We start from the raw sequence: 54,582 nt of genomic DNA, 5'->3' as shown, positions 1-54,582 counted from the left end.
CTTCCGGCCATTCCGGCAAATGATCCGCAAAAGCGGACGAGGGACATCAAAACGCATGCGCTACCGGCTGCCCGCCATCGTTCTTTCATGCCTCGCCCTTCCGGGGCTCCTGCCGTTTTCCGCTGACGCCCAGCAACAGCCCCAGGCCTTCGAATGCACGCTGGTCACCTCCATCGAGACCGGCGCCATCATCAATCAGCAGGGCGCCTGCGACCAGCGCGTGGCGCCGGCCTCCACCTTCAAGGTGCCGCTGGCGCTGATCGGTTACGACGCCGGTATTCTTCAGGATGAAAAAACGCCCGCCTGGGACTGGAAACCCGGCACGGAGGCGCGCGCCTCCGACCGCAAGACGGTCGATCCCTCGATATGGGAGCAGGATTCGGTGCTGTGGTATTCGCGTGAAATCACCCGCCGCCTCGGCCCGGAAAAATTCGCCGCCTATGTGAAGCGCCTCGGCTACGGCAATGCCGATGTTTCCGGCGAGCCGGGCAAGAACAACGGCCTGACCCATTCCTGGCTCGGATCGTCGCTGACGGTTTCGCCGGTGGAACAGGTCGGCTTTCTCCGCCGCCTTCTGGCCGGCAATCTGCCGGTCTCGCGCGATGCGCAGGCCAAGACCAGGGCAATCGTGCCGGTCTTCGATGCGCCGGAAAGCTGGAGCGTGCATGGCAAGACCGGCACCGGCTACATGCGCGACGAAAAGGGCAATCCCGACCGCAACCGCCCCTTCGGCTGGTTCGTCGGCTGGGCGGAGCGCGAAGGCCAGCACATCGTCTTCGCGAGACTGCGCGTTTCCGACAAACCGTCCGACGAGCCGCTCGGCCCCGCCGTGCGCGATGCCTTCCTGCGCGATATTCCCCGGCTGGCCGTGCATCGGTAAGTGCGCAGCCGGCATGACCTTTGCCCGAAAAGGAAAAGCATATGCCGGATGCCTCTCGTGACGTCATCACGATCTACAATGAACACGGGGCCGATTTCGACAGGCAGCGTGGACGCTCCCTTGCCGAAAAAACCTGGCTCGACAGGTTCATCTCGCTCTTGCCGAAGGGCGCGTCCATTCTCGATATTGGCTGCGGTTCCGGTGAGCCGATCGCCGGCTACTTCATCGCCAGCGGTTATGACGTCACGGGCATCGATGCGTCCCTGCCGCTGGTCGAGCTTTGCCGGAAGAGATTTCCCGGGAACCTCTGGGCGGTTGCGGATATGCGAAAGCTGGCCCTCGGCCGCCGCTTCGACGGGTTGATCGCGTGGCACAGTTTTTTCCATCTGACGGTGGAGGATCAGCGCCGCATGTTCGGCATTTTCCACCAGCATGCCAATGACGGCGCGGCGTTGATGTTCACGGCCGGACCGGATCACGGGGAAGCGATCGGCACCTTTCAGGGCCGGCCGCTTTATCATGCGAGCCTCGCACGCGATGAATATGAAAGCCTGCTCGCCGCGCACGGTTTCCGGCTTCTCGATCATGTCGTCAACGATCCCGAATGCGGCGGCGCCACGGTTTATCTGGCGAGACGTGCCGCCCTCTGAACGCGCCTGGCAGGCCTCGCCCGGTAGCGGTCCACAGATCGTATGATCGCGGCGGACGTCATATTTTTGCAGCGGGGGGCTGCACTCACGATTGTGTGTTCAACAAAAAGTTTCCGCTTCCCTTGACCTTCCCATCATGGGAATCTCTACATAGGGTCTCGAAAGGGGATTTCCCATGAACGAGACAGTCAAACACGCCCATCGACATGAACCGGTTTCCATTCCCGTGGAAGGCATGACCTGCGCTTCCTGCGTGCGCCGGGTGGAAACGGCCGCGGCCAAGGTGCCGGGTGTCATGTCGAGTTCCGTGAACTTCGCCACGAAGAAGCTCACGGTCGAGCCGGCCGAGGGTTTTTCGGCCAGAACGCTTGGCGCCGCCATCAAGAAGGTCGGTTACGATATCGCGCCTGAGCGTCACGAATTTGCGGTGGAAGGCTTGCGGGGCGAGGCTGAGGCCGAGCGGCTGAAGGCCGTTCTGGAAGCGGTCGCCACCACAATCGCGGTCAAGGTCGATGCGGCCTCCGGCAAGGCCTCCGTGGAAACGATTGGCGGCCGGCGTGAACGGGATGCGCTTGTGGAAACGGCAAAGCTCGCCGGGTTCGCGCTGAAGACGCCGGCGCCGCACGACCATTCAGCCCACAACGGTCACGGCCAGCACCACGGACATCATCAGGGCCACGGCCAGATGGCGGCGGGCGAGGCCGGCGGCCACGACCATATGCAGCATGCGGGCGAAGAGGGCGCGCTGAAGCGCGACCTGACGATTGCCGCGATCCTGACCGCGCCGCTTTTCGTGCTGGAAATGGGTGGGCATCTCTATGAGCCGATGCATCACTGGCTGATGGGCATCATCGAGACGCAGAACCTCTATTACATCTATTTCGCGCTGGCGACGGCGGTGATTTTCGGACCGGGTCTGCGTTTCCTGAAGACCGGTTTCCCCGCGCTCCTGCGCGGTGCGCCGGAAATGAACTCGCTGGTGGCGCTGGGCGTCACCGCCGCCTATCTCTATTCGGTCGTCGTCACCTTCGCGCCCGACCTGCTGCCGGAAGAGGCGCAGTTTGTCTATTACGAAGCGGCCACCGTCATTGTGACGCTGATCCTGACCGGGCGGCTTCTGGAGGCCCGCGCCAGCGGCCGCACCGGGGACGCCATCCGTAAACTGATGAGCCTGCAGGCAAAGACCGCCCGGGTGGAGCGCGATGGTACCACCATCGATATTTCCCCTGAGGACCTGATGGCCGGCGATATCGTCGTCATCCGTCCCGGCGAAAGGCTGGCGGTGGATGGCGAAGTCGTCGAGGGCTCGTCCTATGTCGATGAATCGATGATATCGGGCGAACCCGTGCCGGTGGAAAAGACGGTCGGCGCAACGGTTGTCGGCGGCACCATCAACAAGACAGGTGCCTTCAAGTTCAAGGCGACCAAGGTGGGCGCCGACACCATGCTGTCGCAGATCATCCGCATGGTTGAGGAGGCGCAAGGGTCCAAGCTGCCGATTCAGCTGCTGGTGGACCGCGTCACCGCGCTGTTCGTGCCCGTTGTCATAGCAATCGCTGTCCTGACCTTCATCGTCTGGGCGATCTTCGGTCCCGAGCCTGCCTATACTTTCGCGCTGGTCAATGCCGTGGCGGTGCTCATCATTGCGTGCCCCTGCGCCATGGGTCTCGCCACACCCACCTCGATCATGGTCGGCACCGGCCGGGCGGCGGAACTGGGCGTGCTGTTCCGCAAGGGACAGGCGCTGCAGGAACTGCGCTCGGCTGAGATCGTCGTGGTCGACAAGACCGGCACTGTCACCAAGGGCCGCCCGGAACTGACCGATCTGGTGGTTGCGGAAGGCTTCGCCGACAACGAGGTGCTGGCGCTGGTCGCCGCCGTCGAGGGCCGCTCGGAACATCCGATTGCCGAAGCCATCGTCCGGGCCGCAGAAGAAAAGAATGTGGCGACCCCGGAGGGACTCGAACCCGCCACCGTCGAAAACTTCGAAAGCGTGACGGGTTACGGCATCGCCGCCACCGTCAATGGTCGCAGGGTCGAAGTCGGCGCGGATCGTTACATGGCCAAACTCGGCCATTCCGTGGATATCTTCGCTGAGGCCGCCGCAAGGCTGGGTGATGAGGGCAAGACGCCGCTTTATGCCGCCATCGACGGCAGGCTGGCGGCTGCGATTGCGGTTGCCGATCCGCTGAAACCCTCGAGTGTCACTGCGATCAAAGCATTGCAGGCGATGGGCATCGAAGTGGCGATGGTGACGGGCGACAATGAACGCACGGCGAATGCAATCGCCCGGCAGGTCGGCATTTCCCGCGTGGTGGCCGAAGTGCTGCCCGAAGGCAAGGTGAAGGCGATCCACGAGATGCGCGCAGGCGGCAAGGTGCTGGCCTTCGTGGGCGACGGCATCAACGATGCGCCGGCGCTCGCCGAGGCCGATATCGGCATCGCCGTCGGCACGGGAACGGATGTCGCCATCGAAAGCGCCGATGTTGTGCTGGTCGGCGGCGATCTTCTCGGTGCGGTCAACGCCATCGAGATGAGCCGGGCGACCATTCGCAACATCAAGGAAAACCTGTTCTGGGCTTTCGGTTATAATGCGGCGCTGATACCGGTTGCGGCGGGCGTGCTTTATCCGGCCTTCGGCATCACGCTGTCGCCGATGATCGGCGCGGGCGCCATGGCGCTGTCCAGCGTCTTCGTTCTCGCCAATGCGCTGCGGTTGAAACGGGCGAAGGTGGCCCATCGGGAGGTGACGTCATGAATATCGGCCAGGCATCGGAAGCATCGGGCGTTTCCGCCAAGATGATCCGTTATTACGAGCAGATCGGCCTCATCACCCCGGCCGCCCGCACCGGCAATAATTACCGGGTCTATGGCGAGCAGGACGTGCATAATCTGCGCTTCATCAAGCGGGCGCGCACACTCGGTTTCTCGCTCGAAGAAACCGAGACGCTGCTGAAACTCTGGCAGGACAAGAGCCGCGAGAGTTCGGCGGTGAAGGAGATTGCGCTCGTCCACATCGCCGATCTCGAGCAGAAGATCGCCGAGATGAAGAGCATGGTGAAGACGCTCTCCCATCTCGCCCATTGCTGCGGCGGCGACCACCGGCCCGACTGCCCCATCCTCGACGATCTCGCGGGCGCGGATAAGACCGACGCCAGACCCGCGCGAACCCACTGACCTTTAATGACAGCCGGTGCGAGAACATCGCGACCGGCGATAAGGAGAAAACCATGAGTGCAACCACCTTCCTCATTCCGGACATGACCTGCGGCCATTGCGAAAAGACGCTGCGCGGCGCTCTAACGGAGGTGCTGCCCGGCGCGTCCGTCAGCATCGACCTAGATGCCCATAAGCTGACGGTTACGGGCGATGCCGCAACCGCGGAAGCGGCGATCCGCGAAGCCGGTTATTCGCCGGAACGGGCGGGTTGAGAGGCGTCCTCCGTTTGCACAGGTCCAAAAATGTGCTACATATGTTGCACAAAATGGAGCGTAGACGAATGACCGTAACGACGAGAATAAGACGTCAGGGCGGTGCGGCGGTGATGACCATACCGCCCGCTCTTTTGAAGATGCTGGGGTTGGAAATCGGTGAGCAACTGACGCTCGAGGTCGATAATGGCGCGCTGGTCGCAAGCCCGGTTCGGCAGGAAAAGAAACGCTTCACGCTTGCCGAACTGCTGGAGGGTGCGGATGAAGTCGCCGCCCTCAATGCCAGCGCGCGGGAGTGGGACGAAGCGCCGCCAGTTGGCAAAGAAGCCCTTTGATGGTCCGCAGCCAGGTTCCAAAACGTGGCGACGTTTATCTGGTCGACCTCAATCCTGTCATCGGCAGCGAAATCAGGGACGAGCATCGTTGTATCGTCATCACGCCGAGAGAAATCAATGCGGTTGGACTGTGCCTTGTCGTTCCCGTGACGACGGGCGAAGTATTCACACGCAAGGCAGGGCTTGCCGTGAACATATCGGGCCACAGGACAACGGGTGTCGCACTATGCAATCAGGTGAGAAGCATGGACATTGTTGCCCGTGTCGCCCAGAAAAAAGCGAAATATATCGAAACCCTTGACGATGCGACGATCGACGAAATCGCCGGTCGTGTCATCAGCATGATCGATCCCGCCTGAGAACGCCCATTGGAATAATGGGCGAAATATGCTACTGAGTAGCATCTCTTTTGAACCGGGATAGCCACAATGTCCGTCAAGGCGTCAGTTTCCATCTCCGATCAACAGGACAGTTTCGCCCGCAGGCTGGTGGAGGAAGGGCGTTATGCCAGCCTTAGTGCCGTCGTCCAGCGTGGGCTGGAGCTGCTCCGGCAGGAAACGGAACTGAAGGACGCCGAACTTGCAGCGCTTCGCGATTTGCTTGTCGAGCGCGGGCAGGGCGATTTCGTCTCCGTGGAAGACGGCAAGGAAAGAACGGCAGCGATGATCGCAGCCAAGAAGGCCGGCTATGGCCTTTAAGGTCCTGCGCTCGACGCAGACGGATCAGGACCTCGGCCTCATTCTCGATCATCTCATCCAGTCCTATCTCAACCTCGGCGACGCCTTGCCGGGCGCTTTCGCGCGCGCTGCACGACGTGTGGGGTCAATTGAAGCGGATATGGAAGCGCTTCACAAAGCGCCTTTTCAGGGGACATTATTGCCTGAAATATTGCCCGGCCTTCGCCGGGTAACGAAAAATCAGGCTGTCTTTTATTTCGATGTCGATGAGGGTGAAAAGACCGTGCGTATTCTTGCGGTCTTTTTCGGCGGGCAGGATCATCTACGCCATATGCTCACGCGCCTCGTGTCCCGTCGCGCTCCGGGTCTTCCCTAAATCCCATCGAAAGCTCTGCCTTCCCGCGAGGGATTGGGGTTCCTGCTGCCGCTGAATTCCGTCAGGCCGGATTGCGTGAAAAAGCCGTCTTGACCTCAATGGCGCTTGAGGTTCTAGTTTGCCCGCCGTACCCGAAAAAATGGAAAGGATACGGCTTTGTCGAGTATGGAAATGACGGAGAAAAACGGCTGGAGCGAATTGCTGAGCGGGGCGAATCTCTCGCTTCTGACCGTCATCTCTTCCGGTATCGGCCTGCACGCTTTCAACCAGTTCGCGGTGGTGACGGCCTTGCCCGTGGCCGTCAACGAAATCGGCGGCGCTGCCTTTTATAGCTGGGCCTATAGTCTCTATTTCGTCGGTTCCGTCGCGGGCGGCGTCACCGCCGTCCTGTTTCGCGAGCGTTTTGGCGCACGCGTCGTTTTGCTTCTCTGCTGCCTGATCTTTTCGCTCGGTTCGGTCCTCTCGGCAATCGCCGGCGACTTTTTGTGGGTCGTCGTCGGCCGTGCCCTGCAGGGGCTGGCCGATGGGCTGATCGTCGCCGTGTGCTACAGCCTCATTCCCGCCGGTTTCCGCTCCGGCCTGCTGCCGAAGGTCTTCGCCATCGAGGCGGCGATCTGGGCGGTTGCCTCCTTCATCGGCCCGCTGACCGGCGGTTTCGCCACCGAACACATCTCCTGGCGCGCCACTTTCCTGCTGTCGGCTCCGCTGATCCTGCTGCTTCTGGCCTATACCGCCATTGCCGTCTCCGCCGAGCGGCCGGTGGCGGCGACGCGCAAACCGCTGGTGCCGTTGGCTCTTTGCCTTGTCGGCGCATTGGCGTTTTCCGCGCCTTCCGCCTTCGAGGATGCGAGCCTGCGGGCAATTTCCCTGCTGGCGGGGGCGGCGCTGCTGTGGGCCTCGCTGCGCGCGGGCATCCGGCCCTCAATCGGTCTTTTCCCGAGGGATTCGTTCCGGCTGAAGACGGTGCTCGGCAGCGGTTTCTGGGTGCTGTTCCTGATGTCCTATGCCCATGCGCTGGGCAGCGTCTATCTCGCTTATGTCGCCATCAATCTCTGGCGGCATGAACCGACCTTTGCCGGTTTCATCGTGGTGACGATGCCGCTTGCCTGGAGCTTCGTGGCGATGCTGATCGGCAGCCTGCGTTCTGCCCGCCTTCGGGAGATTTGCCTGCATTACGGCCCTTACCAGATGGTGCCCGGTTGCGCGCTGCTGGGGCTCGGGCTTGCGACCGGCAACTGGGGAGAAATGCTCGTCGGGCAAATCCTGATCGGCTCCGCCTTCGGCATGTCATGGGCCGGCATCAGCCAGGCCGCCATGGAGGCCGCGCCGGAAGAGGAACGCAAGATGACGGGCGCGCTGCTACCGACGGTCGCGACGCTGGGCGCCGCCGCCGGTGCGGGCGCCAGCGGCACCGTCGCTGCTGCGACCGATCTGGTAGGGCAGATCGAGCGGGCGGATGTGACGATGCCGATGGTTTATCTCTATGGGCTGGGTGTGGTCGTATCGCTGCTGGCGATCATGACCGCCAGCGGCTTGCGGGGCGAAAGGCGGCTCTTCCGCCGCCGTCAGGACTGAGTGGTGGCGATGGTGATCGCCGCCAGGTAAACGACGAATGCCATGATCGCGATCGCGCCGATGATGACGACGATGCCCTTGCCGGCGCGTTTTTTCTCGGCCTTGTTTTCATTGGCTTCGGTCGGAAACAGGATCGGATCGCTGGTGTCGCGGATTTTGGTCATGCCGTTTCTCCTTATCCGTGGAATGGGCGGTTTCGGTCTATCAACCGCCCAATCCGCCAAAAAGTTCCTCACGGTTTCAGCGCCCAGCTGGTGGCATGCACCACCGCGCCGGAGGCGGCTTTCAGCAGCGCCGAGCGCACCGGTTCGAAACCTTCGATGCGCTTGGTGCCCACATATCGGCCGCGATTGGCGAAGACTTCGATGGAGCCGTAATCGAGAAAGATGCGGATGCGGGATGCCTTGGCTCCCTTGGCGATATAATGCGGCGAAGGACCTTCCCGCCCGTCCTCATGGCGGATCCACAGGCCCGTTTCATCGGAAACGACGCCCAGCCTGACCGCCGGATGATCGAGCACCAGTTCGAAGGGTGCGCCGGGCGAGGCAAGCTCGAACAATATTTCCACCGCCCCGTTGATGAAGGTAACGCGTTCGCCAGCGGCCAGCCGCGTGCGGTCGAGAATATGGCTGCGCAGGCTTTCCGCCGCACCGATGGGCGGGGTCAGAAGCTCGCCGTTTGCATAGTGAATCCGGCGCGGCAGCGTCATGGAGGTGGGGAAATCGATCTCCGGATTGGCATCCGCCCAATTGGCCAGCCAGCCGATGCCGATGATGCTGTCGCCATCCAGAAAGGCCTGGAAGGCGTAATTATCGGTGCCGAAATCCAGTTCCTGCCCGGATTCCCTGGTGAAGACCTTGCCGTCGAACCAGCCGACATCGGCCATGGTGAGGTTCTTGCGGCCGGTTTCCGGGTCTTCCGAATGCATCAGCCCATAGACCAGCACCCAGCGGGTGGAGCGGGCATTGGCGGGTCCATCGAGCGGCAGCAGGCAGGGGCATTCGATGGCCGTGGTTTTATAACGCGTTTCCACCCACAGCTTGCCCACATAGGTCCAGCCCGATGCGGCGGTGGGGTCCAGCGTCTCGTAGAGCAGGATGACGCCGCCGCCATCGCTCTGGCTGCCGAGCACCATTTTCCACAGCCCGTCGGGGCCGCGAAAGACGTAAGGGTCGCGGAAATCCGGCGTCAGCCCCTGTCCGTCCGGGCGGTGGCCGAGAATGACCTCGGCCTGTCCGGCCATGATGAGATCGGACGAGGTGGCGGTGAGCTGTATCTGCTGTTCGGGAATGCGGTCCTGCACCTGCTCGGTGAAGAAGACGCGGATGCCCGTGCCTTCCACCAGCGGAATGGTGGAACCGGAATAGGCGCCGCCGCGCTTGTCCGGCCTTGTCGTCAGATCCTCGGAAGGGAAAAGGAAGATCGGCAGGTGCCGCCAGCGTAGGTAATCCGAGGAGACGGCATGGCCCCAATGCATGGTGTTCCAGCGCAGCCCGTGGGAATAATGCTGATAGAACAGATGCGGCCGCCCCTCGAAACGACCGAAACCGTTCGGGTCGTTCATCCAGCCGAAGGGCGGGCGGAAATGATAGCTGCCGGGAAGTTCGGGTGCGGCATTGTCAGGCTTAGTATGGACGACGGTAATGCCGGTTTCCAGCACATCCGAAGCGGTGAACCAGTAGATGACGGAAACGGCGGTTGTGACCGTGTCGTAACTCAGCTCCACATGGCCGCCGCCGAAAACCTGATAGATTCGAAAACCGAACTCTTCCGTGTTGACGCTTGAAACCTCAGCGAATTTTCCATTCTGATTGGAAAAGGACACGGCACCGGGCTCGGCATCTTTCTTCGCCTTCAGCCAGACGTGGAAGGTGGCGTTGACGGGCAGATCGGTATGAATGGTGCGGATGGCGCTTTCCGGCTCGGCTACGGCTTCAACGACGGTCATTGCTTTTCCTTTCCTTCGGCATTCTGCGGGTCAAGCATAGGAACGATGATGGCGCGGGAAAGTTCATTGCGCAAAATTGAATGAGGCGATGGAGGAGGTACGGCATTTATCGCTCGCATCCGTCGCCTTCCGGCCCCATATAGGGGCAAAGCAGGGAGTTTATCCGTGATGAAATTCGACAATTCCTATGCCCGCCTGCCGGAACGGTTCAGCGCCGCCGTGCTGCCGACGCCGGTGAAGGCGCCGCGGCTCATCGCCTTCAATCGTGGGCTGGCCGATGAACTCCTTCTCGATGTGGCCGGCCTTGACGATGAAAGGCTGGCGGCGATCTTTTCCGGCAATGTCGTACCGCAGGGGGCGGAGCCGCTGGCCATGGCCTATGCCGGCCACCAGTTCGGCGGTTTCGTGCCGCAGCTCGGCGATGGCCGCGCCATTCTGCTGGGCGAGGTGATCGACAGGAACGGCAAGCGCCGCGATATCCAGCTCAAGGGCTCCGGCCCGACGCCGTTTTCGCGCAGGGGCGACGGGCGCGCGGCCCTTGGCCCGGTGCTGCGCGAATATATCGTGTCGGAGGCGATGTTTGCGCTCGGCATTCCCGCCACGCGGGCGCTCGCGGCCGTCCTCTCCGGCGAGAGGGTGCAGCGTGAAGTCGGCCTGCCGGGCGGTGTTTTCACCCGCGTTGCGGCTAGCCATATCCGTGTCGGCACCTTCCAGTTCTTCGCGGCGCGCGAGGATGACGAGGCGATCAGGAAGCTTGCCGACTATGTGATCGATCGTCATTATCCCGAGGCGAAAGAGGCAGACAATCCTTATCTCGCCTTGCTGCAAGGCATAGCGCAACGGCAATGCGACCTTATCGCCCGCTGGATGATGGTGGGCTTCATCCATGGCGTGATGAATACCGACAATATGGCGGTTTCCGGCGAAACCATCGATTTCGGCCCCTGCGCTTTCCTTGACGAATATCACCCTAACAAGGTCTTTTCCTCCATCGATGCGCAGGGCCGTTATGCCTTCAACAATCAGCCGGGCATTGCACAATGGAACATTGCAAGGCTGGCGGAATGCCTGTTACCGCTGCTCGATCCGCAGGTGGAGAAAGCCGCCGAACTCGCCAATGCCGTTCTCGCCGATTTCGCTGCCGCCTTTCCCAAACGCTGGCTTGCCGGCATGCGCGAAAAGCTTGGCCTGACGGTGGAGGAAGAGGGCGACATCGATCTGGTGCAGGCGCTGCTGGCGCTGATGCAAGCATCGGAAGCGGATTATACACTGACCTTCCGTCGTCTTTCCCATGCGGCCAATGGCGATGCCGAACCGTTTCGCGGCATGTTCATCGATATTGCGGGGGCAGACGAATTTCTGGCGCGCTGGCGGGAAAGAGCCGGTCGCGAGGGGATTTCCGATTCCGAACGATCAGCGGCGATGCTGGCCGCCAATCCGGCCATCATCCCGCGCAACCATCGGATCGAGGAACTGATCGAGGCAGCGGTGGAAGAGGGGGATTTCGAGCCCTTCCACGCCATGCTGAGAGCAATCGCCTCGCCTTTCGAGGAGCGGCCGGACAATTTCGTCTATATGCAGCCGCCGATGAGCCATGAGCGGGTGTTCAGGACTTTTTGCGGGACGTAAGCGCAGCGCTGATCCGCAGAGCCGGAGCGAGCGGTGCCTGTTTCGCCTTCTCCCCGCCGGGGAGAAGGTCGCGGCAGCGGGATGAGGGGGCGAGGGTGCGGTCTATCGCTGGCGTTGCCCCCTCATCCGACCCTTCGGGCCACCTTCTCCCCGGCGGGGAGAAGAAACCGGCGGCGATGCTGTGCCTTTAAATCACCCAACCCGCGCCAGCGGCTCATGCGAACCATAATAGTGTCCGAACCGGTTTTCGAGGAACTTCGGCAGGGCCACTTCCTCCTGTCGCACGAAGCCCTTCTGCGGCAGTGCGCCTTCGGCGAGCAGATCGAGAACCGTGCAGATGCCGGCGGCGGTGGTGATCTGGATGGCGCTCATCATCCGGCCGGAAACCGGGCCGGCATAGGCCTTGTTGGCATAGGTTTCCTGCAGGAAACGGCCGTTGCGGGTGCCGCAGACGGTGACGAAGACGATGACCACATCCTGCATGGTGCCGGGCAGGGCGTTTTCGAACAGATCCTTCAGCACATCGCGGCGATTGCGCAGGTTGAGGTCGTTCAGAAGCGCCTTCATGATCGCCACATGGCCGGGGTAACGGATGGTGCGGTAATTCATCGTCCGCACCTTGCCTTCCAGCGTGGCGCAGAGCGTGCCAAGCCCGCCCGAGGTGTTGAACGCCTCGTAGGTGACGCCGTCGAGCGAAAATTCCTCGCGTTCCTCCAGCGCCGGAACGGCGGTAAGGCGGCCTTCGACGATCGCTTCGCAGGGCTCGATATATTCGTTGATCAGCCCGTCCGTGCTCCAGGTGAGGTTGTAGTTGAGCGCATTGGACGGATATTGCGGCAGCGCGCCGACGCGCATGCGCACGCTGTCCAGCTTGTCGAACTTGGCGGCAAGATCGGCAGCGACGATGGAGATGAAGCCGGGCGCAAGGCCGCATTGCGGAATGAGCGCCGTCTCGGCCGTTTCCGCCAAAGCCTTGACCTTGCGGGTGGATTCGACGTCCTCGGTGAGATCGAGATAATGCGTGCCGACGGTAACGGCCGCCTCCGCAATGCCCGCCGTCAGGTGGAAGGGGGCGGCGGAGAGCACGGCGAATTTGCCTTTCAGCAGTGCTTCCAGAGCGGGACGGTCGGTAATGTCGACGATCTCGGTATCGACCCGTTCATGCGCCGGCACATTGGCAAGCTGATCGGCCGAACGGTCGGCGACGGTGATGCGATAATCGCCTGATGCGGCCAGCATCCAGGCGATGGCCGAACCGATATTGCCCGCGCCGATGACGACAATGTTTTTCATGTTTTTTGTTCCCCGCAGTGAATGCAAATGTGTCAGCGCAGATGCGCTTCAGGAACAGAATGCCAGTTTTTATTGACGATTCGCAGCTTCACTATGTGCGGATAGCGGGTTAATATTAGGCAATAAGACGATAGGATTGGTCACTATGACGATTGCCGACAAGGACCGGGCGCTGCTCGCCCTGCTTTCCGAAAATGCCCGCATGCCGGTGGCGGAACTGGCGCGCAAACTCGGCCTTTCGCGCACCACGGTACAGGCCCGTATCGAGCGGCTGGAGGCGGATGGGGTGATCGCGGGTTATGGCCTCAGGCTTTCGGAAAGCTATCTTTCCGGGCTGGTGCGCGCCCATGTGCTGATCACCATCGGGCCGAAGGCGCTGCCCGGTGTGACGGCGGCGCTCGCCGCCATCAAGGAGGTGACGACGCTGCATTCGGTGAGCGGCACCTTCGATCTCATTGCAATTCTGGCCGCGCCTTCGATCCTCGATCTCGACCGGTTGATCGACAGGATCGGCGCGCTTGACGGCGTGGAGCGCACGCTGTCGTCGATCATTCTGTCGACGCGGATTTCGCGGTAGGGGGTGGGGCCTGCGGCAGGCGCAGCGCTGACTGTTATTCTGGACGCTCTCTTCCTCCTCATCCCTGTGCTTGTCACAGGGATCCAGCCGACGCGCGTCTGCGCGGCGAGAAAAGTCCTTTCAGCCCAAGGACTTGGGCTGGCTGGATTCCTGTGACAAGCACAGGAATGAGGGAGGTGTTAAAGACTGTGAGCTGACCCTAAACCACCACCCGCTCATCATAAGCCCTCTGCGCCGCCATCACCGCGTCGATATTTCCCTCCGCCCAGTGGGCAAGCGCCGCCACCGTGTCGGTCAGCGTCCGCCCCAGCGGCGTCAGCGAATATTCGACCGTCACCGGCACGGTCGGGAACACCTGCCTCGAAATCAGCCCGTCACGCTCAAGCTTCTTCAGCGTCTGCGACAGGACCTTCTGCGAAATGCCCTTGATCTCCCGCCGCAGCAGGTTGAAGCGCACCGCTTCCACCCGCAGCCGGTCGAGGATCAGCAGCGCCCATTTGTCGGCAATCCTGTCCAGCACCATGCGGGTGGGGCAGCGGTCTTCATAGACGTCATAGATGCGTTCCATGGGTTTGTTCCGTCGTTTCAGGGCCATGCCGGTTTCCGAAAGGAAACCAGATAACCGAAAAGTGCTCTCTTTTCATGATTTCGCAAACGCAGTACCTGTGTTTTCGAAACATGGTTTCCATTAGATACTACGGAGATTTGAGATGACAGGCAAGATACTCGTAATCGGTTCCACCGGCACCATCGGCACGCCGCTGGTGAAAGCGCTCCTTTCGAAGGGCGAAAGCGTAAAGGCCGCCTCCCGCAGCGGCAACGCCACGGACGGCGCGGAAGGCGTGCGTTTCGATTATACCGACGCATCGACTTATGCGGATGCCTTCGACGGTGTTGACCGTCTGTTCCTCATCCTTGCGGGCGGGCGTCTGGATGCCATCGACGCGCTGACACCTGTGGTCGAGGAAGCGGCGCGCCGCAAGGTGAAGATCGTGTTCCTCAGCGTCCTCGGCGTCGATGCCGATGATTCCATTCCCTATCGCCAGATCGAGCTGAAGATCATCGCTTCGGGCACGCCTTACGTCATCCTGCGCCCCAACTGGTTTGCCGATAATTTCCACAGCTACTGGAAGGCGGGCATCGACCACGGCCAGATCGCCGTGCCGGCCGGCGAGGGCAAGTCGAGCTTTATCGACGTGCGCGATATCGCCGAGAGTGCCGCCGCCGCCCTGACCTCTGATGCCTTTAATGGCAAGGCTTTCAACCTGACGGGTCCGAAGGCCTTCGGTTACGGCGAAGCGGCTGCGCTGATATCGCAGGCGATCGGCAAGCCGGTTTCTTACACTGCCGTTTCGGATGAGGTCTTCATCGGCATCCTCACCGGTGCAGGCGTGCCGCAGGACTATGCCTCGTTCCTCGCTTCGATCTTTTATCCCGTGCGCGAAGGCTGGACAGCACTGGTGACCGGCGATGTCGAGACGCTGACCGGCCATGCGCCGCGTTCACTGGAGACCTATATGGCCGACAATCTGGACCGGCTGAAGGGCTGAGGCTCAAAGCGAGCCCGCCGCACTCACGCCGGATCGGTGGAGCCGCGGCGGGCCTTGAAGAGCATCTTCAGCCGCTGGATATCCTCCGCATTCCAGCCCTGCGGCTCGGTCACCTCCGTCCATGCATCGATATAATGTTCCGGCGCATAGACATGGCCATAACCGATGGGCGCGGTGGTGGCTGCGGCGACATCGAGACCGAGCTGCAGCAGGGTGACGACCGGGAACCAGCGGAAGGATGTGGAAACGTCAGGCCCGTGATGCGCCATCCATTGCGGCCGCCGGTAAAGCGAGGCGGCCTCGAAGAAGGTGATTGGGTCGCTGGCATATTGCAGATAGACGATCCGCATCGGCCCCCATTCCGCATCGGGCATATGCGCGGTCGTATATTGGTTGGCGAAGCGGATGACGGAGGAATCGCGGAATCGCGGCAGCCATTCCGGCGTGCCCTTCACCCGGCCATTGGTGGCCATGCGCCATGTCGGGCTGGAAAAGGGCGGGCCGCTCCACAGCGCACCCTGGAACGGATCGGAGAGCACATCGTAGAGATCCGAGGATTTCTGCGAGTTGAGCGAACCGAGGCTGAGGCCATGCAGGTAAAGCTTCGGTCGCGTTTCCTTCGGCAGCGTGGTCCAGTAGCCATAGACGGCCTCGAACAAAGCGCGCGCCGTCTCGACACCGTAATCCGGCTCCGTCAGCAGCGCGATCCAGCTCGAGAGATAGGAATATTGCACGGCGACGCTGGCGATATCGCCATCATGCAGATATTCGACCGTATCGAGCGCTTCCGGGTCGATCCAGCCGGTCCCGGTGGGAATGACCACCAGAAGCACCTTGCGCTCGAAACCGCCGACCCGTTTCAGCTCCTCCAGCGCCAAGGCCGCTCTTTCTTCCGGCGTCGACGCCGAGTTGAGGCCCGCATAGACCCTGAGCGGCTCCTTTGCCGGGCGATGGGTGAAGGCGGATATTTCGGTGGCCGCCGGACCCTCTGCGACGAATTCGCGCCCGCGTCGGCCAAGCGATTCCCATGTCATCAGTGAGGCGCTGCTGCCGGTCTTGAGCGCGTCTGACGGGCGCGGCACGTCGGGTTCGATCAGCGCATCCACCTGTTTCAGCGAGGAATCGGCAAATCTGAGGCCGATATCGAAGATCAGCCCATTGAGCAGCATCCATGAGAGGATGATTGCCACTGCGATACCGAGCACATTGGCAAGGCGGCGTGGCAGGAAATGACGGCTGCGCGCGGCGAAGAACCGGCGGATAAGCTGGAACAGCCGGCCGGCGCCGATGAGGATGGCGGCGACCAGCACCGCAAGGCCGCCGGTCTTGGTGGGGTGGGCGCTGGGCAGCGGATCGAGCTCCATCAAAACGCGTATGGAGTTCTGCCAGTCCTTCGCCTGCCATAAAAACGCGATGGCGGTGATGGCGGCGGCGAGCGCGATGAGAAAACGAATGCCGCGCGCATTGTGGCGCGAGGGTTCGGGCAGCTCCAGATAGGCCCAGATGGCGTGCAAAGCCACACCGATCAGATAACCGATGGCGAAGGAAAAGCCGCACAGCACCCCCTGCATCAGCCATGTACGCGGCAGGAGCGAGGGCGTGAGCGAAGCGCAGAACAGAATAGTGCCGAAGACGATGCCGGTTGCCGAAAGACCCGCAAACAACCGCTCAACCCATTGTTTCACCAACTTGACTCGCCCCTTGTACTCACCGCCTGGTGCTGAGTGTAATATGTGACGGACGAGGGTGCAAATCCTGTGAAAAGGATAAAAATCATGAAAATAGGAAAATAATCCTTTACAGCGTGACGGTGGTTTGATAGTGTTTGGCTACAGTCGGAGATTTGCGGCTGAAGACGGCGCACGGTCCAAAGGGTTGTCTCCGGTTTGATGGCAAGCTTCCCTTATAGTCGGTGCCATATTGTTGCCCATCCAGCCGCCGTCCAGTTTTGTTCTCTGGGCCAGAGCCCTTCTCCTCGTCATGCCGGGCTTGACCCGGCATTCAGCCGGTGCGCGTCTGCGCGGCGAAAAGACTTTTTTCAGCCCAATGACTTGGGCTGGCTGGATTCCGGCTCAGGGCCGGAATGACGGGAAAAAGATGTTCCGTCGCATAACCGCAATCGCTGCCATTTCTCTCGCAGGCCAATCCCATGACAATCTCCAGCAATTGCGATCCGGCGCTCTACGGCGTCTGGCCGGAAACGCCCGCCTATGCGGCTGAGGACATGCCGGAAGCCGCGCCGGAGACGAAGTCTCGGGCCGACAGGCTGGCCGCCGAAGATGCGGCGCGCAACGGCAGCCTGCGGCAATTGCTGAACGAGCTGACGGAGGAGATGCGCGAGCAGTTCTGCCTGTACCGCAATCTCCGCCAAGTGAGCGAAGCGGCCTTTCTGGCGACGGCGGAGGACGCTTCGGGCAAGCTGGCGCGCGCCGATGTGAAGGCTGCGACGGACCAGCTTTCGCTGATCGTCCGCACGCTGGAGCGTATCGACGCCCTGCAACGGGTGCTGGCGGAAGAGAGGGAAGCTCTTTTCAGCGAAGACGAAACCGAGGCCGGGGATTACGAAGCGGCGGTGGCGCATTTCCTCAACCGCATCGACGAACTGGCTGAACAGAAATGCCGCGCGAAGATGGAAGCCGATCCCGCCCGCAGCCCCTCCGCAGAAGCCGACACATGACGGATATGCCGACCGAACCCCATCTGCCGGCGCAGGTCTTCAACCTCCTGCGCGACTGGCGTTTCATCGGCAACCTGCCGCAGCAGCCGCCGGAGGGCGACTGGCGGACATGGCTGTTGATCGGCGGGCGCGGTTCCGGCAAGACGCGCGCCGGGGCGGAATGGGTGCATCGTGTCGCATCCGCCGGCAAGCAGTCGGATTTGCGCATCGCGCTCGTGGCCGAAACGCTGGGTGACGCCCGCGAGGTGATGATCGACGGCATTTCCGGCATCTGCCGCATCGCCCGCCGCCATCGCCCCGCCTTCGAGGTGTCGCGCCGACGGCTCCTCTGGCCGAATGGCGCGATGGCGCAGGTGTTTTCCTCGGAAGACCCGGAAAGCCTGCGCGGTCCGCAATTCCACATGGCCTGGGCGGATGAGCTCGGCAAATGGAAATATCCGCAGGAAACCTGGGACATGCTGCAATTCGGCCTGCGTCTGGGTGAAACGCCCCGGCAACTGGTGACCACCACGCCACGGCCCATTCCACTGCTGAAGGCGCTTCTCGCCGATCCCACAACACGGGTGGCGCGGATGCCGACGGCCATGAATGCGCGCAATCTCTCTCCCGGTTTTCTCAAAGCCATGCAGGACCGTTACGGCGGCACCCGGCTGGGGCGTCAGGAAATCGGCGGTGAATTGATCGACGAGCGCGAGGGCGCGCTGTGGAAACGCGCCGATCTGGAAGCGATCGTCGAAGCGGCGTATGAGCCACTCACGCGGATCGTGGTGGCGGTGGACCCGCCCGCCGGCGTTGGTGAACATTCCTGCTGCGGCATCGTCGTGGCGGGGCTCGGAATGTCCGGGCGGCTTAACGTGCTGGCGGATTGTTCGGTGGAGGGCGAAACGCCGGCTGGCTGGGCGCGCGCCGTGGTCGCCGCCTTTCGCCGCCACGAGGCGGACCGGGTGGTGGCAGAGGTCAATCAGGGCGGCGAGATGGTGCGCGCCATGCTGCAGAGCATCGACGCCAACCTGCCGCTGACTCTGGTGCGGGCGAGCCGCGGCAAGTTCACCCGCGCCGAGCCGGTCGCGGCACTCTACGAGCAGGGCAGGGTGCGCCACGCCGCGCGGTTTGAAAAGCTGGAAGACCAGATGACGGATTTCGGGCCGGATGGTCTTTCGTCAGGGCGCTCGCCGGATCGGCTGGATGCGCTCGTCTGGGCGATCACGGCGCTGACGACGATGGTGGTGAGTGAACCGAAAGTGCGGGGGATGTGAGGTCGATGATTATTGGCTCCCGAGAATGAGAGCCAATTACCGGTCAGCGGATGCGCCGTTTCTTCTCCCCGGCGGGGAGAAGAAATTCGCGGTGCCGTAGTCACCCGAATTCGGGCGTCTGGCGGATATTATTTCTTCGGGGATTGCGCCGGTTTCGGCTGGGAGCCGGTTTCACGCATCTGGCGCCACTCGTTTTCGAGACGGTCATAAACGGTCTGGGGGATTGTCGCTGTCATGGTGGCATTCCTCCTTGAATGGTTAACGCTGCGGGATTGCGCGGTGAATGGAGTTAGCGCGCTAAGGTTCCGGAATTCAAGGAATTTTTTACCTCAAAACCCCGGGGCGCGGATTAAAATCGATTAAGGTTTTTTCAAATCGATTTAGTTCCGGCGGCCTGCATGTGGAAAAACCGGGCGTCGTATCGCCCAACATTTTCAGGAGCCATCATGGCCTATGACGAGGCGCGATTCTTCGCGTCGGCGCGGATTTCCATTTTTGGCGGCCGCCTGCGCGCGGCCCAGCTTGCCGGCACGAAAACGATGCTGGCAGGATTTGAAAAGTCGATGCCGGGCGGCGATCCGCGCTGGCTCGCCTATATGCTGGCGACGGCCTTTCACGAGACGGCGGCGACCATGCAGCCGGTGCGCGAGACATTGGCGGCGAGCGATACCGAGGCGATGGCAAGGCTCGACCGCGCCTTTGCGGCGGCCAGGCTGCCCATGGTGCGCAAGCCCTATTGGCGGCCGGACGCGGAGGGTAAGAGCTGGCTGGGGCGCGGCTTCGTGCAGCTGACGCATCGGTGCAATTACGAGGCCATGTCGGCGCTGACCGGCGTCGATCTCCTGGAACGGCCCGAGCGCGCCATGGAGGCGGAGGTGGCCACCGCGATCCTGATCCACGGCATGGCGGGCGGTGGTTTTACCGGCCGCAGGCTCTCCGATTTCTTCAGCGACAGGCGTGAGGATTGGGATGGCGCCCGCGCCATCATCAATGGCAGCGACAGGGCGCGGCTGGTGGGTGGTTACGGGCGCGCATTTCATCACGCGCTTGTCGCGGCGCGGATTGAACCCGGGCGGGCCAGATGATAACCCGTTACCCGGTGCCGAAAAGGCTGCCTCCGAATTCTGCATGACAGGTGACACCGTGATCCGCCATATCGTCTTTTTCACCGTTCCCGAGGAAAACCGCGACGCCGTGCGCAGGGGGCTTTCCGGCCTGACCGCGATACCGCATTCGCTGAAGCTGGAAATCGGCGAGAACGTGAAGAAGGACCAATGGGGCAATTCGGTCGATTTCATCGTCTATGGCGAGTTCGAAAACGAGGCGGCGCTCGCCGCTTACAAGGCCGACCCAGCTTATGATCTTTCGACCCGCACGGTAAAGCCGCTGCGCGAAACCCGCGTCGCCGCCGATTTCGACAGCGATACGGCGGTGAAAGCGCCGATCCGGTAAACGTCCGGTTTCACCGAAGTCGGCGCGAGATATTGCTGCTGTGCGGACAGGGTGTCTCAGGAGCGACGTCATCCTTGGGCCTGTCCCAAGAATCTGATCACGTCCAATAAAATCGAGACGTTGCAGATGCTCGGGACAGGCCCGAGCATGACGAAAGAGAGCTTTCAGGACTCGTCAGAAATTTCAGGGTGTACCCTGTCGGTGAAAACCCCACGCGGGCGACGCCGCAGGACTCGACGCCGCGCGCCATCAAAACAAGGACAACTCCATGCGATTCCCCTTTTCCCTGCCGTGGCTGCGCCCGGCGGATGGCAGAGCCGTGCCTGAAAGCCGGAAAATGGCCGATGGCTTCATGGCGGTTGCCGTGCAGGGCGGGCAGGCCTTCTGGTCGGGCCGGTCCTATGCCGCACTTGCCCGCGAGGGCTTCATGAAGAACCCGGTGGCGCACCGGGCCGCCCGCATGGTGGCGGAGACTTCGGCTTCCGTCAGCTGGCTGCTTTATGATGGCGAAGAGGAACTCGCCGATCATCCGCTCCTGGCGCTGCTTTTAAAACCGGGCGCCCATATGGGCGGGCCGGATTTTTTCGAGGCGCTTTATGGCCACCTCATGCTTGCTGGAAATGCCTATATCGAGCCGCTGATGGTGGGCGGGCGGCTGCGCGAGCTGCATCTCCTGCGGCCCGACCGGGTCAGCATCGTCGAAGGGCCGGATGGCTGGCCGGTGGCCTATGATTACCGTGCCGAGGGCCGCGCCTCCCGGCGCATCGCCGCCGAGCGCGACGGGCTGGGGCTGCTGCATCTGAAACTTTTCCATCCGCTGGATGACCGGGCGGGTTTTGCGCCGCTCGCCTCCGCAGGGGCCGCGCTCGATCTGCACAATGCCGCAAGCCAGTGGAACAAGCGCCTGCTCGACAATTCCGCCCGGCCCTCCGGCGCGCTGGTCTACCAGCCGAAGGAGGGCGGCAATCTCTCCACCGAACAATATGAGCGGCTGAAGCGTGAGCTGGAGGAAGGCTATCAGGGGGCGATGAATGCCGGCCGGCCTTTGCTGCTGGAAGGCGGGCTGGACTGGAAGGCCATGGGTCTTTCGCCGCGCGACATGGATTTTCTGGAGGCCCGCAATGGGGCGGCGCGCGATATCGCGCTTTCGCTCGGCGTGCCGCCGATGCTGATCGGCATTCCCGGCGACAATACCTATGCCAACTATCAGGAGGCGAACCGCGCCTTTTATCGTCTCACCGTCCTGCCGCTCGTTCATCGCACGGCGGCGAGGCTCTGCGGCTGGCTTTCTCCGGTCTTCGGCTCTGGGCTGAGGCTCGAACCCGATCTCGACCGGATTGCCGGGCTTGCCGGCGAGCGGGATGCGCTCTGGGCACGCATCGGCGCGGCCTCGTTCCTGAGCGACGAGGAAAAGCGCGAAGCCGTCGGTTATTGATCGCCGCCCCGGCGGGATCGAAACCCCGGTGTCCCGTTCAATCATTTTCTGAAGAAGCGGAATCTCCCTGTGAGCTCTTCCGCCCAAGCGATTCCGAAGATTCGCAAAATCACCCCGCGCAGGCGCGCAGGAAGCGCCCGCGTGCGACGCGGCGCGTCCACCCGATAACCACATCCTAGAACGGAATGATTACCCATGTCTGAATTCGCCAATGAGGCCGGCATCTGGGCCGCCCGCATCACCGGCGCCGTGGCGGGCGCGGGTGTGTCGCTCGTTTATCTCCTGCCGAAAAGCAAACGCGAGGCCGCGAGCCGTTTCATCACCGGCGTTTCCTGCGGCATGATCTTCGGCGGGCCTATTGGCCTGTGGATCGTGCAGCAGCTCGATATCGCCGGCGCGCTTTCGGGCCGGGAAATCATGGTGGCGGGTTCCGCCGCCGCCAGCATGGGCGCGTGGTGGGGGCTGGGCGTGCTGGTGCGCATCGCCGACCGTTACGGTGCGCGCCCGCGCGCCTGACACTTCCTTCACATCGCAGGAGTTTTCCATGCACGTTTATCGCGGGCCGCGTCCCGCCACGCGCAAATTCGCCAATCTGGAACTGCGCGGCATTGCCAGCGACGGCACCTTTTCCGGTTATGCCAGCGTTTTCGGCGAGGTCGATCTCGGTCAGGATGTCATCGAGCGCGGCGCTTTCCGCCGCTCCATCGAGGAGCGGGGCGCAGCCGGCATCCGCATGCTCTACCAGCACGATCCGGCCGAGCCCATCGGCGCCTGGCGCACCATCCGCGAGGACGAGCGCGGCCTTTATGTCGAGGGTGTTCTCGCCCCCGGCGTCGCCCGCTCCCGCGAGGTGCATTCACTGATGAAGACCGGGGCGCTGGACGGGCTGTCCATCGGATTCCGAACGGTGCGTTCCGGCAAGGCGGCCAGCCAGGGCGTCCGGCGCATCCTGGAGGCCGACCTCTGGGAAATCTCGGTCGTGACCTTCCCGATGCTGCCCTCGGCGCGCGTTTCCGACGTCAAGCATGCCCGCTTCTTCCGCGACCGCGAGACCGAGCTGGTGCGCACCATGCGCCGCGCCGCCCGCGCGCTGTTCGACACGACACCCAAACGCTGACTTCCGGACAATCACCAAAAGGAAACGACATGACAGACCAGATGACGAAACCGGCCCCGATGATCGTCGCGCCGCAGGTGAAGGCCGTGCCCGATACGGTGACGGCCGCCTTCGACGAATTCATGGAGGCCTTCGAGGCCTTTCGCGAGACCAACGACCAGCGGCTTGCCGATATCGAGCGCAAGATGGGGGCGGATGTCGTGACCCGTGACAAGCTCGACCGCATCGACAGGGCGCTCGACGACAACCGCAGGATCATGGACGATCTGGCGCTCAAGAAAGCGCGTCCCGCGCTTGGCCGCAAGGACGCGCTTTCCCACGATGCCGAAGAGCACAAGGCCGCTTTCGAAGCCTATATCCGTCGCGGCGAGGAGGGCGCGCTGCGCGATCTGGAGGCCAAGGCCTTTGCCGGCTCGACCGGGGCCGATGGCGGTTTTCTGCTGCCGAACGAGACGGATGGCGAGATCGGCCGGCGCATGACGGCGATTTCGCCGATCCGCGCGCTGGCGACCGTGCGGCAGGTTTCCGCCGCCGTGCTGAAGAAACCCTTCTCGCCCGGCGGCATGACGACTGGCTGGGTTTCTGAGACGGCGGCGCGTCCGCAAACGGCAACACCGCAGCTCGCCGAGCTTTCCTTCCCAACCGTGGAGCTTTACGCCATGCCGGCGGCGACACAGGGCCTGCTGGATGATGCGGCAGTCGATATCGAAGCCTGGATCGCTTCCGAAGTGGATATCGCTTTCGCCGAACAGGAGGCCGCCGCCTTCATCGCCGGCGATGGCGTCAACAAGCCCAGGGGTTTCCTCTCCTATGCGGCCGTCGCCAATGATGGCTGGAGCTGGGGCAATATCGGTTATGTCGCGACCGGCGTTTCGGCTGGTTTCGCCTCGGCCGGGCCGATGGATGTGCTGCTCGATGCCGTTTATGCGCTGAAGGCCGGCCATCGCCAGAACGGAACCTTCCTGATGAACCGCAAGACGCAAGGGGCGCTGCGACGCTTCAAGGATACCAGCGGCGCCTATCTCTGGCACCCGCCCGCCGCCGCCGGCCAGCCGGCCTCGCTGATGGGCTTTCCGGTGACGGAGGCGGAGGACATGCCGAATGTGGCGGCCAACAGCTTCGCCATCGCCTTTGGCGATTTCCGCGCCGGCTACCTCGTCGTCGACCGTACCGGGGTGCGCATCCTGCGCGATCCCTATTCGGCCAAACCCTACGTGCTGTTCTACACCACCAAACGCGTGGGTGGCGGCGTGCAGAATTTCGAGGCGATCAAGCTGGTGAAATTCGGGGTGAATTGACCGCCCTTTCTTCTCCCCGGACGGGGAGAAGATGCCCCGAAAGGGGCAGATGAGGGGGCAAGCTCTCCGAACACATCTACCCTTGCCCCCTCATCCCGCTGCCGCGGACTTCTCCCCCTCGGGGAGAAGAAACAAGCGGTGCCCGCTCGCTAATGCGACTACCTTTCTTCCGGAGACCCCATGACCTATGCCCTCATTCATCCGCCGCAGGCGGAGCCGCTGACGCTTGCCGAGGTGAAGGCGCATCTGCGTCTCGATAGCGGCGATGAGGATGCGCTTCTTGCCGCGCTCATCCGCACCGCCCGCGGGCATCTGGAGCGCACGACCGGACTTTGCCTTATCCGCCAGACCTGGCGGTTTTATCTCGACCGGTGGCCGCAGAACGGCGTGATTCCGATTGGCAGGACACCGGTGCAAGTCATCGAAACGATTCTGGTTTTTGACGGTGAGGGGCGCCCGGCGGATATCACCTCCGGGGAAAAATTGCTCGATGGCGCGGCGCGTCCCGCAAGGCTGTGGCTGCGCGATCCTCCCGCCCCCGGACGGGCGATGAACGGCATCGAGATCGATTTCATTGCCGGCTATGGTGAAGCGGGAACGGATGTGCCCGACACGCTGAAACGCGCCATGCTGATGCATGTGGCGCAGATGTTCGCCTTTCGCGGTGCTGTCGCCCCGGAAAACCAGCCCGCCGCCATTCCCGCCGGCTACGAGCGGCTGGTGGCGCCTTTCTGCCGTCTGGGGCTTTGAGACATGAACCTTGTTTTTCTCGATCCCGGCAGGTTGACGGCGCGGCTGGAACTGGACGTGCGGACCGAAACGCCGGACGGGCAGGGCGGTGCTGCCGAAAGCTGGAATTTCCTGCGGTCGCTCTGGGCTGCGATCGAACCCGTTTCGGAGGCATCCCATGAACGGGCCTCGGCCGAGGGCGTGACGATCACCCACCGCGTCTGGCTGGCCTACCGCGGCGACATCGCCGCCGGCATGCGCTTTCGCAAGGGCCGCCGCATTCTGGCGATCCGGGCGGTGATGGACCCGGATGAGACCCGCCGGTTCATCGTCTGCCGCTGCGAGGAGGAAAGCCGATGAGCGCTGCCAACGCATTTCTTCAGGCGATTTTCGCACGGCTCGGCAGCGACGCGGCGCTGACACCGCTCATCCCCGGCGGCATCGTCGACCGGCTTCTGCCGCGCGCGGTTCTGCCGTGCATCGTTATCGATGATCTCGAAAGCCGGGACTATTCGACGGCGACGGAAAGAGCCGAGGAGCATTTCCTGTCGCTGCAGATATGGAGCGACGCCAATGGCCGAAGGGGTGCCGGCGAAATCGTCGACCGGGTGAAGATCCTGCTCGATGATGCGGCGCTGCCGATTGCCGGCGTCTCTCTCGTCAATCTGCATCTTCTTTCCAGCCGCTCGCGCCGCGAGGCGAAGACACGGAATTTCATCGCGGAAATGCGCTTCAGGGCGGTGACGGAGTAGCGCCGTTTCAGGAACCCTGCCTGCGCACGGTTTTCCACAGAACGATCAGCAGCAGAAACGAAATGCCGATCAGCACGGAGGCGATGGTGAGCATGGCGGATACGCCGCCGCGATCCAGCGCCAGAGTGAAGACGACCGGCGCCACGGCAATGGCGAGGTTCTGCGGCAGGGAGATGCGCGCGGCCTGAAGCCCATATTCTTCCGGCGAGAACACAGCCAGCGGCAACACGGCCCGGCTGACGGTGAGCACGCCGGCGCCAAAGCCGAAGAAAACGATGAAGCCGATGAAGGCGGGCATGGCCGGAGCAAAAACGAGCAGGAGCAGCAGGGAGAAGAGCAGCAGACAGAAGCCGATCATGGCGGTGAGGAAGGGATTCCCGCGCTTCCCGAGCAGGAAATCCAGCCCGCGCGCCGTAATCGCAAGGACGCTGCGTGCCGATGCCAGTTGCACCGCAAGCGATTGCGTTGCGCCGGCCTGAACCAGAAGCAGCGGCAGGAGCGGTGACAGGCCGAAGGTCGTAAACGCGCTGATCGTCGTCATGGCGGCCAGCAGCACGAAGGCGCGCCGCGTATCGACCGGTGAGGGCGACATGGCCGTCTCTTCTTTCGGCTTTGCCTCTTTTCGGGCCGGCCGGCCGGGAAGCACGAAAAGATAGAGCGGCAGCAGGATGAAGATTTGCAGACAGGCATAGGCGGCAAGCGTGCCGCGCCAGCCGAGGTGCTGATCGGCAAGGGTGGTGACCGGCAGGAAAACCGCCGCCGAAAGCCCGGTGAACAGCATCAGCAGCGTCAGCAGCCGGCCGCTTTCCGCGCCCACACGTTCCACCACGGCCGCATGGGCCGCCGTCGTCAGGCCGCAGGTGGCGGCAAAACCCATCACGGCCCAGCCGAAGAGATAGCTCACCGCCCCGCCCGCAAAGGCGAGCACGGCAAAGCCGGCCGCGAAGAACACCGAACCGGCCGCCAGCACCGGCGCCGCGCCGTGGCGCATCAGCATTCTTCCAAGCAGCGGGCCGCACAGGGCGCTGATGGTCATCATGATCGTGAGGCCGGCGAAAACCACGCCGTTGGTGATGGCCAGCTCCTTGCCGATCCGTGGCCCGAGGACGGCCAGCATATCGAAGCCGCTACCCCAGCTCACGATCTGCCCGACCGCAAGCACGCCGATAAGGCGCGCGCGAGACGTCAGGGGGGCAGCGTCGGACATGGTAAGATCGCGGGGTGCGAGGTGCAGGAATGCTTTTGGTAGCAGGCCCGTCGTGGCCCCGCAACAGCAATTGAGACGAAAGGAAACAACATGGTGGCGCAGAAGGGCAAGGACCTGCTGCTGAAGATCGACAATGCCGGTTCCTACGCAACCGTTGCGGGGCTGAGGACAAAGCGGCTGGCCTTCAATGCGCAGGCCGTCGATGTGACGGATGCAGAAAGCGCGGGGCGCTGGCGCGAGCTTCTTGCCGGCGCCGGCGTGCAGCGGGCGTCGCTCACGGCCTCCGGCATCTTCAAGGATCAGGCGAGCGATGCGCTGGTGCGCGGCGCCTTCTTCGCCGGGACCATTCCCGGCTGGCAGGTCGTCATTCCCGGTTTCGGCATCGTTACCGGGCCGTTCCAGATCGTGGCGCTCGAATATTCCGGCCGCCACGATGGCGAGGTGCAATTCGAGATCGCACTGGAATCGGCCGGTCTTCTCACATTCGGAGCGCTGTGATGGCTGAGCGTTTGCGTTACGGGCGGGCGAACCGCCATCGCGGCGAGATCGAAGCGCTGATCGACGGCGAAAGGCGCGTTCTCTGCCTGACGCTCGGGGCTCTCGCCGAACTCGAAACCGCTTTTGCAGCCGACGACCTCACCGCGCTCGCCGAACGTTTCGCGAGCGGCCGCATGAAGGCGGTCGACATGATAAGGGTGATCGGCGCGGGCCTGCGCGGCGCCGGCAATGTCTTTTCCGACGAGGATGTGGCCGCTGCCACGGTGGAAGGCGGCATTGCCGGCCATGCCGCCATCGTCGCCGATCTTCTGACCGCGACCTTCGGCGGTCTGAAAGGCGAGACGCCGCCGGACCCTTGAGCGCCGCAGCAGGCGAAGCGACGCCGCGCCCGTTCCCCTGGGAGGCGGCGATCCATACCGGCTTCTGCCTGCTGCGGCTCTCCTCCGAAACCTTCTGGCGGCTGACCCCGCGGGAATTCTTCGCGATGACGGGCGGCAACGCCGTCCTCCGCGGCCCCAACCGTCAGGCGATGGAAGCGATGATGCGGCGGTTTCCGGATGGGTGACGGCGTCAGGGCATTTTTCGTGGACGGCCGCCCTTGGCACCGTTCGCCCGACTGGCTGCCGTCTTGGCCGGAGAGCGGGATTGCCCGCCCTTGCGCTGCGCGTCCATGAATGTGCGGCTGCCGAAAATACCGTTCATCAGGCCGCTGATCGTATAATCGACATCGAGGGTTTCCCAATGCAGACCCGTCTCGCCGAGCAGTTCGACATCCGCAAGCTGTTCGGCGGTCGCGTCCTGCAAGCCTTCGAGCGCTCGCGCGGGAAACATGAAGCAGGCGCCGTTGGCGAAATCGACGACGACACGGGCAGAGGCCGCTTCGAAACGCACGGAAACCGGAATGGGGCGCTCGGCGCGCTCTTTTTGCCAGCGTTCCTTGGCGGCGGCGAGTTCGGCATCGCTGACCTCAACCATGATATCGTCTCCAGGTTTCCATAAACAGCTTCCGGTTTTCCTCGATGACGGCGACGGCGCGCCGCACATCCCGGTCCGACATGCCGCCCTGTGTGAGAACGACGAGGCTGACGATGTCGATACGGGCTTCACCCTCTCCATAGACATGGGCATGCGGCGGCTCGTGATCGGCCGTGTAGATGACAAAACGCATGCCATGCTGGCGGAGAACCGTGACCATGAGAACCATAACCCAAGAAGTTGGGTTTTAAAAGAGTGTGGGTTGAAGCAGCGGTTTTTGAGAGCTGTTTCAGCACCATGCATTCCCCAGTTGAATCAGAAAGGCAAGCGCGATGGCGGGCGAAGGATCGATGGCGGAGAACCGGGAAGAGGCGGAGGCGCTGTCCGAGGTGATGGGCGATCTCGAACGCCGGTCCGAGCGGTTCGGGGCGGCCCTGACCTCGGCCCTGCAGGCGGCGACGGCGGGCGGCAAAGGGCTGGACGATGTGTTGCGCGGGTTGGGGCAGCGGCTGTCCGGCATCGCGCTTTCGGCCGGTCTGAAGCCGCTGGAGGGCATGATCGGCAATGCCGTCAGCGGGCTTTTGAACGGCGGCGGTTCGCTATTCGCTTTTGCCGATGGCGGTGTGCCGGGACGCAGCATCACGCCCTTTGCCGATGGCGGCGTCGTTTCCAGCCCCGCCTTTTTTCCGATGGGCGGCGGGCTTGGCCTGATGGGTGAGGCGGGGGCGGAAGCGATCCTGCCGCTGAAGCGCGGTTCGGATGGCGCTCTCGGCGTTGCCGCGCCGTCCGGCGGCGGCGGGGCGCAGATCGTTTTTAACGTGACGGCGACGGATGCTGCGAGCTTTCGGAAAAGCGAAGGCCAGATCGCCGCCATGCTGGCACGCAGCGTCGGGCGCGGCCAGCGCGGATTGTGACCCACGTTTCAAGACCATCGAAAAGAATCCAGGAACAACGACATGGCGGCATTTCATGAAGTGCGGTTTCCGCTGCGGCTCGCGCTCGGGGTGAGCGGCGGGCCGGTGCGGCGGACGGATATCGTCAACCTGTCCAATGGCCGCGAAAGCCGCAACCAGCGCTGGAGGAACGCCAGACGCAGCTATGACGCCGGATCCGGTATCCGCTCCGTCGCCGATCTTTATGAGGTGCTCGCCTTTTTCGAGGCGCGGCGCGGCGAACTTTACGGCTTTCGTTTTCGCGATCCGGTGGATTTCAAATCCTGCCCGCCGGGGGAGACGCCCGCCGCGACCGATCAGAGGATCGGCACCGGCGACGGCGTGACGGCGGGTTTTCAGTTGCTGAAGACCTATGCCGATGCGGGCGGCTCCTTCGTGCGGCGGATAGAAAAACCGGTCGAAGGCTCGATCATGGTTTCGGTCGAGGGGGTGAAGGTCGAAGCGGCTGATGTGGCGGTCGATCATGTAACCGGAATGATCGTGTTCCGTGCGGGGCGGGTGCCGCCCGCCGGCGCCGCGATCCGCGCCGGTTTCGAATTCGACGTGCCGGTCCGCTTCGGGATTGACCGTATCGACGTGAACCTGACCGCTTTCGAAGCGGGCCGTATTCCCTCCATTCCACTGATGGAAATCCTGCCATGAAAACCATTCCCGCCGCCCTTGCCGGGCATCTCGGGCAAGATGCGACGACCACATGCCATTGCTGGAAGGTGACACTGAAGGACGGTGCGGTGATCGGTTTTACCGATCATGACGAGGCGATATCGTTTGCCGGCACGTCCTACCTTGCCGCCAGCAGCTTTTCGGCCAGCGATAACGACGGCGAAACAGGGCTGGGCGCAGGCGCCGGGGAGGTGGCTGGCGGTTTTTCTAGCGAGGCGATTGCGGAGGGCGATCTGGCCGCCGGGCGTTTCGATGGGGCGAGGGTGGAGCTTTTCCTCGTCAACTGGCAGGCGCCTGACCAGCATGTGCTGCTGAACAGGCGCGAAATTGGCGAGGTAACGCGGGCCGGCGGGGCTTTTCGCGCCGAGCTGCGCAGTCTTGCCCATCGCCTCGGCCAGCCGCAGGGCAGGGTCTATGGGCGGCGCTGCGACGCCGCCCTTGGCGACAGGCGTTGCGGCGTCGATCTGTCCCGCTTTACCGGGCATGGCAGCGTCGCGGCGGTGGATGCTTCGGGTAGCCTGATCGTCTCCGGGCTCGATGCCTTTGCCGATGGTTTTTTCAGCCGGGGAAAGCTGCGTTTTCTGACCGGCCCGCTCGCCGGCAAGGGGTTCGATCTCGACGGGCAGGAGCGGCGTGACCACGGGGTGCTTCTGTCCTTCTGGCTGCCGCCGGAACAGGCGCCTTTGCCGGGAGATAGGTTTTCCGTCACCGCCGGCTGCGACAAGAGTTTTTCCACCTGCCGGGCAAAATTCGCCAATCATCTGAATTTCCGGGGCTTTCCGCATCTGCCGGGGGCGGATTTCGCCTATTCCTATGCGGCGGGCGGCGAGAGCCATGACGGCGGGGCGCTGTTTTCATGAGCGATACCGGCGAAAGAGTGCTGGCGCTCGCCGAAGGCTGGATCGGCACGCCCTATCGGCATCAGGCCTCGTTGAAGGGTGTCGGCTGCGATTGCCTCGGCCTCATTCGCGGCATCTGGCGGGACCTTTATGGCCACGAACCGGAATTGCCGCCGCCCTATGCGCCCGATTGGGCAGAACGCGGCGGCGAGGACCGGCTGATGGCGGCGGCAAAACGCCATTTTCCGGCGGTGGCGGGCCTGGAAGAGGCAAGGTCGGGAGACCTGCTGCTGTTTCGCTGGCGGGCCGATGCGGCCGCTAAACATCTCGGCATTCTGGCCGGTCCGCAGCATTTCATCCACGCCTATGAACAGGCGGCGGTGCTGCGTTCGGCGCTGGTGCCCGGCTGGCGGCGGCGCATCGCCGGCGTCTTCCGTTTTCCCGATCCCTGATTTTTCGAGGCAAGCATGGCGACAATCGTTTTTCAGGCGGCGGGCGCGGCACTCGGCGGCATTTTCGGTCCTTTGGGCGCGGTGATCGGCCGGGCGGCCGGGGCGCTGGCGGGCAATGCCATCGACCGCACGCTGCTTTCGAACGGGCGGACGGTAACGGGCGCGCGGCTCTCGACCGCGCGCATTCCCGGCGCGGATGAGGGAGCGGCGATCAACCGGCTTTACGGCGCAGCACGGATCGGGGGCACGCTGATCTGGGCGACGCGTTTCGAAGAAAGCGTGGAGGTGGAGCGGCGCGGCGGCAAGGGCAATCGCGGCCCGAAAGTGGAGACCTTTCGGTATTTCGCCAACGTCGCCATCGGCCTTTGCGAAGGTGAGGCGGCAAGGGTGCGGCGCGTCTGGGCCGATGGTCGGGAACTGGACCTGAGTGCCGTGGAGATGCGCTTTTATCCCGGCAGCGAGACGCAATTGCCCGACCCGCTGATCGAGGCGAAGCAGGGGGCGGGCAATGTGCCGGCCTTTCGCGGACTGGCCTATGTGGTGTTCGAACGCCTGCCGCTCGACGGCTTCGGCAACCGCATTCCGCTCATGCAGTTCGAAGTGGTGCGGCCGGTCGGCCGGCTGGAAAAATCCATCCGCGCCATCACCGTCATTCCGGGCGCCACCGAGCACGGTTATGCCCCCGCGCAGGTTTGCGAACGCACCGGGATCGGCCAAAGCCGCATCATGAACCGCAACGGCCTGATCGCTTCGACCGACTGGGTTGCTGCGATCGACGAGTTGCTGGATCTGTGCCCCAATCTTGAGAGCGTGGCGCTGGTGGTGAGCTGGTTCGGCACGGATATGCGGGCGGGGGAATGCCGCATTCTGCCGGGCGTGGAAGTGGCCGGCCGGGATGGGGAAACCATGCCAGGTCCGTCGCCGGCCTTTCGCGCGATGAGGCGCATCCTGTCAGCCATCATGGCGGCGGCCCGGCCTATGGCGGCACGCCGAACGACGAAAGCGTGTTGCAGGCGATAGCCGATCTCAGGGCGCGCGGCCTTCGGGTGTGCCTTTACCCCTTCGTGATGATGGATGTTCCCATCGGCAATGGTCTGTCGGACCCCTATGGCAAAAGCGAGCAGGACGCCTATGCCTGGCGCGGGCGCATCACCTGCTTTCCCGCACCCGGCAGGGCCGGCTCTGCGGATCGCAGCGCGGGCGCAAGGGCGCAGGTTTCCACCTTCTGCAACCGCGATGAAGGCTATCGCCGTATGGTGCTGCACTATGCGGCGCTGGCGGCCCGGGCGGCCGAGGCGGGGGGAGTGGATGCCTTCCTGATCGGCTCGGAGCTGCGCGGGCTGACCTCGCTCAGGGACCAGAACGACGCCTTTCCCTTTGTTGGGGAACTGCTGCGGCTGGCGGGCGATGTGCGGGCGATATTGGGGCCGGCGGTGAAGCTCACCTATGCGGCGGACTGGAGCGAATATTTCGGTCTCCAGCCGGCGGACGGCTCGGGCGACGTGTTCTTCCATCTCGATCCGCTCTGGGCGAGCCCGAATATCGACGCCATCGGCATCGACAATTACATGCCGCTTTCCGACTGGCGCGACGGAGATGCCGCAAGCGGCAATCCGGACGGCATGACCGGCCCGGACGATGTGAGCGCCTTCCGCCGCACTATTACGGCGGGGGAGGGTTTCGACTGGTATTATGCCAGCGATGCGGACCGCGCCGCGCGGCGGCGCACGCCGATTACCGACGGGCTGAAGGGCAAGCCGTGGGTGTTCCGTTACAAGGACTTGCGTAACTGGTGGGGAAACCTCCACTACGACCGGGTGCGGGGTGTGGAGAAAACAACGCCGACGGCATGGGCGCCGCGCTCGAAGCCCATCTGGTTTACCGAACTCGGCTGCCCGGCGGTGGACAAGAGCGCGACGCGCCCCAATGTCTTTCCCGATCCGAAATCGGCGGAAAACGCCTTTCCCTATTTTTCCCGCCGCAACCGCGCCGACAGCCAGCAGCGACGGTTTCTGGAGGCGCATCTCGACCATTGGGGAAAGGGCGATGCGGCGATGGTCGATGCAAACCGGGTCTATCTGTGGACCTGGGATGCACGGCCTTTCCCCGCCTTCCCGCAGAATGGCGCGGCATGGAGCGATGGGGCGAACTGGCGCACCGGCCACTGGCTGAACGGGAGGCTGGGCACGGCAACGCTCGCCGATGCCATCGCCGCCATCCTCACCGATCACGGCTTTTCAGACTTCGACGTTTCCGCCGTCAGCGGCGATCTGGGAGGTTATGTGCAGGGCGACGTGACCTCGGCCCGCAACCTCTTGGAGCCGCTGATGGCGGCGTTTCAGGTGGATGTGACGGAAGATGGCGGAACCCTGCGTTTCCGCTCCCGCAATACGGCGGTCTTGCCGGTGCGGGATATTGCCGTGCTGGCCGATCTGGAAGACGAGCCGCTCTGGTCGGAAAATCGCGGCCATGACAGCGATTTCGCCGCTGAAGCCGTGCTGACGTCTTTCAACCCGGCGCTGGATTACGAGCAGGCAAGTGTACGGTCCCGCCGCATCGACAATGCCGGCAGCCGGGTGATGCGGCTCGATCTCAACGCTGCCCTGCCTGCGGAAACGGCGGAAGCCGCCGTCGAGGCGTTGTTGCGCGACAACCGGCAGGCGCGGCGCAGTCTGCGCTTTGCTCTGCGGCCTTGCGATATCGCGCTTGAACCGGGTGATTGTATCCGCCTGGCGGAAGGGGCCTTTCCGCAGGCGCCGGCAGGGCGGTTTCTGGTCAGCCGGATCGAGGACGGCGCGGTGCGGCAGGTGGAGGCGCGGGCCTTTTCCGCTGCCTTTCCGGTCTTTGCCGGCGGCGCGGAGGAACGGCGCAGCAGCGGCGCAAGCGGAGCCGAAGGTTTCGCGCCGGAAGTGCTGTTTCTCGATCTGCCCTACCATGACGGCACCGCGCCGGAGGATTCGGCGCGGATTGCGGCGCTTGCAAAGCCCTGGCGACCAATCGTCATTTCCGCGTCGCCGGGCAGGGAAGGCTACCGGCAGCGCGTGCTGCTGGACCGGCCGGCGATGATCGGCGCGCTGGCAATGCCGCTGACATTTGGCCCTTCCGGCCGCTTCGACCGGAAAAACACCGTCGTCGTCGATCTGCCCTCCGGCGAGGTATCGTCGGCCGGGGAGCTTTCGGTGCTGAACGGCGAGAACCGTCTCGCCATCAAGGCGGCGAACGGCGTTTGGGAAATCGTCGCTTTCGCAAAAGCCGAGGAAATCGCACCCGCACGCTGGCGGCTTTCCGCTCTTCTGCGGGGGCTCGCCGGCACGGAAGACGCGCTCGCCGCAGGCGCGCCGAAAGGTGCGCCGGTGGTGGTTCTGGATGCGGCGGTGCAGCCGCTCGGTCTTGCCGCGAGCGAGCGCGGGCGACGCCTGAACTGGATTGCGGAAGCGGCCGGAATGGCGGGCGCGCCGAGCGGTCCTTTTGCCTTCGAGGGCGGCCTGCGGGCGCTGACACCGCTCGCGCCGGTGCATCTTGCCGCCGAGCGGCGCGGCGACGGCGTTTTCATCAGGTGGAAACGCCGGGGCCGGGTGGAGGCCGATGGCTGGGATGCGAGCGACATCCCGCTGGACGAGCCCTTCGAGCTTTATCGCATCGAGGTGCTGGACGGCGAGACCGTGCGGCGCATGGCGGAGGTTTCGCAACCCTTCTGGTTTTACCCCGCCGCGGACGAACTCACAGATTTCCCGGCTTTGCGGGATCACATTTCCGTGCGTGTCCGAATGCTCGGCCGTGCGGTGCCCTCGGGCGTGGCGGCCGAGGCCACCCTCCCGATCTGACATGTGCCTGAAAAACAACGCAAAGGATGAGACTATGGATAGTACCAAAGCATGGTATCAATCGCGCACGATCTGGGGCGCCCTGGTTGCGGTTTTCGCACCGCTTTTCAGCATCGCCGGCCTTGATCTGCCCGCCGGTCTGCAAGGAGAACTTGCGGACGGGCTGGTGACGGTTGCGGGCGGAATCGGTGGCCTGGTCGCACTTTACGGCCGTCTTTCGGCGACCAGCGCCATTCGCTGACAGCGCCCGCGACGACGCCGTTCCCGCCTTGCACCCATGCGGCGGGGGCGGCATTCATTTGCCATTCAGACGCTTTGCGCTACATATTCGGTCAGAATACGGTTCGAGACGCACCCGGTTTTTGGAAGTTTGTAGAATGGCATCACCTCTCATCATCGCGACGCTTGCAGCCGGGCTTTCCGGTTTCACGGCGCCCGAGGCTGATCTGCAGGGCCATTACATTCTGGCGGCGAGCGATTGCGGCGCAGCCGTCGCCCGCGTCGTGCGCGAAACCGGCGGTCAGCTGCTTTCGGTCTATCCTTCCGGTGACGGTCAGTCCTGTGTCGTCACCGTTCTCGTCCAGGGCAATGGCGAACGCCCGCGCAAGGTGACGATGCGCGTGCCGATGTAGCTTGCCCGCATCGCCGAAATATCGGAAAACAATCCGACACATTTAGCATGACCGGCGACGCGCCTGCGGGCCGGGATACAGGAAAGGGCGGACAATGCGTATTCTCGTTGTTGAGGACGATGCCAATCTCAATCGTCAGCTGACCGATGCGCTGAAAGAAGCCGGTTATGTCGTCGATCAGGCATTCGACGGCGAGGAAGGCCACTATCTCGGCGATACCGAACCCTATGACGCCATCGTCCTCGATATCGGCCTGCCGCAGCTCGACGGCATCACCGTCGTTGAAAAATGGCGTGCGGCCGGCAAGGCCATGCCGGTGCTTATCCTCACCGCCCGCGACCGCTGGAGCGACAAGGTTGCCGGCATCGACGCCGGTGCCGATGACTATGTGACGAAGCCTTTCCATGTGGAAGAAGTGCTTGCCCGCGTGCGTGCGCTCATCCGCCGCGCCGCCGGCCATGCTTCTTCCGAACTGGTGTGCGGCCCGGTCCGGCTCGACACCAAGTCTTCCAAGGCCACCGTCAACGGTACGACGCTGAAGCTCACCTCGCACGAATTTCGGCTGCTGTCCTATCTCATGCACCACATGGGCGAGGTCGTTTCGCGCACGGAGCTGGTCGAACACATGTACGATCAGGATTTCGACCGCGATTCCAACACCATCGAGGTGTTTGTCGGCCGTCTGCGCAAGAAGCTCGGTGTTGATCTGATCGAGACGATCCGCGGTCTCGGTTACCGGATGCAAGCGCCGGCAGATGCGAAGTAATTCCCTCACCGCCCGCGTTCTGCTGCTCGCCTCGCTCTGGTCGGTGCTGGCGCTGGTGGTGATCGCCGTCGTGATCTCGACGCTTTACCGGCAGGGGGTGGAGCGCAGCTTCACCGATCTTCTGAGAGCGCAGCTTTATAACGTCATCAATTCCGTGACGATTTCCAACGAGAACACGCTGGCCGGCAGCCCGCAGCTCGGCGATCTGCGCTTTTCGCAGCCCGATACCGGCTGGTACTGGGTTGTCGAGCCGCTCGGCAATTTCCAGACCGCGCCGCTGGTATCATCGTCGCTCGGCGTCTCCACCCTGCCGGTGCCGAGCATTCTCGATGCGCCCTTCGACAATCGCTATGAGCGCTTTTATGCCGTCACCGACGAGGCCGGCAATCAGGTGCGCGTGGCGGAAACCGAAGTGGTGCTGGATGGCGAGGGGCGCGCGGCGCGTTTCCGTGTCTCCGGCAATCTGAACGTCGTGGAAGACGATGTGCGCGATTTCTCCAACAGCCTTTATCTGGCGCTCGCCGTTTTCGGTGTCGGCAGTCTGGTCGTCAACGGTCTTGCCATTCTCTACAGTCTGCGACCGCTCGATCAGGCTCGCGTCGCGCTCGGCAAGATCAGGGGCGGGGAGGCGGAAAGCCTCGAAGGCGAATTCCCGCGTGAAATCCAGCCGCTCGCCAATGAGGTCAATGCGCTGATTGACAGCAATCGCCGCCTCGTGGAGCGCGCTCGCATGCAGGTCGGCAATCTCGCGCATTCGCTGAAGACGCCGATCGCCGTTCTTCTGAACGAGGCCCGCACGCTGGAACCGCAGCATGGCGATCTGGTGCGGGCGCAGGCCGACGCCATGCAGGCGCAGGTGCAATCCTATCTCTCCCGCGCCCGCATCGCCGCCCAGCGCGGCTCGATCCTTGCCCGCGTGGAAGCGGAACCGGCGCTGGAACGGCTGGTGCGCGTGATGCGTCGCCTGAACCCCGACAAGCAGTTCGTGCTGAATTTCGAGCAGCCCGGCGCGGTGCTCGGTATGGAGCAGCAGGATCTGGAAGAGGTCGTCGGCAATCTTCTCGAAAATGCCGCGCGTTTTGCGCAGACGCGTGTGGTCATCACGCTTGCGACCGGCACGCACCCATCCTCCGATGCGGAAATTGCCCGTCGTTCCTGGGTGGAGCTGACGGTGGAGGACGACGGACCGGGGCTTGAGCCGGAACAGATCAGCGAAGCGATGAAGCGCGGGCGGCGGCTGGACGAGAGCCGGCCGGGCACGGGCCTCGGATTGTCGATCGTTTCCGAGGTGGTGTCAGAGTACCATGGCCGGTTTTCGCTGTCGCGCAGCGCCATCGGCGGGCTGAAAGCCGATCTGATTTTGCCGGGCCTTTCGAAAGAGCTTGCGTGAGGCAAGAAAAAAGGCAAGAAATTCAATGGCACTATATTGGGTGCAATGCGGTAGGAAAGAGGACAGGGTTTGGTTGACGTGTATGATGGCTGCCGCTCCGTGACAATGCGTTCGCTGGTGTCACGCCCGGCACTTCTCTCGATCCTGTGCGTATCGATGCTGAGCGCCTGCACCACCACGGGCACCCGCCCGGCGGGCGGCGGCCTGTTCGGCCGCTCTGCACAGCCCTCGACGCCGTTCCTTGCCAATCTGGAAGGCGGCATCGTCGGGAGAAGCGGCGTGCAGCTTGACAGGGGTGACCAGACCAAGGCGCTGGAAGCCGAATACAAGGCGCTGGAAACGGCCCCCGTCGGCACGCCTGTGTCGTGGACCGGCGATGACGCCAAGGGGCAGGTGGTCGCCAATGCGCCCTATCAGGTCGGCAACCAGAATTGCCGGCAATATTCCCACACCCTGACGGTCGACGGACGCGAAACCAGGGCGCGCGGTGCGGCCTGCCGCAATGCCGATGGAAGCTGGTCGCCGCTGACTTGAAATAGTTTGACGTAAATCAAGGTCACGGGCCCTTTGCGATGACAAGAAGAGGCATGGCGGTGCAGCCGGGAGATGGCCTGCGGTGCGGCGTGATGTCTCAAATTCACGTCATCCCCGCGCTTCATGTTTCCATGTGCCGCGCATTCGAGTAATTGAGCCTTATGTTCTGGATTGTCGTTGCGATATTGACGGCGGCTGTCGCCATCGTCCTGATGTACCCGCTGATGCGGAAGACCGAGGCGCCGCAGACGCGCCGCGACGGTGAGGTCGCCGTCTATCGCGATCAGCTGGCCGAACTGGACCGCGAACGCGCCGCCGGCCTCATCGGCGACACCGAGGCGGATTATGCCCGCGCCGAAATCGGCCGCCGGCTTCTGGCCGCCGCCGAAGCGGAAGATCAATCCGGCAAAGAAACCCGGCCGCGCCGGCACAATCTCGCCGCCAGCCTCATCACGGTTCTGCTGCCCGCGCTCGGTCTCTGTCTTTACATCTGGAACGGCAGTCCGGAAGTGCCGGACATGCCGCTCGAGGCGCGTCTTGAAAAGCCCGGCAACGACATGAACCTGCTGGTCGCCCGGGCGGAACGGCATCTGGCGCAGAACCCGGAGGACGGCGCCGGCTGGGATATTCTCGCGCCGATCTATTTCAAGACACTACGGCTTGGCGATGCCGAGCTTGCCTATCGCAATGCGCTTCGTATTCTGGGACCGAGCCCGGAACGGCTGACTGGCCTTGGCGAAACGCTGGTGGCCGGCAATGACGGCATCGTCATCGAGGCCGCACGTGCTGCTTTTGCTGAGGCAGAAGAGCTGAAGCCCGGCAATCCGCGCGCCCGCTTTTATCTGGCGCTGTCGCTGGAACAGGCCGGCAAGGCCGAGGAAGCGCGCGCTGCCTTCACCGCGCTGGCGGCCGATGCACCGGCCGGCGCGCCGTGGCTGCCGCTGGTGCGCGAACATATCGCCCGGACCGGCGGCGCGGCGACCCCTGCCGCACCCGGCCCGACCGCTGAGGACATGGCGGCGGCGAAAGACATGACGGCGACCGACCGGCAGGCAATGATCGAGGGCATGGTGGCGAGCCTCGACGCCAAGCTGAAGGAAAACCCGGCCGATTTCGAAGGGTGGATGCGTCTCGTTCGCGCCTATTCGGTGCTGAAGAACGAAGCCAAGGCCGGAGAGGCGCTGCGGGCGGGGCTGAAGGCCTTCCCGCCGGAGGGCGAGCAGGGCAGGCAGCTTCTGGCGCTGGCCAAGGAACTGGGCGTTTCGGCCGGACCGATCCGCATGAACGGGCAGCAGGATGCCGCGCCGCAGGGAGTGACGCAATGACCCGCAAACAGAAACGCCTGGCGATCATCGGCGGCGGCATGAGCTTCATCGTTGCAGCCGTGCTGCTGGTCATGTTCGCCTTCGGCCAGTCCATTGCCTATTTTTACATGCCGGCCGATCTGGAGAAAACGCCCGTCAACCCCGGCACCCGCATCCGCCTCGGCGGGCTGGTGGCGGAAGGCTCGATCAAGCGCGGCGAGGGCCGCACGGTGAGCTTCACGGTGACCGACGGTGAAGCGAACGTGCCGGTCAGCTATACCGGCATCCTGCCCGATCTGTTTCGCGAAGGGCAGGGCGTGGTAACCGAAGGCATGTTCGATGCCGCGACCCACGGTTTCGTGGCCGACAGCGTTCTGGCCAAGCACGACGAGAACTACATGCCCAAGGAAGTGGCCGACCGGCTGAAGGACAAGGGCCTGTGGCAGCATGCGGGGGAGGGCGAAGAACCAGCCGCCGCAACGCCAGCGGCCAGCGCAGCTTCTTCCGACAAGACCGGAGCGACCAGATGATCAACGAGATCGGCCATTATGTTCTGGTTCTGGCGCTCGGTGTGGGGCTGATCGTCTCGACGCTGCCGGTCATCGGCGCGCGCCGCAACGACCGGGCGCTGATGGATGTCGCCTCGCTCGGCTCGGTCCTGATGTTCCTGCTGGTCGCCTTCTCCTTCGCGGCGCTGACGCGAGCCTATGCCGTCTCGGATTTTTCCGTGCGCAATGTCTGGGAAAACTCCCATTCGCTGATGCCGATGATCTACAAGCTGACCGGCGTTTGGGGCAACCACGAAGGCTCCATGCTGCTGTGGCTGCTGATTCTGGTGTTTTTCAGCGCGCTTGTCGCCGCATTCGGCCGCAACCTGCCGGAAACGCTCAAAGCCAATGTTCTTGCGGTGCAGGCATGGATTTCGGTCGCCTTCCTGCTGTTCATCCTGCTCACCTCCAACCCGTTCCTGCGGCTGGAGCCGGTGCCCGCCGAGGGGCAGGACCTCAATCCCATTCTTCAGGATTTCGGCCTCGCTATCCATCCGCCGCTGCTTTACCTCGGTTATGTCGGCTTTTCCGTCTGCTTCTCCTTTGCCGTTGCGGCGCTGCTGGAAGGACGCATCGACGCCGCCTGGGCGCGCTGGGTGCGGCCATGGACGCTCGCCGCATGGACCTTCCTCACCGCCGGCATCTCCATGGGCTCCTATTGGGCCTATTATGAACTCGGCTGGGGCGGCTGGTGGTTCTGGGATCCGGTGGAAAACGCTTCCTTCATGCCGTGGCTTGCCGGCACCGCGCTGCTGCATTCGGCGCTCGTCATGGAAAAGCGCGAGGCGCTGAAGATCTGGACCGTGCTTCTGGCGATCATGACCTTTTCGCTGTCGCTGCTCGGCACCTTCCTCGTCCGCTCCGGCGTGTTGACCTCGGTCCATGCTTTCGCCACCGATCCGAGCCGCGGCATCTTCATTCTCGGCATTCTGACCGTCTTCATCGGCGGCGCTTTTGCGCTTTTCGCATGGCGTGCACCTTCCCTGAAGGCCGGTGGCCTGTTTGCGCCGATCTCGCGCGAAGGGTCGCTTGTCCTCAACAACCTGATCCTGACGGTCTCGACCGCGACCGTGCTGATCGGTACGCTCTATCCGCTCATTCTGGAAACGCTGACGGGCGAAAAAATCTCGGTCGGCGCGCCTTTCTTCAATCTTACGTTCGGCCTGCTGATGATTCCGATCCTGATCGTCACGCCTTTCGGGCCGATGCTCGCCTGGAAGCGCGGCGATCTTCTCGGAGCCTTCCAGCGGCTTTATGTGGCGGCAGCGCTTGCGGCGCTTGCCGGGCTGACGCTCTGGTACATCGAAAATGGCGGTCCGGTGCTGGCCGCACTCGGCATCGCTGCCGGTTTCTGGCTGATCTTCGGCGCTTTCGCCGATCTCTGGTATCGCGCCAATTTCGGCAAGCTCGCCTTCGGTATAGCGTTTCGCCGCCTGAAGGGCCTGCCGCGTTCGGCCTTCGGCACGGCACTGGCGCATATGGGGCTCGGCATCACCGTGCTCGGCATCGTCATCGTCACCACTTTCGAGACCGAGACAGTCCTGGAAATGAAAGAGGGCATGGCGGCGGAAGCGGGCGGTTACAGCCTGACCTTCGATGGCGTCCGCCACGCCGTCGGCCCGAATTTCACCGAGGATCGCGGCCATTTCACCGTGCGCAAGGCGGGGGTGGAGGTGGCCGATGTCTGGTCGTCCAAGCGGCTCTATACCGCGCGGCGCATGCCGACAACGGAAGCCGGCATCCTGACCTTCGGCCTTAGCCAGCTTTATGTCTCGCTCGGTGACCCCATGGCCGATGGCGGCATGGTGGTGCGCATCTGGTGGAAACCCTTCATCCTGTGCATCTGGGGCGGCACCCTGTTCATGATGGCCGGGGGTTTCATCTCGCTCTCGGACAGGCGTTTGCGGGTCGGAGCGCCGAACCGCAAGGCGAAGCCGGTGCGGGCTGCAATGCCGGAGGCGGCGGAATGAGTGCGGCCTTGTTCCGGGGAACAGGAATGAGGGAGAGAGTGGCAAGGCTCGCTCTTATTCTCACCCTCATCTTCGCAGCAGCCTCTCCGGCCTTCGCGTTCAATCCGGACGAAGTGCTGAAAGACCCCGTGCTGGAGCAGCGCGCCCGCAACCTCACGTCTCAGCTCCGCTGCATGGTCTGCCAGAACCAGTCCATCGACGACAGCAATGCCGAGCTGGCGCGTGACCTGCGGGTTCTGGTGCGCGAACGGCTGGTCGAGGGCGACAGCGACAAGGCCGTCATCGATTATGTCGTGTCGCGCTATGGCGAGTTCGTGCTCCTGAAACCGCGCCTCAGCCTGCGTACCGTGCTTTTGTGGGGTGCGCCCATCGGTCTCACCCTTGCGGGAATTTTCGCCGTCTTCGTCTTTTCGCGCCGTCGCGCCACCCAGGAACAGCCACAGAAACTGAGCGCGGACGAAGAAGAGAGAATTCGCAATCTCATTGAAAAATAACCGGTTTTCATTTTTCTCCCCGGTTCTTTTTCAACATTACGGATTTTTCATTCGTCAGACACTTCGCCGTAAGGTGTCGCCTCCTATATCTTCATCATCCACCGCTTCTCCCCCGGGTCAAACGGGCTCCAGTCTGAATGAAGAAAGAAGGTACACCATGTCTCATTCGCAAAACGGCCATTCCTCGCTGAAGACGGCTTTGAAGGCCACGACCGTTGGCGGCCTTGCGGCGCTGATGCTTTCCACTGGCATCGCCGCACCGATCCTCCATTCGTTTGCCGCTCCCGTCGAGGTGAATGCGCCGCAGGTTCCGAGCTTCGCCAATGTGGTCGATGCGGTGTCGCCCGCCGTCGTCTCCGTTCGCGTGCAGTCGAACGTGCAGCCCGCTTCCGATGATAGCAGCAATTTCTCCTTCAATTTCGGCGGCCGTGGCCTCGACCAGCTGCCGGACGACCATCCGCTGAAGCGCTTCTTCAAGGAATTCGGCGGCCCCAACCAGGATCGCTCCGACCGTGGCCCGAACCGCCACCGTGACGGCAAGGGTCCGCTGCGCCCCGTCGCTCAGGGCTCCGGCTTCTTCATTTCCGAAGACGGTTACATCGTCACCAACAACCACGTCGTCGATGACGGCTCCGCCTATACGATCGTGATGAATGACGGTACCGAACTCGACGCCAAGCTCGTCGGCCGCGATCCGCGCACCGATCTGGCACTGCTGAAGGTCGATGTGAACCGCAAGTTCACCTATGTTCAGTTCGCCGATGACAGCAAGATCCGCGTCGGTGACTGGGTCGTCGCCGTGGGTAACCCCTTCGGCCTCGGCGGTACGGTGACGTCCGGCATTATCTCGGCCCGCGGCCGCGATATCGGTTCCGGCCCCTATGACGACTACCTGCAGATCGACGCCGCCGTGAACCGCGGTAACTCGGGCGGTCCCGCCTTCAACCTCAACGGCGAAGTCGTCGGCATCAACACGGCCATCTTCTCGCCGTCCGGCGGCAATGTCGGCATCGCCTTCGCCATTCCGGCATCGGTCGCCAAGGACGTGATCGCCGACCTGCAGAAGGACGGCAAGGTTGAGCGCGGCTGGCTCGGCGTGCAGATCCAGCCCGTCAGCAAGGATATAGCCGAATCGCTCGGCCTTTCCGAAGCCAGCGGCGCGCTCGTCGTTTCGCCGCAGGCCGGCTCACCGGGCGACAAGGCCGGCATCAAGCAGGGCGACATCATCACCGCCGTCAATGGCGAGCCCGTCAAGGATGCCCGCGACCTGTCGCGCCGCATCGGCGGCATGGCGCCCAACACCAAGGTTGAAATCTCGCTGTGGCGCGGCGGCAAGTCGCAGCCTGTCACGGTAACGCTCGGCGATCTCGCCAGCGACGATGCTTCCAAGGCGACACCGAGCCAGAACGACGATAAGGGCGGCCAGTCCTCCAGCGAGAAGGTGCTCTCCAGCCTCGGCCTGACGGTTGCGCCCGCCGATGACGGCAATGGCCTTGCCATCACCGATGTCGATCCCGACAGCGATGCCGCTGCCCGTGGCCTGAAGACGGGTGAGAAGATCACCTCGGTCAACAACCAGCAGGTCGCTTCCGCCGCCGATATCGAGAAGATCCTCGAACAGGCCAAGAAGGACGGACGCTCCAAGGCGCTGTTCCAGATCCAGACGGACGATGGCAGCCGCTTCATCGCTCTGGATATCGACCAGGGTTGATAGGTTGAAAGGCGATGCCGGTTCTTTCGGGAGCCGGCGTCGTCAAGGAATGTGTCTCGCCTGTAGGACGGGACAGAACATATGGAACGAGCGCGTGCCACCTGTTTCTTCTCCCCGTGGGGGAGAAGGTCGCGGCAGCGGGATGAGGGGGCAAGGGTAGCTAGAGACTGCGCGCTTGCCCCCTCATCCGACCCTTCGGGCCACCTTCTCCCCGGCGGGGAGAAGAAACCCAGCCGCACTCGCCCAGTCCCTGGGCGCTCGCTCCGTCTTGAAGCGCAAAGGTGCCAGAGACCAGGTCTTCGGAGGAAACCTCATGGAAAACAAGGTTCAGGAAATGTCTGTCGCATCTGTTTCCGGTTGTGCGGAAAAGGGCGAGGGCGCTATTGTCCCGCACATGAAGATTCTTGTCATTGAAGACGACCTCGAGGCTGCGGCCTATATGACCAAGGCGTTCCGCGAAGCCGGGATCGTCGCCGACCATGCGAGCGACGGTGAGAGCGGCCTGTTCATGGGTTGCGAGAACGCTTACGACGTGATGGTGATCGACCGCATGTTGCCGCGCCGCGACGGGCTTTCCGTCATCAGCGAGCTGCGCCGTCGCGGCATCGAGACGCCGGTTCTGATCCTCTCCGCGCTGGGGCAGGTGGATGACCGCGTCACCGGCCTGCGCGCCGGCGGCGACGATTATCTGCCGAAACCCTATGCCTTTTCCGAACTGCTCGCCCGTATCGAGGTGCTGGGCCGCCGCAAGGGCAAGCCCGAGCAGGACATGATCTACCGGGTCGGCGATCTCGAACTCGACCGGCTGTCCCACGATGTCCGCCGCAACGGCAAGGAAATCCTGCTGCAGCCGCGCGAATTCCGCCTGCTCGAATATCTGATGAAGAATGCCGGCCAGGTCGTGACCCGCACCATGCTTCTCGAAAACGTCTGGGACTATCATTTCGACCCGCAGACCAATGTCATCGACGTGCATGTGTCCCGCCTGCGCTCGAAGATCGAGAAGGACTTCGAGAAGCCGCTCCTGAAGACCATTCGCGGCGCCGGTTACATGATGAAGGACGAGGGCTGATTGGCGAAAATGGCCCGCCTCAGAATAGTGTTCCGGTCGACAGCAGTGCGCCTTTCGGCGCTCTATATTCTGCTGTTTGCGCTCTGCGCCGCCTTCCTGGTATTCTATGTCACCGCCCTTTCCGAACGGCTGCTGAACCAGCAGACGCGCGATGCCGTGCTTCAGGAAGTCTCGGATGTGCAGCGCATCTATAATCGCGGCGGCATCAATCCGCTGCTGCGAATGATGGAACGCCGCGCCCGCCAGCCGGGGGCGAGCCTTTACGTCATCGCCGGGCCGAATGGCGAAATCCTTGCCGGCAACGTCGCTTCGGTGCAGCCGGGCGTTTTCGACAAGGAAGGCTGGACCGGTTTTCCTTTCCGTTACGAGCGTTACTCCGAAAGCGGCGATAGCGTGCAGCATCTGGCCACCGCCAATGTCTTCATGCTGGACAATGGCCTGCGCATCCTGATCGGCCGCGACCTCGGCGAACCCACCAAGTTCCGGGCGCTGGTGCGCAATGCGCTGATGGTGGCGCTCGCCATCATGGGCGGCGGCGCGCTGCTCATCTGGTTCGGCATCGGCCGCAACGCGCTGAAACGCATCGACCGCATGTCGGCGGCGACCAAGAAGATCATGGCGGGCGACCTTTCGCAGCGCCTGCCGCAGGGCCGCTCCGGCGATGAATTCGACCGCCTGTCCGGCTCGCTCAACGCCATGCTCGGCCGCATCGAAAAGCTGAATGAAGGCCTGCGGCAGGTCTCCGACAATATCGCCCATGATCTGAAGACGCCGCTGACGCGGCTGCGCAACAAGGCGGCCGCAGCGCTTGACGACAATGACGAGACGAAACGGCGCGCCGCGCTTGAAGGCATCATCGCCGAATCCGACCAGCTTATCCGCACCTTCAACGCGCTGCTGATGATTTCCCGCGTCGAGGCAGGCTCAATTGCCGCCGAAATGACCGATGTGGACGTCTCGGCGATTGCCGCCGACAGCGCCGAACTCTACGAGCCGGTGGCCGAGGATGCCGGGCTTGTGCTGGAGGCCGAAATAGAGGCTGACCTGTCGGTAAAGGGCAACCGCGAGCTGATCGGCCAGGCGCTCTCCAACCTCATCGACAACGCCATGAAATATGCCTGCGAGGGCGAAGGCGACAAAAAGCTCGTTGTGCGTCTGGTAAGGGAGCCGGAGGCCATTGTGCTCTCCGTCGCCGATCACGGCCCCGGCATTCCCGCTGACAAACGCGGCGAGGTGCTGAAACGCTTCGTAAGGCTGGATGAAAGCCGCTCGAAACCCGGAACCGGGCTCGGCCTGTCGCTGGTGGAGGCCGTGATGGAGCTGCATGGCGGATCGCTGATGCTGTCGGACACGGATGCCACGAATACCGCCTGTCCGGGGCTGACCGTTTCGATGGTTTTCCCCGTCTCGAAGGCTTAGGCATCGCGGCTGACGATGCCGTTCACCGGGATTTGTGCGCAAAGTCTTCGCCATCCGGAAAATGACTGTTTTTCAAGATTGTATTGCAAGATGATCTGAAGAATAGTCCGATTGATTGACGGCAATGGCTCTGTTCGGAAATCGCGTGCGATGGACGAAAGGATGTGTGACGGGTGGCAGCTAAGGTTCCCTTGACCGACGACGGGCACGGCCCGATCATTCTGTTCGATGCGGAATGTGTGCTGTGCTCCGTGAATGCGCAATTCGTGCTGCGGCATGACAGGGCCGGATATTTCCGCGTGGCATCCATGCAGGGCGATATCGGCGCGCAAATTTACCGACGTTGCGGCATGGACCCGAAAGATCCGGTCAGCATGCTGGTCGTGGAGGGCGGCAGGGTGCGGCAGGACAGCGATGCCGTGCTGAGCATATATGAAGCGCTGGGCCTACCCTGGCGGCTGATCACCATATTGCGCATCGTTCCCGCATTCCTGCGCGATCCCGTTTATCGCCTTGTCGCCCGCAATCGCTACCGCTGGTTCGGAAAACGCGAAGAATGCTGGGTGGCGCCGCCGGAGTACCGGGAGAGAATCCTTTGACCATGGCAATGGCCACCCGTTCAGGTAAATCGGGCATCGGCACAGAGGCGTCGGCAGGGTAATGAAAATATTGATCCTCGGCGGTTACGGTGTGTTCGGCGGCCGGCTGGCGGAACTGCTTGCCGATATGTCCAGCCTTGAAATTCTCGTCTGCGGCCGCAGCCTCGCACGGGCGGAGGCCTTTTGCGCAGCCTGGCGCGGACAGGCGCAATTGCGCCCGCTGATGCTCGATCGCCGCGATATCACAGACGCCCTGCGCATCCACAAGCCCGATCTTGTCGTCGATGCGTCCGGGCCGTTCCAGACCTATGGCAGCGCATGTTACGGCGTGATAACGGCGTGCATCGACGCCGGGATAGACTATCTCGATTTCGCCGATGCCGCCGATTTCGTTTTCGGCGTCAGCCAATTCGATGAGCGGGCGAAAGCCGCCGGTGTTTTCGTCCTGTCAGGCGTCAGCAGTTTCCCCGTCCTGACGGCCGCCGTCCTGCGCGAAATGGAAAGGACCATGGACATTCTCACCGTCGAGGGCGGAATAGCGCCGTCTCCTTATGCCGGGATCGGCCTCAACGTCATGCGGGCGGTCGTGGGTTATGCCGGCGCGCCGGTCAAGCTCTGGCGGCATGGCAGGCCGGCGCACGGCGTCGGCCTTGCGGAAAGCAGGCGCTTCACCGTTGCCGTGCCCGGCAGGCTGCCGTTGCGCAATATTCACTTTTCGCTGGTCGATGTGCCGGATTTACAGGTGATTCCACCGGAACACCCGTCGATGACCGATATATGGATGGGGGCCGGTCCCGTGCCGGAGTTTCTGCACCGTATGTTGAACCTTCTGGCGAAAGCGCGGGCGCGGTTCGGCCTTCCCTCATTCGCGTCGCTATCGCCGCTGTTTCATGCCGTGCTGAACCGGATGCGCTTTGGCGAACATCGCGGCGGCATGTTCGTCCGCGCGCAGGGGCGTGCAGCGGGCAGGTCGATGGAGATGAGCTGGCATTTGCTGGCCGAAGGCGATGACGGCCCCTACATCCCCTCCATGGCTATCGAGGCTCTTGTCCGCAAGATGCTGAGCGGCGAGCGCCCGTTGCCCGGCGCACGCGCCGGCACGGATGCGCTGAACCTTGCCGATTACGACCGGCTTTTCCGCAACAAGACGATCTACACGGGGTTCCGCCGCGAGGAACCCGACGTCTCGCTGTTCCGCCAGCTTCTCGGCCCGGCCTTCGATGACTTGCCGCCGCGCCTGCGGGAACTGCACGACAGCAAGGATGTTCGGCAATGGAGCGGGGTCGCGGAGATACGCCGCGGGCAGGGCATGCTGGCCCGCATGATTTCCGCGCTCGCCGGCTTTCCGCAGGCGGGAAAGCAGGTTCCCGTCAGCGTCACCTTCACGCCGGAAAAGGGCAAGGAGCGCTGGACGCGGAATTTCGGCGGGCAGCGCTTCTCGTCCACACAGTCGGCCGGCATGGGCAAGGATCAATATCTGCTGGCGGAGCGCTTCGGCATCGTTACCGTCGCTCTGGCGCTGGTGCTCGATGGCGGCCGGCTGGCTCTCATCCCCCGGCGATGGCATGTTCTGGGCGTGCCGCTGCCCGGCTTTCTTCTGCCGAAGGGCGAGAGTTTCGAGTCCGAGGAAAACGGCCGGTTCTGCTTCGATGTGGAAATTTCTCTGCCCTTCGTCGGTCTCGTCGTCGCTTATAAGGGCACGCTGGAACCGGCCGCCCGTTCTGCGAAACATCGCGGCCCCGGTGAAACGCCTTGCGGCGCTTCACCGGGTGAGGAGGCGTGAGGGCAGGGACGCCTTTCCTCATTGGGGACGTGCCGGAGCGCGCATCCGTGGCCGCGCGGTTCTCCTGCTCGCGGTTTAGAACGTGTAAGCGACGCCCACCATCGCAAATGGCTGAATATCTTTCTTTGACAGGGGGCTGTCCTTGGCATCGCCCAGCAGGAAGCCGACGCCGCCCGTGCCGGTGATCGACCAGTTCTCGGTCATAAGGTAAGTGACGGAGGCGCTGGCGTCGATGCGCTTGAAGCCTGATTTCGCGTCGAAGCGGCGCAGGCCCGAGCGGGCGGACTGGGCCGAGGTGACGCCGAAATAGGATTTCATGTGCTTGTCGTCCGCCCAGGTGGCGGAGAGGTCGGCGCCAAGGATGAACTGATCGACCTTGTGCGAGACGCTGGCGCCGATGGTCGCGGTCAGGCCTTCGCTGCCGTCGATGGTCTTGTCCACCTTGGCGTAGATTTCGAAGGGGTCCACGCCATAAGCGATGACGCCGCCGACCACGCCGGCCGCCTTGATATCGCCCATTCCGCGCAGGTTTTTCCTGTCGTCCTTTTCCTTGCGCCCAGCCTCCCAGCCGCCCTTCACACCCAGCCTGAAGCCGTTGTGGTTCAGCAGGTTGACAGTGACGCCGCTGAAATCGATGCTCAGCGTATCGCCATATTCGATGGAAACCAGCGGCACGGCGCCTGCTTCCAGCTTGTCCGAACCCTCATATTTCGGGGCGTAGGCAGCACCGACACCGAGTGTGATCTTCCAGTCGCTGGAGCTGCTGTAGCGGGCATTGTCGAAATTGCCCTGCGGATCGGCCACCCGGTCCGATTTGCCGATATCGGCGGCAAAAACGGGGGTGCAGACGGCCTGCGCCATGGGCAGCGTCGTCAGGCAAAGGGCTATCGCGCGCAGGTTCTTTTGCAATTTCGCTGTAAAAATCTGTTTCATGATCATATCCGTTGCAACATCGAGCGTTGGAAAACCGGGGAGTCGGGTTTCGTTGAGGCTGACGCTACGCGGGCACAATTGCGGAGACATTACGGGGTACGGCGCTTTGGAAAACATCGCCGTCGGCGGTTTTATGATCGCAAAGCGGCCTGCATTTGTTACAACGCCACATGCATGCGCCGGGAGGATTCTAAGAGGTGCGGCGGCAGGGACGTTTCGGGTGCGGCGCATCCGGTCCTGAAAGCCGCATGTCGGGGAGCGGCGATAGGATAGTCGGAAGAGGGAGAGACACAGTGACGAAACGGGAAACCGCCGAAAGGCGGCTGAGCGAGGTTCTGCCGGGCGTGATCCGCCCCTATACGCAGACGGAACTGAAATCCGTTCTTTCGACGCTGAAGGATATCGGCAAAAGCGAGCCGGCGGTGGCCGCGCTGCTTGCCGGGGAAAGTGCACTCAAAGAGTTTATCGCCGCGGCTTTCACGCTGTCCCCCTATCTGCGTGACATGGCGTCGGCGGATGAGGGGCTTTTGTCGCTGGCGATGTCGAAACCACTCGAGCCGCTGCTGGCGGGTCTCGTCCATGAGGCGCGCGATTGCTGGAAGCCGGGCGAAGAAGGCGGGGTGCCGAGCGAAAACGAGGTGATGTCGCGGCTGAGGGTAGCCAAGCGGCGGCTCTCTTTCATCGCAGCACTTGCCGATCTCGCCCGCATCTTCACCGCGCGCGATACGACACGCTGGCTGAGCGACATGGCGGATGCATCGCTTTCCGCCGCCATCGATCACCTGCTGCTCGCCGCGCATGAGAGCGGCAAGCTGAAACTGAAAAATGTCGCAGCCCCGAGCGACGGGTCGGGCCTCATCGTGCTCGGCATGGGCAAGCTCGGCGCGTGCGAACTGAACTATTCTTCCGATATCGACGCCGTTGTGTTCTTCGAACCCTCAGCCGGCATCATGGACGATCCCTATGATGCGACGGAGAATTTCGGCCGGATGATGCGCCGTCTCGTGCGCATCATGCAGGAGCGCACGGCCGATGGTTACGTTTTCCGCACCGATCTGCGGCTGCGGCCCGACCCCGGCTCGACGCCGCTCGCCATTCCCGTAGAGGCGGCGCTGCTTTATTATGAGGGCAGGGGGCAGAACTGGGAACGCGCCGCCTATATCAAGGCGCGGCCGGTGGCCGGCGATATCAAGGCGGGTGAGAATTTCCTGCGCGAACTGACGCCCTTCATCTTCCGCAAATATCTCGATTATGCGGCGATTGCCGATATTCATTCTATCAAGCGGCAGATCCACGCCCATAAGGGCCATGGCGCGATTGCGGTGAAGGGCCACAACGTCAAGCTTGGGCGCGGCGGCATCCGCGAGATCGAGTTCTTCGCGCAGACACAGCAGCTTATCGCCGGCGGCCGCATGCCGGCGCTTCGGGTGCGTGCAACGCAGGAGGCGCTTGCGGCGCTCACCGAAGCGAAATGGATTGATGCCGAAACGCGTGACAGCCTGACGGACGCCTATTGGTTCCTGCGCGAAGTGGAGCACCGCATCCAGATGGTGCGCGACGAGCAGACCCATGTGCTGCCCGACACCGAAGCCGAATTGAAGCGCATCGCCTGCATGCTCGGTTTCGAGGACACCAAGGCCTTTTCGGAAAAGCTGGAACAGGTGCTGCGGCTGGTGGAGCGGCGTTATTCGGCGCTGTTCGAGCAGGAGGTGAAGCTGTCAGGCGAGGCCGGCAATCTGGTCTTCACCGGCCAGAAGGACGATCCCGATACGTTAAAGACGCTCTCCGCCCTCGGTTTCGAGCGGCCGGAGGATATTTCCCGCGTCATCCGCACCTGGCACAATGGCCGTTACCGGGCGACGCAATCGGTGGAGGCGCGCGAACGGCTGACGGAGCTGACGCCGGACCTGCTGCGCGCCTTCGGTGAAAGCAAGCGGGCCGATGAGGCGCTGCTGCGTTTCGACAATTTCCTCTCCGGCCTGCCTGCCGGCATCCAGCTCTTTTCGCTGCTCGGCAACAACCCGGCGCTGCTTGACCTGCTGGTGACGATCATGTCGTCCGCACCGCGCCTTGCCGAAATCATCGCCGCCCGCCCGCATGTGTTCGACGGTATGCTGGACCCGGCATTGATGAGCGACGTGCCGACGCGCGATTATCTAGCCCATCGTATGGGAAGCTTTCTCTCCAATGCCCGCCACTACGAGGATATTCTCGACCGGCTTCGCATTTTCGCTGCCGAACAACGCTTCCTCATCGGCGTGCGGCTGCTGACCGGCGCAATCCGCGGCGAGGTCGCCGCCCGCGCCTTCACCCATCTTGCCGATCTTGTCATCGAGGCGGCGCTGAATGCGGTTCTTTCGGAAATGGAAGCGGCGCATGGGCTCTATCCCGGCGGGCGCGTGGCTGTTATGGGCATGGGCAAGCTCGGCTCCTTCGAGCTGACGGCCGGTTCGGATGTCGATCTCATCCTGCTTTACGATTATGACGATGCCGCCCATGAATCGACCGGCGCAAAGCCGCTCGATGTGGTGCGTTACTTCACCCGCGTCACGCAAAGGCTGATTGCGGCGCTTTCGGCCCCGACGGCGGAGGGCGTGCTTTACGAGGTGGACATGCGGCTTCGCCCCTCGGGCAACAAGGGCCCAGTGGCAACCCGCATTTCCGCCTTCGAGAAATACCAGCGCGAGGAAGCCTGGACCTGGGAGCACATGGCACTGTCCCGCGCTCGCCTGATCTGCGGCGATGCCTCGCTGATGGAGGATGCGCGCCGCATCATCGCTTCCATCCTGTCGCAAAAGCGCGATATGGCCAAGGTCTCGGCCGATGTGCTGGAGATGCGCAGCCTGATCGAGCAGGAGAAGCCGCCGGAAAACAACTGGGACTTCAAGCTCATCAATGGCGGGCTGATCGACCTCGAATTCATCGCCCAATATTTGGCGCTGGTGGGACCGGTAAAGGGGCTTGCCGCGCATGAACCGGGGCGCAACACGGCCGAAGCGCTGCAGGCGCTCGCCGCCCCTGTCATGGAGCCGCAGGCCTTTGATGATTGCATGGCGGCGATGGCGCTCTACACCGAAATCTCGCAGATCGTGCGGCTGTGCATCGATGGCGCCTTCAACCCGAAGGAGGCGCCGGCGGGCCTCACCGATCTCGTCTGCCGGGCGGGGGATTGCCCTGATATTCCCACATTGGAGGGGGAGGTGAAGCGGCTGGCGAAGGCGGTGCGGAAGGCGTTTGTGGCGACGGTGAAGAATGGTGGATAGGCGTCACGGCTATGTCACAGGCACCCCATAGCATCGCGTCGTGAACGAACGTATCGGGGAACACCATGAGACCACTTGCCGACAATGCCACTCTTGGAGATTTGCAGTTTTATGTCGCACAGTCTGAAGCCGAACGAGGCTTCAGTGAAGAGACGACTTTGCAGAAATGTTTGCTGCTCGGTGAAGAAGTAGGTGAGTTGTTCAAGGCAATTCGCAAACACGAAGGTCTGGCTCTCGACCCGGACAGCGTGACGACGCCGATTTCCGAAGAGTTGGCCGATATCCTCTTTTATCTTTGCGCCGTTGCCAATCGTTACGAAATCGATCTGGCAGAGGCATTTCGGGAAAAAGAGCGGATCAACGAGACGCGTTTCTGGAAGGCGGCCGTCTAAAGTTTCGGGCAACGCATTCGTGGCGTTGGTGAAAAACGGTGGGTGAGGCTTCACCCCCCTCTGCCCTGCCGGGCATCTCCCCCTCAAGGGGGGAGATCGATATGCGGCACTCTTCAGCCCATCTCTAACGTTGCGAATGAGCGAGCGTTAGCTCCCAGCTGATCTCCCCCCTTGAGGGGGAGATGCCCGGCAGGGCAGAGGGGGGGATTGCGCACTCGACCTTTACATATTGCAGAACAGTCAGCGCATCCGACGCCACCTCAATGCACCGTCCCGCAGCCCCCCGCCGCATGCGGAATGATGATCGTCACCACCGTGCCACGGCCCTCACACGAGCGGATTTTCATCGTGCCGCCATGCAGCTTGACGAGCGAGCGGGAAATGGCAAGCCCGAGGCCGGAGCCGCCCTGGCTCTTGGCATATTGGCTCTGCACCTGTTCGAAAGGCTGGCCGATCTTGTTGAGCGCCTGGGCGGGAATGCCGATGCCGGTGTCTGCGATGGTGAGGATCATCGCGGCCTGATGCACATGGGTGCGCAGCGCGATGCGGCCGCCATCGCCGGTGAATTTCACGGCGTTGGAGAGCAGGTTGAGCATGATCTGCTTCATGGCGCGACGGTCGCCCTGCATGGTCAGCCCAGCGCAAACCTTCTGCTGCACGGTGATGTTCTTCTGCTCGGCCTGAATGGCGGTCAGCCGCAGCGTCTCTTCGATCAGTGGCGCGA

General features: G+C 63.1%; 57 protein-coding genes and 1 pseudogene (1 of these 58 only partly in view). 48 read left to right on the top strand and 10 right to left on the bottom strand.

What is annotated here, in order from left to right; translation table 11 throughout:
* The first annotated feature begins 55 nt into the window (after window positions 1–55).
* From blaOXA to ACQZ5N_RS18300, 10 genes are all read left to right on the top strand, one after another.
* Complete coding sequence (gene blaOXA, locus ACQZ5N_RS18345; protein ID WP_020811374.1) at window positions 56–880, top strand: class D beta-lactamase; 825 nt, start codon at window positions 56–58, stop codon at window positions 878–880.
* A 41-nt stretch (window positions 881–921) separates the two neighbouring features.
* Window positions 922–1,530 (top strand): class I SAM-dependent DNA methyltransferase, encoded by a 609-nt coding sequence (locus ACQZ5N_RS18340; protein ID WP_448733712.1) that lies wholly within the window; start codon window positions 922–924, stop codon window positions 1,528–1,530.
* 175 nt (window positions 1,531–1,705) lie between these two features.
* Window positions 1,706–4,288 (top strand): heavy metal translocating P-type ATPase, encoded by a 2,583-nt coding sequence (locus ACQZ5N_RS18335; protein WP_448733711.1) that lies wholly within the window; start codon window positions 1,706–1,708, stop codon window positions 4,286–4,288.
* Window positions 4,285–4,707, top strand: coding sequence for a Cu(I)-responsive transcriptional regulator (gene cueR, locus ACQZ5N_RS18330; protein WP_142778905.1), 423 nt, complete (start codon window positions 4,285–4,287; stop codon window positions 4,705–4,707). Before ACQZ5N_RS18335 ends, cueR begins: the two co-directional genes overlap by 4 nt.
* A 53-nt stretch (window positions 4,708–4,760) precedes the next feature.
* On the top strand, window positions 4,761–4,961 hold the full coding sequence (locus ACQZ5N_RS18325; RefSeq protein ID WP_269827965.1) for a heavy-metal-associated domain-containing protein: 201 nt from the start codon (window positions 4,761–4,763) through the stop codon (window positions 4,959–4,961).
* A gap of 68 nt (window positions 4,962–5,029) precedes the next feature.
* Window positions 5,030–5,296: a type II toxin-antitoxin system antitoxin MazE gene (mazE, locus tag ACQZ5N_RS18320; protein ID WP_059753836.1), complete on the top strand. Its 267-nt coding sequence runs from the start codon at window positions 5,030–5,032 to the stop codon at window positions 5,294–5,296.
* Complete coding sequence (gene mazF, locus ACQZ5N_RS18315) at window positions 5,296–5,655, top strand: type II toxin-antitoxin system toxin MazF (protein WP_448733710.1); 360 nt, start codon at window positions 5,296–5,298, stop codon at window positions 5,653–5,655. Before mazE ends, mazF begins: the two co-directional genes overlap by 1 nt.
* Before the next feature lie 69 nt (window positions 5,656–5,724).
* Window positions 5,725–5,994 carry a ribbon-helix-helix domain-containing protein gene (locus tag ACQZ5N_RS18310; RefSeq protein ID WP_080817383.1) on the top strand — a complete coding sequence of 90 codons (270 nt, stop codon included), beginning with the start codon at window positions 5,725–5,727 and terminating at the stop codon, window positions 5,992–5,994.
* Complete coding sequence (locus ACQZ5N_RS18305) at window positions 5,984–6,349, top strand: type II toxin-antitoxin system RelE/ParE family toxin (protein WP_448733709.1); 366 nt, start codon at window positions 5,984–5,986, stop codon at window positions 6,347–6,349. Before ACQZ5N_RS18310 ends, ACQZ5N_RS18305 begins: the two co-directional genes overlap by 11 nt.
* A 165-nt stretch (window positions 6,350–6,514) precedes the next feature.
* Window positions 6,515–7,924 (top strand): MFS transporter, encoded by a 1,410-nt coding sequence (locus ACQZ5N_RS18300; protein WP_448733737.1) that lies wholly within the window; start codon window positions 6,515–6,517, stop codon window positions 7,922–7,924.
* Here the strand turns inward: ACQZ5N_RS18300 and ACQZ5N_RS18295 are convergent.
* Together ACQZ5N_RS18295 and ACQZ5N_RS18290 are read right to left on the bottom strand one after the other, a co-directional pair.
* Window positions 7,915–8,088, bottom strand: a complete 174-nt coding sequence (locus ACQZ5N_RS18295) for a hypothetical protein (protein WP_078051557.1) — start codon at window positions 8,086–8,088, stop codon at window positions 7,915–7,917. The genes ACQZ5N_RS18300 and ACQZ5N_RS18295 overlap by 10 nt on opposite strands.
* Window positions 8,089–8,156: 68 nt before the next feature.
* Entirely contained in the window at window positions 8,157–9,872 is a 1,716-nt protein-coding gene (locus ACQZ5N_RS18290) for a GH32 C-terminal domain-containing protein (RefSeq protein WP_448733708.1), read from the bottom strand.
* 168 nt (window positions 9,873–10,040) lie between these two features.
* On the opposite strand from ACQZ5N_RS18290, the gene ACQZ5N_RS18285 reads away from it, so the two are divergent.
* Window positions 10,041–11,501, top strand: coding sequence for a protein adenylyltransferase SelO (locus ACQZ5N_RS18285; protein ID WP_448733736.1), 1,461 nt, complete (start codon window positions 10,041–10,043; stop codon window positions 11,499–11,501).
* A gap of 192 nt (window positions 11,502–11,693) precedes the next feature.
* Here the strand turns inward: ACQZ5N_RS18285 and ACQZ5N_RS18280 are convergent, their stop codons facing one another.
* The gene (locus ACQZ5N_RS18280; protein WP_448733707.1) at window positions 11,694–12,794 is read right to left on the bottom strand and encodes a saccharopine dehydrogenase NADP-binding domain-containing protein; all 1,101 of its coding nucleotides are present in this window, start codon (window positions 12,792–12,794) and stop codon (window positions 11,694–11,696) included.
* Between the two features lie 145 nt (window positions 12,795–12,939).
* On the opposite strand from ACQZ5N_RS18280, the gene ACQZ5N_RS18275 reads away from it, so the two are divergent.
* Window positions 12,940–13,371, top strand: a complete 432-nt coding sequence (locus tag ACQZ5N_RS18275) for an Lrp/AsnC family transcriptional regulator (protein WP_003522324.1) — start codon at window positions 12,940–12,942, stop codon at window positions 13,369–13,371.
* A 199-nt stretch (window positions 13,372–13,570) separates the two neighbouring features.
* On the opposite strand, the gene ACQZ5N_RS18270 is transcribed toward ACQZ5N_RS18275, so the two are convergent.
* Entirely contained in the window at window positions 13,571–13,939 is a 369-nt protein-coding gene (locus ACQZ5N_RS18270) for a winged helix-turn-helix transcriptional regulator (protein ID WP_448733706.1), read from the bottom strand.
* Between the two features lie 142 nt (window positions 13,940–14,081).
* Here ACQZ5N_RS18270 and ACQZ5N_RS18265 point away from each other — a divergent pair, with 142 nt between their 5' ends.
* Window positions 14,082–14,921, top strand: coding sequence for an SDR family oxidoreductase (locus ACQZ5N_RS18265; protein WP_448733705.1), 840 nt, complete (start codon window positions 14,082–14,084; stop codon window positions 14,919–14,921).
* Window positions 14,922–14,944: 23 nt separating this feature from the next.
* Here the strand turns inward: ACQZ5N_RS18265 and ACQZ5N_RS18260 are convergent, their stop codons facing one another.
* Entirely contained in the window at window positions 14,945–16,585 is a 1,641-nt protein-coding gene (locus tag ACQZ5N_RS18260) for an alpha/beta hydrolase (RefSeq protein ID WP_448733735.1), read from the bottom strand.
* Between the two features lie 485 nt (window positions 16,586–17,070).
* Here ACQZ5N_RS18260 and ACQZ5N_RS18255 point away from each other — a divergent pair, with 485 nt between their 5' ends.
* From ACQZ5N_RS18255 to ACQZ5N_RS18205, 11 genes are all read left to right on the top strand, one after another.
* A complete protein-coding gene (locus ACQZ5N_RS18255; protein WP_448733704.1) occupies window positions 17,071–17,598 on the top strand; it encodes a hypothetical protein in 528 nt (175 codons plus the stop codon).
* The gene (locus ACQZ5N_RS18250) at window positions 17,595–18,854 is read left to right on the top strand and encodes a DNA-packaging protein (RefSeq protein ID WP_448733703.1); all 1,260 of its coding nucleotides are present in this window, start codon (window positions 17,595–17,597) and stop codon (window positions 18,852–18,854) included. Before ACQZ5N_RS18255 ends, ACQZ5N_RS18250 begins: the two co-directional genes overlap by 4 nt.
* A 446-nt stretch (window positions 18,855–19,300) precedes the next feature.
* Entirely contained in the window at window positions 19,301–19,939 is a 639-nt protein-coding gene (locus ACQZ5N_RS18245; protein ID WP_448733702.1) for a hypothetical protein, read from the top strand.
* A 58-nt stretch (window positions 19,940–19,997) separates the two neighbouring features.
* Complete coding sequence (locus ACQZ5N_RS18240) at window positions 19,998–20,306, top strand: Dabb family protein (RefSeq protein ID WP_003522330.1); 309 nt, start codon at window positions 19,998–20,000, stop codon at window positions 20,304–20,306.
* Between the two features lie 268 nt (window positions 20,307–20,574).
* A complete protein-coding gene (locus ACQZ5N_RS18235; protein ID WP_448733701.1) occupies window positions 20,575–21,741 on the top strand; it encodes a phage portal protein in 1,167 nt (388 codons plus the stop codon).
* Window positions 21,742–21,936: 195 nt separating this feature from the next.
* Window positions 21,937–22,257: a DUF6107 family protein gene (locus ACQZ5N_RS18230; RefSeq protein ID WP_020808622.1), complete on the top strand. Its 321-nt coding sequence runs from the start codon at window positions 21,937–21,939 to the stop codon at window positions 22,255–22,257.
* A 28-nt stretch (window positions 22,258–22,285) separates the two neighbouring features.
* Window positions 22,286–22,858, top strand: a complete 573-nt coding sequence (locus tag ACQZ5N_RS18225) for an HK97 family phage prohead protease (protein WP_080852454.1) — start codon at window positions 22,286–22,288, stop codon at window positions 22,856–22,858.
* Between the two features lie 29 nt (window positions 22,859–22,887).
* A complete protein-coding gene (locus ACQZ5N_RS18220; RefSeq protein WP_448733700.1) occupies window positions 22,888–24,156 on the top strand; it encodes a phage major capsid protein in 1,269 nt (422 codons plus the stop codon).
* 180 nt (window positions 24,157–24,336) lie between these two features.
* Window positions 24,337–24,906 carry a head-tail connector protein gene (locus tag ACQZ5N_RS18215; protein ID WP_448733699.1) on the top strand — a complete coding sequence of 190 codons (570 nt, stop codon included), beginning with the start codon at window positions 24,337–24,339 and terminating at the stop codon, window positions 24,904–24,906.
* A 3-nt stretch (window positions 24,907–24,909) separates the two neighbouring features.
* Window positions 24,910–25,245, top strand: a complete 336-nt coding sequence (locus ACQZ5N_RS18210; protein WP_003521215.1) for a phage head closure protein — start codon at window positions 24,910–24,912, stop codon at window positions 25,243–25,245.
* On the top strand, window positions 25,242–25,637 hold the full coding sequence (locus tag ACQZ5N_RS18205) for a DUF3168 domain-containing protein (protein WP_448733698.1): 396 nt from the start codon (window positions 25,242–25,244) through the stop codon (window positions 25,635–25,637). The genes ACQZ5N_RS18210 and ACQZ5N_RS18205 overlap by 4 nt, the downstream gene beginning before the upstream one ends.
* A 7-nt stretch (window positions 25,638–25,644) precedes the next feature.
* On the opposite strand, the gene ACQZ5N_RS18200 is transcribed toward ACQZ5N_RS18205, so the two are convergent.
* Window positions 25,645–26,844, bottom strand: a complete 1,200-nt coding sequence (locus ACQZ5N_RS18200) for an MFS transporter (RefSeq protein WP_448733697.1) — start codon at window positions 26,842–26,844, stop codon at window positions 25,645–25,647.
* A gap of 90 nt (window positions 26,845–26,934) precedes the next feature.
* Here ACQZ5N_RS18200 and ACQZ5N_RS18195 point away from each other — a divergent pair, with 90 nt between their 5' ends.
* Genes ACQZ5N_RS18195 through ACQZ5N_RS18185 form a run of 3 tightly spaced genes read left to right on the top strand, consistent with a single transcriptional unit; the run spans window position 26,935 to window position 27,907 of the window.
* Window positions 26,935–27,342 (top strand): phage major tail protein, TP901-1 family, encoded by a 408-nt coding sequence (locus ACQZ5N_RS18195; protein WP_448733696.1) that lies wholly within the window; start codon window positions 26,935–26,937, stop codon window positions 27,340–27,342.
* A complete protein-coding gene (locus tag ACQZ5N_RS18190; protein ID WP_059753802.1) occupies window positions 27,342–27,701 on the top strand; it encodes a gene transfer agent family protein in 360 nt (119 codons plus the stop codon). The genes ACQZ5N_RS18195 and ACQZ5N_RS18190 overlap by 1 nt, the downstream gene beginning before the upstream one ends.
* On the top strand, window positions 27,698–27,907 hold the full coding sequence (locus ACQZ5N_RS18185) for a rcc01693 family protein (RefSeq protein ID WP_269827948.1): 210 nt from the start codon (window positions 27,698–27,700) through the stop codon (window positions 27,905–27,907). Before ACQZ5N_RS18190 ends, ACQZ5N_RS18185 begins: the two co-directional genes overlap by 4 nt.
* Before the next feature lie 5 nt (window positions 27,908–27,912).
* Here the strand turns inward: ACQZ5N_RS18185 and ACQZ5N_RS18180 are convergent, their stop codons facing one another.
* Together ACQZ5N_RS18180 and ACQZ5N_RS18175 are read right to left on the bottom strand one after the other, a co-directional pair.
* Window positions 27,913–28,317 (bottom strand): DUF2442 domain-containing protein, encoded by a 405-nt coding sequence (locus ACQZ5N_RS18180; protein ID WP_448733695.1) that lies wholly within the window; start codon window positions 28,315–28,317, stop codon window positions 27,913–27,915.
* Window positions 28,310–28,537, bottom strand: coding sequence for a DUF4160 domain-containing protein (locus ACQZ5N_RS18175; RefSeq protein WP_031233366.1), 228 nt, complete (start codon window positions 28,535–28,537; stop codon window positions 28,310–28,312). Before ACQZ5N_RS18175 ends, ACQZ5N_RS18180 begins: the two co-directional genes overlap by 8 nt.
* Window positions 28,538–28,649: 112 nt before the next feature.
* Here ACQZ5N_RS18175 and ACQZ5N_RS18170 point away from each other — a divergent pair, with 112 nt between their 5' ends.
* The 19 genes and pseudogenes from ACQZ5N_RS18170 (at window position 28,650) to ACQZ5N_RS18080 (ending at window position 49,270) form a co-directional block, all read left to right on the top strand.
* A complete protein-coding gene (locus ACQZ5N_RS18170) occupies window positions 28,650–29,231 on the top strand; it encodes a phage tail tape measure protein (protein WP_125144628.1) in 582 nt (193 codons plus the stop codon).
* Between the two features lie 42 nt (window positions 29,232–29,273).
* Window positions 29,274–29,912, top strand: a complete 639-nt coding sequence (locus ACQZ5N_RS18165; RefSeq protein ID WP_448733694.1) for a phage distal tail protein, Rcc01695 family — start codon at window positions 29,274–29,276, stop codon at window positions 29,910–29,912.
* Window positions 29,909–30,793, top strand: coding sequence for a DUF2163 domain-containing protein (locus ACQZ5N_RS18160; RefSeq protein WP_448733693.1), 885 nt, complete (start codon window positions 29,909–29,911; stop codon window positions 30,791–30,793). The genes ACQZ5N_RS18165 and ACQZ5N_RS18160 overlap by 4 nt, the downstream gene beginning before the upstream one ends.
* Complete coding sequence (locus tag ACQZ5N_RS18155) at window positions 30,790–31,224, top strand: C40 family peptidase (protein ID WP_448733692.1); 435 nt, start codon at window positions 30,790–30,792, stop codon at window positions 31,222–31,224. The genes ACQZ5N_RS18160 and ACQZ5N_RS18155 overlap by 4 nt, the downstream gene beginning before the upstream one ends.
* Window positions 31,225–31,239: 15 nt before the next feature.
* Window positions 31,240–35,048: pseudogene (locus ACQZ5N_RS18150) on the top strand (baseplate multidomain protein megatron).
* Between the two features lie 34 nt (window positions 35,049–35,082).
* On the top strand, window positions 35,083–35,289 hold the full coding sequence (locus ACQZ5N_RS18145) for a hypothetical protein (protein WP_035262738.1): 207 nt from the start codon (window positions 35,083–35,085) through the stop codon (window positions 35,287–35,289).
* 136 nt (window positions 35,290–35,425) lie between these two features.
* The gene (locus tag ACQZ5N_RS18140) at window positions 35,426–35,680 is read left to right on the top strand and encodes a hypothetical protein (protein ID WP_003497070.1); all 255 of its coding nucleotides are present in this window, start codon (window positions 35,426–35,428) and stop codon (window positions 35,678–35,680) included.
* A 94-nt stretch (window positions 35,681–35,774) separates the two neighbouring features.
* Window positions 35,775–36,446: a response regulator transcription factor gene (locus ACQZ5N_RS18135; protein ID WP_003509815.1), complete on the top strand. Its 672-nt coding sequence runs from the start codon at window positions 35,775–35,777 to the stop codon at window positions 36,444–36,446.
* Complete coding sequence (locus ACQZ5N_RS18130) at window positions 36,436–37,836, top strand: sensor histidine kinase (RefSeq protein ID WP_003521230.1); 1,401 nt, start codon at window positions 36,436–36,438, stop codon at window positions 37,834–37,836. Before ACQZ5N_RS18135 ends, ACQZ5N_RS18130 begins: the two co-directional genes overlap by 11 nt.
* 105 nt (window positions 37,837–37,941) lie before the next feature.
* On the top strand, window positions 37,942–38,370 hold the full coding sequence (locus ACQZ5N_RS18125; protein ID WP_031233367.1) for a membrane protein: 429 nt from the start codon (window positions 37,942–37,944) through the stop codon (window positions 38,368–38,370).
* Window positions 38,371–38,531: 161 nt separating this feature from the next.
* Window positions 38,532–39,695, top strand: coding sequence for a c-type cytochrome biogenesis protein CcmI (ccmI, locus tag ACQZ5N_RS18120; protein ID WP_448733691.1), 1,164 nt, complete (start codon window positions 38,532–38,534; stop codon window positions 39,693–39,695).
* Window positions 39,692–40,204 (top strand): cytochrome c maturation protein CcmE, encoded by a 513-nt coding sequence (gene ccmE / locus ACQZ5N_RS18115; protein WP_078054252.1) that lies wholly within the window; start codon window positions 39,692–39,694, stop codon window positions 40,202–40,204. The genes ccmI and ccmE overlap by 4 nt, the downstream gene beginning before the upstream one ends.
* The gene (locus ACQZ5N_RS18110) at window positions 40,201–42,192 is read left to right on the top strand and encodes a heme lyase CcmF/NrfE family subunit (RefSeq protein ID WP_020808641.1); all 1,992 of its coding nucleotides are present in this window, start codon (window positions 40,201–40,203) and stop codon (window positions 42,190–42,192) included. The genes ccmE and ACQZ5N_RS18110 overlap by 4 nt, the downstream gene beginning before the upstream one ends.
* Window positions 42,193–42,218: 26 nt before the next feature.
* On the top strand, window positions 42,219–42,686 hold the full coding sequence (locus tag ACQZ5N_RS18105; protein ID WP_448733690.1) for a cytochrome c-type biogenesis protein: 468 nt from the start codon (window positions 42,219–42,221) through the stop codon (window positions 42,684–42,686).
* Window positions 42,687–42,843: 157 nt separating this feature from the next.
* Complete coding sequence (locus ACQZ5N_RS18100) at window positions 42,844–44,397, top strand: Do family serine endopeptidase (protein WP_448733689.1); 1,554 nt, start codon at window positions 42,844–42,846, stop codon at window positions 44,395–44,397.
* A 313-nt stretch (window positions 44,398–44,710) separates the two neighbouring features.
* Window positions 44,711–45,469: a response regulator transcription factor gene (locus tag ACQZ5N_RS18095; protein ID WP_031233368.1), complete on the top strand. Its 759-nt coding sequence runs from the start codon at window positions 44,711–44,713 to the stop codon at window positions 45,467–45,469.
* Between the two features lie 9 nt (window positions 45,470–45,478).
* Complete coding sequence (locus ACQZ5N_RS18090) at window positions 45,479–46,888, top strand: sensor histidine kinase (protein ID WP_448733734.1); 1,410 nt, start codon at window positions 45,479–45,481, stop codon at window positions 46,886–46,888.
* 173 nt (window positions 46,889–47,061) lie between these two features.
* A complete protein-coding gene (locus tag ACQZ5N_RS18085; RefSeq protein WP_448733688.1) occupies window positions 47,062–47,487 on the top strand; it encodes a thiol-disulfide oxidoreductase DCC family protein in 426 nt (141 codons plus the stop codon).
* Window positions 47,488–47,548: 61 nt separating this feature from the next.
* Window positions 47,549–49,270 (top strand): DUF4166 domain-containing protein, encoded by a 1,722-nt coding sequence (locus ACQZ5N_RS18080; RefSeq protein WP_448733687.1) that lies wholly within the window; start codon window positions 47,549–47,551, stop codon window positions 49,268–49,270.
* Window positions 49,271–49,345: 75 nt separating this feature from the next.
* Here ACQZ5N_RS18080 and ACQZ5N_RS18075 read toward each other — a convergent pair whose 3' ends face one another.
* Window positions 49,346–50,209, bottom strand: a complete 864-nt coding sequence (locus ACQZ5N_RS18075) for a MipA/OmpV family protein (protein WP_448733686.1) — start codon at window positions 50,207–50,209, stop codon at window positions 49,346–49,348.
* 287 nt (window positions 50,210–50,496) lie between these two features.
* On the opposite strand from ACQZ5N_RS18075, the gene ACQZ5N_RS18070 reads away from it, so the two are divergent.
* On the top strand, window positions 50,497–53,466 hold the full coding sequence (locus ACQZ5N_RS18070; protein WP_448733685.1) for a bifunctional [glutamine synthetase] adenylyltransferase/[glutamine synthetase]-adenylyl-L-tyrosine phosphorylase: 2,970 nt from the start codon (window positions 50,497–50,499) through the stop codon (window positions 53,464–53,466).
* Between the two features lie 65 nt (window positions 53,467–53,531).
* On the top strand, window positions 53,532–53,858 hold the full coding sequence (locus tag ACQZ5N_RS18065; protein WP_448733684.1) for a MazG nucleotide pyrophosphohydrolase domain-containing protein: 327 nt from the start codon (window positions 53,532–53,534) through the stop codon (window positions 53,856–53,858).
* 260 nt (window positions 53,859–54,118) lie between these two features.
* Here the strand turns inward: ACQZ5N_RS18065 and ACQZ5N_RS18060 are convergent, their stop codons facing one another.
* Window positions 54,119–54,582: the 3' end of a PAS domain-containing sensor histidine kinase gene (locus ACQZ5N_RS18060; RefSeq protein WP_448733683.1), read on the bottom strand. Its footprint extends 1,873 nt past the window's final position; only the last 464 of its 2,337 coding nucleotides appear in the window; its start codon lies beyond the right edge, outside the window; it ends in the stop codon at window positions 54,119–54,121.

This window comes from Agrobacterium sp. 22-221-1 (genome assembly GCF_053522445.1).
This window is presented reverse-complemented; position numbering and strand designations above follow the sequence as displayed.

Excerpts from the sequence above, each read along its gene's own strand:
- blaOXA (WP_020811374.1), top strand. The coding sequence starts at position 56 with ATGCGCTACCGGCTGCCCGCCATCGTTCTTTCATGCCTCGCCCTTCCG.
- ACQZ5N_RS18340 (WP_448733712.1), top strand. The coding sequence starts at position 922 with ATGCCGGATGCCTCTCGTGACGTCATCACGATCTACAATGAACACGGG.
- ACQZ5N_RS18335 (WP_448733711.1), top strand. The coding sequence starts at position 1,706 with ATGAACGAGACAGTCAAACACGCCCATCGACATGAACCGGTTTCCATT.
- cueR (WP_142778905.1), top strand. The coding sequence starts at position 4,285 with ATGAATATCGGCCAGGCATCGGAAGCATCGGGCGTTTCCGCCAAGATG.
- ACQZ5N_RS18325 (WP_269827965.1), top strand. The coding sequence starts at position 4,761 with ATGAGTGCAACCACCTTCCTCATTCCGGACATGACCTGCGGCCATTGC.
- mazE (WP_059753836.1), top strand. The coding sequence starts at position 5,030 with ATGACCGTAACGACGAGAATAAGACGTCAGGGCGGTGCGGCGGTGATG.
- mazF (WP_448733710.1), top strand. The coding sequence starts at position 5,296 with ATGGTCCGCAGCCAGGTTCCAAAACGTGGCGACGTTTATCTGGTCGAC.
- ACQZ5N_RS18310 (WP_080817383.1), top strand. The coding sequence starts at position 5,725 with ATGTCCGTCAAGGCGTCAGTTTCCATCTCCGATCAACAGGACAGTTTC.
- ACQZ5N_RS18305 (WP_448733709.1), top strand. The coding sequence starts at position 5,984 with ATGGCCTTTAAGGTCCTGCGCTCGACGCAGACGGATCAGGACCTCGGC.
- ACQZ5N_RS18300 (WP_448733737.1), top strand. The coding sequence starts at position 6,515 with ATGGAAATGACGGAGAAAAACGGCTGGAGCGAATTGCTGAGCGGGGCG.
- ACQZ5N_RS18295 (WP_078051557.1), bottom strand. The coding sequence starts at position 8,088 with ATGACCAAAATCCGCGACACCAGCGATCCGATCCTGTTTCCGACCGAA.
- ACQZ5N_RS18290 (WP_448733708.1), bottom strand. The coding sequence starts at position 9,872 with ATGACCGTCGTTGAAGCCGTAGCCGAGCCGGAAAGCGCCATCCGCACC.
- ACQZ5N_RS18285 (WP_448733736.1), top strand. The coding sequence starts at position 10,041 with ATGAAATTCGACAATTCCTATGCCCGCCTGCCGGAACGGTTCAGCGCC.
- ACQZ5N_RS18280 (WP_448733707.1), bottom strand. The coding sequence starts at position 12,794 with ATGAAAAACATTGTCGTCATCGGCGCGGGCAATATCGGTTCGGCCATC.
- ACQZ5N_RS18275 (WP_003522324.1), top strand. The coding sequence starts at position 12,940 with ATGACGATTGCCGACAAGGACCGGGCGCTGCTCGCCCTGCTTTCCGAA.
- ACQZ5N_RS18270 (WP_448733706.1), bottom strand. The coding sequence starts at position 13,939 with ATGGAACGCATCTATGACGTCTATGAAGACCGCTGCCCCACCCGCATG.
- ACQZ5N_RS18265 (WP_448733705.1), top strand. The coding sequence starts at position 14,082 with ATGACAGGCAAGATACTCGTAATCGGTTCCACCGGCACCATCGGCACG.
- ACQZ5N_RS18255 (WP_448733704.1), top strand. The coding sequence starts at position 17,071 with ATGACAATCTCCAGCAATTGCGATCCGGCGCTCTACGGCGTCTGGCCG.
- ACQZ5N_RS18250 (WP_448733703.1), top strand. The coding sequence starts at position 17,595 with ATGACGGATATGCCGACCGAACCCCATCTGCCGGCGCAGGTCTTCAAC.
- ACQZ5N_RS18245 (WP_448733702.1), top strand. The coding sequence starts at position 19,301 with ATGGCCTATGACGAGGCGCGATTCTTCGCGTCGGCGCGGATTTCCATT.
- ACQZ5N_RS18235 (WP_448733701.1), top strand. The coding sequence starts at position 20,575 with ATGCGATTCCCCTTTTCCCTGCCGTGGCTGCGCCCGGCGGATGGCAGA.
- ACQZ5N_RS18230 (WP_020808622.1), top strand. The coding sequence starts at position 21,937 with ATGTCTGAATTCGCCAATGAGGCCGGCATCTGGGCCGCCCGCATCACC.
- ACQZ5N_RS18225 (WP_080852454.1), top strand. The coding sequence starts at position 22,286 with ATGCACGTTTATCGCGGGCCGCGTCCCGCCACGCGCAAATTCGCCAAT.
- ACQZ5N_RS18220 (WP_448733700.1), top strand. The coding sequence starts at position 22,888 with ATGACAGACCAGATGACGAAACCGGCCCCGATGATCGTCGCGCCGCAG.
- ACQZ5N_RS18215 (WP_448733699.1), top strand. The coding sequence starts at position 24,337 with ATGACCTATGCCCTCATTCATCCGCCGCAGGCGGAGCCGCTGACGCTT.
- ACQZ5N_RS18210 (WP_003521215.1), top strand. The coding sequence starts at position 24,910 with ATGAACCTTGTTTTTCTCGATCCCGGCAGGTTGACGGCGCGGCTGGAA.
- ACQZ5N_RS18205 (WP_448733698.1), top strand. The coding sequence starts at position 25,242 with ATGAGCGCTGCCAACGCATTTCTTCAGGCGATTTTCGCACGGCTCGGC.
- ACQZ5N_RS18200 (WP_448733697.1), bottom strand. The coding sequence starts at position 26,844 with ATGTCCGACGCTGCCCCCCTGACGTCTCGCGCGCGCCTTATCGGCGTG.
- ACQZ5N_RS18195 (WP_448733696.1), top strand. The coding sequence starts at position 26,935 with ATGGTGGCGCAGAAGGGCAAGGACCTGCTGCTGAAGATCGACAATGCC.
- ACQZ5N_RS18190 (WP_059753802.1), top strand. The coding sequence starts at position 27,342 with ATGGCTGAGCGTTTGCGTTACGGGCGGGCGAACCGCCATCGCGGCGAG.
- ACQZ5N_RS18180 (WP_448733695.1), bottom strand. The coding sequence starts at position 28,317 with ATGGTTGAGGTCAGCGATGCCGAACTCGCCGCCGCCAAGGAACGCTGG.
- ACQZ5N_RS18175 (WP_031233366.1), bottom strand. The coding sequence starts at position 28,537 with ATGGTCACGGTTCTCCGCCAGCATGGCATGCGTTTTGTCATCTACACG.
- ACQZ5N_RS18170 (WP_125144628.1), top strand. The coding sequence starts at position 28,650 with ATGGCGGGCGAAGGATCGATGGCGGAGAACCGGGAAGAGGCGGAGGCG.
- ACQZ5N_RS18165 (WP_448733694.1), top strand. The coding sequence starts at position 29,274 with ATGGCGGCATTTCATGAAGTGCGGTTTCCGCTGCGGCTCGCGCTCGGG.
- ACQZ5N_RS18160 (WP_448733693.1), top strand. The coding sequence starts at position 29,909 with ATGAAAACCATTCCCGCCGCCCTTGCCGGGCATCTCGGGCAAGATGCG.
- ACQZ5N_RS18155 (WP_448733692.1), top strand. The coding sequence starts at position 30,790 with ATGAGCGATACCGGCGAAAGAGTGCTGGCGCTCGCCGAAGGCTGGATC.
- ACQZ5N_RS18145 (WP_035262738.1), top strand. The coding sequence starts at position 35,083 with ATGGATAGTACCAAAGCATGGTATCAATCGCGCACGATCTGGGGCGCC.
- ACQZ5N_RS18140 (WP_003497070.1), top strand. The coding sequence starts at position 35,426 with ATGGCATCACCTCTCATCATCGCGACGCTTGCAGCCGGGCTTTCCGGT.
- ACQZ5N_RS18135 (WP_003509815.1), top strand. The coding sequence starts at position 35,775 with ATGCGTATTCTCGTTGTTGAGGACGATGCCAATCTCAATCGTCAGCTG.
- ACQZ5N_RS18130 (WP_003521230.1), top strand. The coding sequence starts at position 36,436 with ATGCGAAGTAATTCCCTCACCGCCCGCGTTCTGCTGCTCGCCTCGCTC.
- ACQZ5N_RS18125 (WP_031233367.1), top strand. The coding sequence starts at position 37,942 with ATGCGTTCGCTGGTGTCACGCCCGGCACTTCTCTCGATCCTGTGCGTA.
- ccmI (WP_448733691.1), top strand. The coding sequence starts at position 38,532 with ATGTTCTGGATTGTCGTTGCGATATTGACGGCGGCTGTCGCCATCGTC.
- ccmE (WP_078054252.1), top strand. The coding sequence starts at position 39,692 with ATGACCCGCAAACAGAAACGCCTGGCGATCATCGGCGGCGGCATGAGC.
- ACQZ5N_RS18110 (WP_020808641.1), top strand. The coding sequence starts at position 40,201 with ATGATCAACGAGATCGGCCATTATGTTCTGGTTCTGGCGCTCGGTGTG.
- ACQZ5N_RS18105 (WP_448733690.1), top strand. The coding sequence starts at position 42,219 with ATGAGGGAGAGAGTGGCAAGGCTCGCTCTTATTCTCACCCTCATCTTC.
- ACQZ5N_RS18100 (WP_448733689.1), top strand. The coding sequence starts at position 42,844 with ATGTCTCATTCGCAAAACGGCCATTCCTCGCTGAAGACGGCTTTGAAG.
- ACQZ5N_RS18095 (WP_031233368.1), top strand. The coding sequence starts at position 44,711 with ATGGAAAACAAGGTTCAGGAAATGTCTGTCGCATCTGTTTCCGGTTGT.
- ACQZ5N_RS18090 (WP_448733734.1), top strand. The coding sequence starts at position 45,479 with ATGGCCCGCCTCAGAATAGTGTTCCGGTCGACAGCAGTGCGCCTTTCG.
- ACQZ5N_RS18080 (WP_448733687.1), top strand. The coding sequence starts at position 47,549 with ATGAAAATATTGATCCTCGGCGGTTACGGTGTGTTCGGCGGCCGGCTG.
- ACQZ5N_RS18075 (WP_448733686.1), bottom strand. The coding sequence starts at position 50,209 with ATGATCATGAAACAGATTTTTACAGCGAAATTGCAAAAGAACCTGCGC.
- ACQZ5N_RS18065 (WP_448733684.1), top strand. The coding sequence starts at position 53,532 with ATGAGACCACTTGCCGACAATGCCACTCTTGGAGATTTGCAGTTTTAT.